Genomic DNA, 57,671 nt, shown 5'->3' with positions numbered 1-57,671 from the left:
GACCGAGAAAATCATTATCAAAGAAATCGAAGAAGGCGAAGATATCGCCTATTACCGCGACGAAAACGACGTACATTACGTGCCAAAACGCAAACTGTCCGATATCATCATAAAACAATAAACCAACTCCGATACAAGAACATCTGCAGGAGTTCTTTTATGAAACTGCATATGGCAATTGCAGGTAATGAATGATAAGGCCAAAAATTGACATTAATAAAATTTTTTAATAAAAAATCGCCTGAAATATGGCGATTTTTTGTACTTTATTTGACTTGTTACGACAAAAGACGGTGTGCTATAATAAGTGACGATTTGTTGTTCATAAAAACAAAAAAGATATGAACAATGACCAGATTTTAATTCGGGAGGCGAATATTGTGAAATACCTGAGACAGTTTGGAATCATTCTTGCTGTGACATGTGCGGGAGAGGTTATGAAGTATTTTATCCCGCTTCCGATACCCGGCAGCATTTACGGACTGATTCTGATGTTTGTACTTCTTCTGACAAAGGTGATCAAAGTAGATCATGTGAAAGAAACAGGAGAGTTTTTGATCGAGATCATGCCGCTTATGTTTATTCCTGCGGGAGTCGGGCTGATCACTTCATGGAGTCAGCTGCAGTCTTTTCTGGTGCCACTGCTTGTGATCACAGTGGTATCTACATTTGTAGTCATGATCGTGACCGGAAAAGTAACAGATTTTTTAATTTCAAAAAAAGAGGGGTAAAAGTAATATGGATAATCTGATCTTAAGTTCTGCAACGATAGGAATTGTGATCAGCCTGCTTGCATATGAGATTGGCCTTGCAGCACAGCGTAAATGGAAACTGGCGATTTTAAATCCGCTTCTGATTTCCATAGCACTTGTGATTGTATTTCTTGTTGTTTTTCATGTAGATTATGACAGCTATAATATGAGTGCAAAATACCTGAGCTATCTTTTGACTCCTGCAACAGTCTGTCTGGCAATTCCACTGTATCTGCAACTGGATCTTCTGAAAAATAATATCGTAGCAATTCTGACGGGTGTTTTTTCAGGAGTGCTTGCAAGTCTGGGTTGCGTACTGGCAATGTCAGTGGTGTTTGGATTGAACCATAAAGAATATGTAACCATGCTTCCGAAATCAATCACAACCGCGATCGGAATGGGTATTTCAGAAGAACTCGGCGGTTATGTGACGATTTCCGTTGCAGTTATCATTATTACCGGTGTACTCGGAAATATGTCGGCAGAATTTATCTGCAAGATGTTCCGTATCCGTAATTCCATTTCAAAAGGTCTTGCAATTGGTACAGCATCCCATGCGGTAGGTACGGCAAGAGCAATGGAGATGGGAGAAGTAGAAGGAGCTATGAGCAGTCTTGCAATCGTTGTATGCGGACTCTGTACAGTTATAGGAGCTTCGATATTCTCTTATATATGGTAGACTATAATTCAATACAGGACAGAAAAAGAACCGTGGAACAGAAAAGATTCTGTTTTCACGGTTCTTTTGCATACGGTTGAAATAAAAAGTATGTTTTACTCTGCCATTTTTTTCTGTACCAGATCAAATTCAGCGGTGATTTCTTTGGATGGTGCTTTTGTAGCAAGGCTCACCAGAATGATCAGGATACTGGAAAACAGAAATGCAGGGAGCAGTTCATAGAAATTCAGGAAAGATACATTTGGACGGACAAGGTATTTCCATACGAATACCATAACACCGCCGGAAACCATTCCTGCGAGAGCACCCTGCCAGTTGGTACGACGCCAGAATAAGGCAAACAGTACAACCGGGCCGAATACAGCACCGAAACCTGCCCATGCAAAGGAAACGATGTTGAATACGGAACTGTCCGGGTTACGGGCAATGATAACAGCAATTACTGCAATCAGAAGCAGTGTAACACGGTCAGCAACCATGCTTTCTTTCTTGTCTGCTTTTTTCTTAAGGATGCTTCCGAGAAGATCGGAAGAAACCGCGGAAGAAGCAGCCAGCAGCTGCGAATCAGCTGTGGACATGGTAGAAGCAAGGATACCGGCCAGAATCGTACCACCTAGCAGTGCCGGAATTATACCATATGTACTCAAAAGATCTGCAATCTTAACGATAATCGTTTCGGAAGCAGAACCCTGAAGCATTTCGAGTTTGCCGGCTTCTGTCATACCAAGACCGATTACACCGATCAGTACGGCAACAGCAAGTGAAATGACAACCCATGTAGTTGCAACTTTTCTGGATAAAGAAAGCTTCTTTTCATCTTCGATTGCCATGAAACGAAGAAGAATATGCGGCATTCCGAAATATCCAAGTCCCCATGCAAGCATGGATATGATATTAATGAGTGGGTAGGCAGCTTCTGTGCCACTTACCGGATCGTAAGTTGTCATCATGGTGAGATATCCCGGAAGGGATTTTGCATGATCAATAACTGCGGAAGGACCGCCTGCTACAGAAACACCGAAGCCAAATACAATGATCAGTGCGATGGACATGATGATGCTTTGGATAAAGTCTGTTGTGGATGCTGCAAGGAAACCACCCAGAGTTGTATATCCGACAATGACAAGTGCACTGATGATCATTGCTGTCAGATAGCTTACTCCAAAAAGACTGGAGAAAAGCTTTCCGCATGCAGCAAATCCGGAAGCTGTATATGGAATAAAGAAAATAACAATAAAAATAGCTCCGATAGACTTCAGAATTTTTCGGTTATCGCGGAAACGGTTGCTGAAAAAGGATGGCAGTGTGATAGAATTGCCGGATACATGTGTATAGAGGCGAATCCTTTTTGCTACGATCTTCCAGTTGAGATAGGTTCCAATCGCCAGGCCGATAGCTGTCCATCCGGCATCTGCGATTCCGGAAAGATAGGCCAGTCCGGGAAGTCCCATCAGAAGCCAGCTGCTCATATCGGATGCCTCAGCGCTCATTGCAGTAACAAGTGGTCCGAGTTTTCGACCGCCCAGATAGAAATCAGAGGTGTCGTTGTTTTTCTTGGAACACAGGTATCCAACATAGAGCATTGCACCCAGATAGACGATGATCGCTATCATAATACAGATGTGTGATGTTGTCATAAGTTCCTCTCCCTTCTGTTGAATGCATATTTATTCATCTGCGGATATGCATATACCTACAATATTATTCGAAAACATGAAAAAAGTAAAGAAAATTCTAGGAAAAATGATGGACGAGCTGCGGAAAAAAACAAAACTCACAAAAAAGGATGATAAAGCGCATAAAATCAGGGAAAAACGACTAACTCAATGGACTGGATTTGTCGAAAAAGCTATGTAATTGTATGACGAATTGAGTTGACGTAAAGACGAGTCGGAATATAGAATGATGATGAAACCTATAGTTATTGCACAAACGGAGGAAGAAAATTGGAAAATAAAACTGAAATCGTAATCTCAAATTACATTGAAACAATGATGAAAGAAAGGAGACAGAGAATATTGGCTTCTGATGAATATATTCAGCAGGACAACGGAGATCTTGTTTATCTGGAAGAACGGTACAACAGCCTGAATATTCCCCATACGATCAGAAGAGTAATTGATGACTATATAGCATGCCTGGAATCAAGAGATGAAAGATATGCAGACATGTCGTATGTGGCCGGAATGGGAGATGCAATAAAAATGCTCATGAATATGGGCGTATTAAATAATCAGGGTCAGTGCCTTGCACATGCGGAATAGTATCACAGAAACAAAAATCTGTAAAATTGGAACTTATTAACGTTTATGCAATAAAAGACTATATTTATTTTAATAAAAAGGCATAGCCGGGGAAATCTGGTGACGCAAAACTATAGGGTCTAAGCAAATGTATGACAGCCAGTTGCAGGAGAGATATATATAATTCTTTTAGAACAATAACTTTTTAATTAAAACTAAATAATTGATTCCGTTGAAAAAAATTGGCGTCCATCCCGCGGTTTCAGGATGAACGCCAGTTTTTTGTTGTGTTTTAATCTCATCAGATCTATGAGATGTTCCCAAATGAAAATGGACCTGGCGGGAATCGAACCCGCGTCCGAAAGCCTATCCCTTGCGGTATCTCCCATCACAGTCGCTGATTTGACATTCCCTCGGCAGCACGCCCACCGACAGGCTTACTGCTTCAGTAGCTTCATGATACATCTACCGGGGCAAAGCTTACCCGGCAAGGTTTCTCACATAGTCGACGCCAGATTCCTAAAGTGTGAGTGCTCTAGGGCTGACGAGCAGCGCTTAGGCTGCTAACGCGTACTGTTCGTCTGCGTTTATATTTAGTTTCCCGGTTGATGCGCAGTCCAGGAGTCTGCGGATGGCTGCCTCAACTTCAAAGCCCCCGTCGAAACCAGTACAAGCCCTGAAAAGGTACGAAAGACGAATAAAAAATCTTCCGGTATTACTGGTAAACAGACGATGCTTTTGTTCTGACTGATTCTTATTATATGAAAGAACACGGTTGCTTGTCAAGTATAGTTGCGTTGTTTTTGATGGAATTTATAAAAATAAGAAAAAATCTTGACAGCATCAGTTAGAAGATATAAACTTGTGATAGCTAAAACAAACTACAGTTACCGAAAGCGAAGCACGGTAACAGAAAACAAACCGGTCGGATCAGGAGGAGCGAAAATGGAAGTACTACAAGAAGAAATATATGATCATACATCAGATTCTGCTCGGGAATCCTTCCGTAATCAGCAGTATCAGAGAGGCAGTATGCAGCGCAGTGCCATTGTGGACAGACTCAGACGTGAGGGCTGCAGAATTACAAAACAGAGAAAAATCATACTTGATATTATTCTTCAGGAAGAATGTACATGCTGTAAAGAAATCTATTTCCTTGCATCGAAGAAAGATCCCAACATCGGAATGGCAACGATATACAGAATGATCAATCTTCTGGAGGAAATCGGTGCATTAAAAAGAAAAAGTGCTTACCGGCTCTGCGATGAGCAGGCAGGGGTACCAATCTGTTGTGTGCAGCTGGATGACCAGACGAACATCCGCCTTGATAATGAAAAGCTTTGTAAAATTATTGAAAAGGGTATGGAATCCTGCGGCTATCTTCAGTCAAGAAGAGTAAGTAAAGTACTGGTAGAAAGCGGCAACTAACCGGTTTCTGCCGAAAAAATATACAAAGCGGTGAAATAACTTTGATTTTTGACGATATTGAGAAAATTTCTCATTTGCTCAAGTTAGTCTGGACTTTTGCTTTGAAGAATTTATAATATGTGTAATGCCAAGGCAACGAGGCGGTGAAAACGATAAAAAATAATAATATAGAGGAGGAACTTACCATGATCAAAATTGATAAGAAACACAGTGGAGTATTTGCAGCAGGAGTATTATTCGGCACAGCAGGAATCAAACTTCTTTCCAGTAAAGATGCAAAAAAAGTTTACGCAAACTGCACAGCAGCAGTTCTTCGTGCAAAAGACTGCGTAATGAAGACTGTATCTAAAGTTCAGGAAAACGCAGAAGACATTTACGCAGAAGCACAGCAGATCAATGAAGACCGTGCAGCAGCTGAGGAAGTATTTGAAGATGCTGCTGAGGAAGAGTCCTTTAAAGAAACAGAAGAAACTGCAGCAGAAGAGGAATAAATAAAAGACACCTGTGGTCAAGCACTGCAGGTGTTTTTATAACTAAAGGTGATGATAATATGAGATTTAAAATAGAACATGAGATCAGAGGCAGAGTAAGACTTCATATCTGTCAGAAACGAATGACGTGCAGACAGGCAGATCAGCTGGAATATTTCCTGACAAATCTCGAGGGAGTAACAGCTGCAAAGGTCGTAGAACGAAACCAGGATGCTGTGATCAGCTTTTCCGGAAACAGAGAAGAGATTCTGAAAGCGGTACAGGGATTTTCTTATGAGAAGGCAGAGGCACCAGAGAGCTATCTTCAGAATTCCGGCAGAGAAATGAACGGGGAATACTGGGAAAAAATGGTCAACCATGTGGTACTTCATTATGGAAAGAAAATTTTCCTTCCTCTTCCGATCCGTACATTCCTTACCACACTTAAATCCGTAAAATACATCTGGAAGGGTGTCTGTACACTTGCAAAATGCAGAATCGAGGTACCGGTACTGGATGCAACTGCAATTGGTGTGTCTATCTTAAGAGGTGATTTCAGTACAGCATCTTCCGTCATGTTCCTGCTTGGATTTGGTGAGATACTGGAAGACTGGACGCATAAGAAATCTGTGGATGATCTTGCGCGAAGCATGTCCCTGAATGTAAGTAAAGTATGGCTGGTTACGGACGACACAGAAGTTCAGGTCGGCACAGATACGATCAAACCGGGTGATCGGGTACGTATACATATGGGAACTGTGATTCCGTTTGACGGTGTTGTTACAGATGGAGAGGCAACGGTCAATGAGGCTTCCCTGACAGGTGAATCCATGCCGGTTGCCAAACATACAGAAAGCTATGTTTATGCAGGAACTGTTCTCGAAGAGGGCGAACTTACCATCCGTGTAAAAGAAACATCCGGATCTACCAAGTTCGAAAAGATCGTGACAATGATCGAAGAAACAGAGAAACTGAAATCTGCGGTAGAAAGTAAGGCAGAGCATCTTGCAGACAGCCTTGTTCCGTATACACTTGCCGGAACTGCACTTACCTATGCACTTACCAGAAATGTGACGAAGGCACTGTCTATTCTAATGGTTGACTTCTCATGTGCACTGAAACTTGCCATGCCGATTTCTGTACTTGCAGCAATCCGCGAGGCAAATGCGCATCATATCACGGTAAAAGGCGGCAAGTTCATGGAAGCAGTGGCAGAGGCTGATACAATCGTATTTGATAAGACGGGTACGCTGACAAAAGCGCAGCCGACAGTTGCAGATGTAGTATCTTTCAACGGCGACTCCAAAGAAAATCTGCTGAGACTGGCGGCCTGCATGGAAGAACACTTCCCGCATTCTATGGCGAAAGCGGTTATGGACGCTGCGAAAGAACGTGGCCTGACACATGAAGAAATGCACTCAAAAGTTGAATATATCGTGGCACATGGTATTTCTACAACTGTAAACGGACGAAAAGCAATCATTGGAAGCCATCATTTTGTCTTTGAAGATGAGAAATGCGCGATTCCGACAGGAAAAGAAGAGATTTTCAAAAACCTTCCGGAAGAATATTCTCATCTGTATCTTGGTATCGAGGGAGAACTGGCAGCGGTAATCTGTATTGAAGATCCGCTCCGCCCGGAGGGACCGGAGGTAATTAAGGCATTAAGAAAAGCCGGATTTACCCAGATCGTTATGATGACCGGCGACAGTGATCGTACTGCAAAAGCAATCGCAGCGAAAGTCGGTGTCGACAAATATTATTCAGAAGTTCTTCCTGAGGATAAGGCAAAATTTGTAGAAGAAGCAAAAGCACAGGGCCGCAAAGTGTTGATGGTAGGGGATGGTATCAATGATTCACCGGCTCTGTCAGCAGCCGATGTCGGTATTGCAATCAGTGACGGGGCAGAACTTGCAAGAGAAATTGCAGATATCACGATTGGTGCGGATGATCTGAGTGTTATGGTAACACTCAAAGAAATCAGTAATGGTCTGATGGACAAGATCCACAAGAATTACAGGCGTATCGTTGGCATCAACGGAAGTCTGATCGCGCTTGGTGTGACCGGAGTGATCCAGCCGACAATGTCTGCATTGCTTCATAATACATCAACGCTTTTGATTGGCATGGATTCCATGAAATCTGTACTTTGATCCGATAATAAACTATAAAAAGTTAATCACAAAAAACTCTTGACAGCACGCGGAAAATATTGTACTATCATACCAGTTAGAAATAACTAACAGATAATAAATTTACGGGTATGGAAACATATCCGTAAATTTAAAACCGATAGTTAGATAAAACTAATTTACAAGGGGATCTGAGGATGTTAGAAGCTGAAATCATAGCACACTGCGCGCCTACGCTGGCAGGAATCAAAACTGCAAACATGTTTACTTACACACCTGGGAACAGGGATGATCTTCAAAAAGAAATTGAAGAGGAAAATGAAAAACTGAATAACAGAGGCGTTTTTGTGGAAGTACTCAGAAGAAGCGAGCATAAAGCACTTGTTTATGTATATCGTAAGAAAAGACTGCAGCAGGATTTAAGCTGTGAGGGTGCATGCACTTTGCTGAAAAACTGTGGTTATGAGTGTCAGGAAGCTGACTGCTGTATCCGAAAGCTACAGGAGCGCTTCTTTGAAAATGAATGTTTTCCTCATGAAGTAGGTTTGTTTCTTGGATATCCGCTGGATGATGTGACAGGTTTTATCGAACAGAAGGGTAAAAATTATAAGTGTTGCGGCATCTGGAAAGTATACGGGGATGAACAGCAGACCCGGATCCTTTTCCGTAAATTGAAGAGATGCTCGGAAATCTACAGACGTTTGTTTGCAGACGGACGCTCGATCCTTCAGTTGACCGTGGCAGCATAAAGAAGAAAGGATAAGGTAAAGTAAGATGAGTAAAGTAGCAGTAGTTTATTGGAGTTCCACGGGAAACACAGAATCTATGGCAAATGCTGTTGCAGAAGGTGCAAAGGCAGCAGGCGCAGAAGTAACTGCTTTTGAAGCTTCCGATTTCTCCGCTGATAAAATGGATGAGTTTGATGCAATCGCGTTTGGCTGTCCGGCTATGGGCGATGAAGTTCTTGAGGAAGACGAATTTGAACCAATGTTCAGCTCCTGCGAAGCAAAGCTTTCCGGCAAAAAAATCGGACTTTTCGGTTCCTATGGATGGGGAGACGGAGAATGGATGCATGATTGGGAAGAAAAATGCAAAGAAGACGGTGCAGTTCTTGTATCCGACGGTGTCATTTGCCAGGAAGAACCAGATGACGATGCAGTAGAAAGCTGCAAAGCACTTGGCAAGGCACTTGCATAATCTTATAAAACTGAATATAACGATGCGAGAAGAAGTCGGGAACCGGTGTCAGGTTTCCGACTTTTTGACGAAATGCCTGAAATTTCCGTAATACGTTCACAAAACCTACATAAATCTCTGCTAAGATAAAGAAAAAGTAAAACTGTTGATGGAGGTAGGAATAATGGAAGCCCCGAAGATTCTTGTAGTAGATGATGAAAGCCGTATGCGCAAGCTTGTAAAAGATTTCCTTGAGAAGAAAAATTTTCACGTACTGGAAGCCGGTGACGGCGAAGAGGCAATGGACATTTTTTATAAAGAAAAAGATATCGCGCTGTTGATACTTGATGTAATGATGCCGAAGATGGATGGATGGGAGGTGTGCCGTGAAATCCGCAAAAACTCCAAAGTGCCGATCATTATGCTGACGGCCAGAGGAGATGAGCGGGATGAACTTCTCGGATTTGAACTGGGCGTGGATGAATATATTTCAAAGCCGTTCAGTCCGAAAATCCTTGTTGCACGCGTGGAGGCAATCCTTCGAAGAACCGGTCAGGATGCCGGTAATGATGTACTTTCCGCCGGAGGAATTGTGATCGACAAATCTGCACATCAGGCTACCGTAGATGGCAGGCAGATGGAACTGAGTTTCAAAGAATTTGAACTTCTGACATATTTCCTTGAAAATCAGGGAATTGCCCTTTCCAGAGAGAAAATCTTAAATTCTGTGTGGAACTATGATTATTTTGGTGATGCACGTACCATTGACACCCATGTCAAGAAACTGCGAAGCAAAATGGGTGATAAAGGAGAATACATTAAGACTGTCTGGGGAATGGGATACAAATTTGAGGTAGATGCACAATGAAAAAACCACAGAGATCTGGTGTGAAAGAAAAAAAGAAAAAATTTCACCCACTGCGTCTGCAGATCTCGGTCTGGTTTATCGGGCTTCTGCTTCTTTCCATGGTCATCACGACTGTGATCAATGGCCTGTTTTTGGAGCATTATTACATCAGCAAAAAAACGGAGGTGCTGCAGGATGCGGTCAGGAATCTGGAGGATCTTAAAGTCGAAACTGCATCGGACGGAAGCAGCAGTGCAGAAGTTTCAGATGCAATGTTTAAGGACAGCTCCGAGAATAACCTGACCTGGATCGTGATCACTGCGGACGGACAGACTGTATGTGCGGTAGGAAGTAATGAAGATCTTCTGGAAGCACGACTTGTAGGGTATGTGTATGATCTTGATAAGAAGAAAGACCATGCAAAAGTGATTCAGCAGAATGATAGTTATGTGATCCAGCAGGTGAGTGACCGCTTTGCCGGCATGGAATACGTGGAAAGCTGGGGCGAGATGGATAACGGCTGTTATTTCCTGATTCGTACACCGCTGGAAAGCATTCGGGAGAGCGTTTCCATATCTAATAAATTCTATTTCTATGTCGGCATTATGATCATTGTCATCAGTGGCCTTGTAATCTGGTTTGTGACGAAGCGCATCACACGTCCGATCAGTGAATTGACGCTTCTGTCTACGAAGATGAGTGATCTGGATTTTGAAGCGAAATATCAGAGTCATTCCGGCAATGAAATCGATGAACTGGGTGAGAATTTTAACAGGATGTCAGAACAGCTTGAAAAGACAATTTCCGAACTGAAATCCGCGAACAATCAGCTTCAGAAAGACATTGAGAACAAAGAACGAATCGATCAGATGAGACAGGAGTTTCTGAATAATGTATCTCATGAGTTAAAGACACCAATCGCGCTGGTACAGGGTTATGCAGAAGGTCTGAAAGAAAATATTTCCGAAGATCCGGAGAGCAGGGAATTTTACTGTGATGTCATTATGGATGAAGCCGGTAAGATGAACAAACTTGTCCGTAATCTTCTCACTTTGAATCAGCTGGAATCCGGAAGGGATGAGATGACGGTAGAGCGCTTTGATATTGTGAGCGTAATCCGTGGTGTCCTGCAGTCGATGGATATCATGATCCAGCAAAAAGAAGCGAAAGTAAGCTTCAATGCTGATAAGCCGGTTTATGTATGGGCAGATGAATTCAAGATTGAAGAAGTTGTAACGAACTATACAAGTAATGCGCTGAATCATTTGGATGGAGAAAAAGAAATTGAGATTCGTGTATTTACGGAAGGCGACCATGTGAAAGTTACTGTGTTTAATACAGGTACGCCGATACCGGAAGCAGATGTCCCGAATCTCTGGAACAAGTTCTACAAGGTAGATAAGGCAAGAACGAGAGAGTACGGCGGAAGTGGTATTGGTCTGTCGATTGTCAAGGCAATCATGGAAGGACTCCATCAGCAATACGGTGTCAAAAACTATGACAATGGTGTTGAATTCTGGTTCACATTAGATAAGAAGAATCAGTAAAACCGTACAAAATGGGACAGATGTGAAGAAATAGCTTTGCATCTGTCTTTTTTTGGGGTATACTTGTAAATATTCGATAAAGACAGGGTGTGAGAGACAATGATTGGAATTATTGACTATGATGCAGGCAATATCCGCAGCGTAGAAAAGGCGCTTGCGTATCTTGGAGAGGAAACCGTTGTTTCCAGAGATCCGCAGGTGCTTTTAAAAGCAGATAAGGTGATTCTTCCGGGTGTCGGAAGCTTCGGACAGGCAATGGAGAATCTTCACAGATACAATCTGGTTCCGGTAATTAAAGAAATGGTAAAGAATAACACACCATTTCTGGGAATCTGTCTGGGATTGCAGCTTCTTTTTGAGAGCAGCGAAGAGACTCCGGGAGTAGAGGGAATTGGTATCCTGAAGGGCCGTATATTAAGAATTCCACCGTCGGAGGGGCTTAAGATTCCACATATGGGCTGGAATTCTCTTCATCTTCAGAATGATGGCAGACTGTTTCGTGGTATTCCGGAAGACACGTATGTATATTTTGTACATTCTTATTATTTGCAGGCGGAAGATCCGCAGATTGTCAAAGCTGTGACTGATTACAGTACAACGATCCATGCATCTGTAGAGAAAGACAATGTATTTGCCTGCCAGTTCCATCCGGAGAAAAGCAGCAAATATGGACTGAAAATACTGGAAAATTTTGCAAAGCTTGAAAAGGAGGGGAACTGAGATGTTTACAAAAAGAATCATTCCCTGTCTGGATGTCAATAAGGGACGTGTTGTAAAGGGTGTAAATTTCGTGGATCTCAAAGATGCCGGTGATCCGGTTGAGATTGCGAAGGCCTATGATGCAGCCGGTGCAGATGAGCTTGTTTTTCTTGATATTACGGCATCCTGCGAGCAGCGTGAGACAGTAGTTGATATGGTACGCAAAGTTGCTGCCTGTGTATTTATCCCTTTTACAGTAGGTGGCGGCATCCGCACGGTCGATGATTTTAAGATGCTTCTCCGTGAAGGCGCGGACAAGATTTCAGTAAATTCCGCGGCAATCGACCGTCCGGAATTGATTCGTGAGGCGGCTGAGAAATTTGGCAGTCAGTGCGTGGTGCTTGCAATTGATGCAAAGAGAAGACCGGACGGAGGCTGGAATATCTACAAACATGGCGGACGTCTGGATACAGGACTGGATGCCATTGAATGGGCCAGGAAAGCTGAAGCACTCGGTGCCGGTGAAATTCTCCTTACCAGCATGGACTGTGACGGAACAAAAGCCGGATATGACATTGAGCTTACACGTGCGATCGCGGATGCAGTCAGTATTCCGGTCATTGCTTCCGGCGGTGCAGGAACGCTTGAACATTTTTATGATGCACTGACAGCGGGTGGCGCGGATGCCGCGCTGGCAGCATCTTTATTCCATTACAAAGAACTGGAGATCCGTCAGGTGAAGGAGTATCTGGCAGGCAGGGGAATCTCCGTAAGAAGATAAGAGGTGAAGGAAAATGGCTCCTTTGTCAGGAGAATGGCTGGAAGCCCTGAAAGGTGAATTCCATCAGCCATATTATATAAAATTATATAAAACCGTCATGCAGGAATATCAGTCACGAAAGATTTTTCCTCCGGCAGATGATATGTTCAATGCATTTCATTTTACACCGTTAAGTCAGGTAAAGGTTGTGATACTTGGACAGGATCCGTATCACAATGACGGACAGGCACATGGACTTTGTTTTTCTGTAAAAAAGGATGTAGAGATCCCGCCGTCACTGGTGAACATTTATCAGGAGCTTCATGATGATCTTGGCTGTTATATCCCGGATAACGGTTATCTGGAAAAGTGGGCAAGACAGGGTGTACTGATGCTGAACACGGTACTGACTGTGCGCGCACATCAGGCTAATTCACACAGAGGAATCGGATGGGAGCAGTTTACAGATGCGGCGATCCGTATCCTCAATGAGCAGGACAGACCGATCGTATTTCTTCTGTGGGGACGTCCGGCACAGACGAAAAAATCAATGCTCAATAACCCGAAACATCTGATTCTGGAAGCACCTCATCCGAGCCCGCTTTCTGCATACAGAGGCTTTTTCGGATGCAGACATTTCAGCAAGACAAATGAATTTTTAATTCAGAACGGTCTGGAGCCGATTGACTGGCAGATCGAAAATAAAACACAACAGGAAATCAAGGAGTAAACATGGGTCAGAAGAACAATCTTGTAAAAAATGCATCTTTTCTGATGATTGCGGCGATGATCTCGAAGGTCATCGGTCTTCTCTATAAGAGTCCGCTTTCGTCGATCGTAGGCAATATGGGAATGGGATATATCAGTCTTGCCCAGAATGCCTATATGATTCTTCTGATGATCGCCTCTTTCAGTATTCCGCAGGCGGTGTCGAAACTGATTTCAGAACGAATAGCTTTAAAAGATTACAAAAATGCACAGAAGATTTTTCGCGGTTCCCTGATCTATGCAGCAATCGTAGGAGGAATTGTGGCGCTGGTGTGTCTGTTTGGGGCGAGATTTATTATCCCGAGCAATCAGCCAAATGCGATACTGGCACTTCAGATTTTATCACCGACAATTTTTCTGTCCGGTATCCTCGGAGTGTACAGAGGATATTTTCAGGCATATCGTAATATGATGCCGACCTCGATCTCGCAGATTCTGGAGCAGATCTTTAATGCGGCAGTCAGCCTGATTGCTGCATGGATGTTTATCAGATATTTTGCAGACGGCAGTGACGGAAGCGTGGCTAAATGGGGCGCAGCCGGTTCGACAGTAGGTACGACTGCAGGTGTTGTCATTGCGCTTTTGTTTATGTTGATGGTATATGGTGTTAACCGAAGGGCAATCCGAAGAAGAGTGGACAGAGACCGTGTCCACAAAGAAGAATCTTATGGAGAGATCCTGAGACTGATCATTCTTATCGTTTCCCCGATCATCTTAAGTTCTTTTATTTACAATATTAACGGCTATCTGAATGGTGTTCTGTATTCTGAAATCATGGGTAAACACGGTGTGGATGCAGATACAATCAGTATGTTATATGCAGAATATGCGACATACTTTATGAGCATCATCAATATTCCACTGACACTTTCCAGCGCGGCACCGACTTCCATGATTCCGGAAGTTTCCGCATTGTATGCGACCGGCGATATTGATGAGACAAGAAGAAGAGTAGATCAGACAGTACAGCTTTCTATGTTCATTTCCATTCCATGTGCGGTGGGGCTTGCCGTACTGGCGCAGCCGATTGTGTCGCTTCTTTTTCATGGAACGAACGGTGTGGCAGGACAGCTCCTTATGATGGGTTCTTTTACCATCCTTCTGAATGGCATGTCTAATATTTCAAACGGTGTTCTTCAGGGAATCGGTAAACCGAAGATCCCGATGATAACAGCAGCTGTGGCACTCGTGGTTGACGTGGTTGTAGTAGTAGTGCTTCTGATGTTTACGAATCTTGGTATTTACGCACTGTTGGTAGCGATGATTGTTTATGCAATCGTGGTATGTGTGCTGAATGATTTCTTTATGAAAAAATATCTGGATTATAAGAATCCGTGGAAAGCAGCATATGTAAGTCCGATCGTTGCATCTGCCGTGATGGGTGTTGTGGCAGCAGGTGTGTATTATGGACTGCATGTACTGCTTCCATCCAATATCATCTGTCTCGGTGTGGCAATCATTCTGGCAGCTATGGCATATTTTCTGGTATACATTCTCGTGGACAAAACAGCATCCGAGAGACTTTCCAGAATGCCGGGTGGTGCCTATCTCGTCAGAATTGCCCAGAAGATCAGACGATAGGGGGAAGATGACCTGATAATAAGAAAAAATAAGGAATATCTGCTGAACAGAGGGCAGATATTCTTTTTTTTATAAAGTTTGATAATCAAACAAATTTGTGCCGTGGGATGTGAGACAAATTGTGAAAGTTGGTCATTGTCATTTGTAAAACTTTGTCGTATAATGTTACGGAATTGGATTTTGAAAAATACTTTTAATAAGAAAGAATACGTTATATTCATATCTGAAGATACAGATTTATGACGAGGAGGTCGATTCATTGAATACATATACATTGGGAATTGATATCGGATCTACGACAGTAAAGATCGCGATTCTTGATGAAAATGAAAAGCTTTTGTTTGCAGATTACGAACGACATTTTGCAAATATTCAGGAGACCCTGGCGGATCTTCTGGAAAAAGCACATGCACAGCTGGGAGAGATGACACTTTGCCCGGTAATCACAGGTTCCGGCGGACTGACACTGGCAAATCATCTGGAAATCCCATTTGTGCAGGAGGTAATCGCTGTATCTACATCCTTACAGAAGATTGCACCGCAGACAGACGTTGCAATCGAGCTTGGTGGTGAGGATGCAAAGATCATTTATTTTGAAGGCGGAAATATCGAGCAGCGAATGAATGGTATCTGTGCCGGTGGTACAGGTTCCTTTATTGACCAGATGGCATCACTTCTGCAGACAGATGCTACCGGTCTGAACGAATATGCAAAGAATTACAAGGCACTTTATCCGATCGCTGCACGATGCGGTGTATTTGCGAAGACGGATATCCAGCCGCTGATCAATGAAGGTGCGACGAAAGAAGACCTTTCTGCATCTATTTTCCAAGCAGTTGTCAATCAGACGATTTCCGGTCTTGCCTGTGGTAAGCCAATCCGTGGACATGTGGCATTTCTGGGCGGTCCGCTGCATTTCCTTTCTGAGTTAAAAACTGCGTTTATCCGTACGCTGAAACTGGACGATGAGCATACGATCGTGCCGGAGAATTCGCATCTGTTTGCGGCTATTGGTTCTGCACTGAATGCAAAAGAGGATGTCAAAGTTTCTCTTATTGAACTGAAAGACAGACTGCGCCACTCCATCAAACTTGACTTTGAAGTAGAGCGTATGGAACCTCTGTTTGCGACAGAACAGGATTATGAAGAATTTAATAAGAGACAGTCTTCCTACAAGGTTACGACGGGAGATCTGGCTTCCTATAAAGGAAACTGTTACCTTGGTATTGATGCAGGATCAACGACGACAAAGACTGCACTGGTAGGAGAGGACGGAAGTCTTCTGTATTCTTTCTACAGCAACAACAATGGAAGCCCACTCAAGACTGCAATTCGTTCTATTCAGGAAATTTATACGAAACTCCCGAAAAAAGCGAAGATTGCTTATGCATGTTCTACCGGTTATGGAGAGGCGCTGATCAAGGCAGCACTCCTTCTTGATGAGGGCGAGGTTGAGACTGTTTCCCATTATTATGCCGCTGCATTTTTTGATCCGGAAGTAGACTGTATTCTCGACATCGGTGGTCAGGATATGAAATGTATCAAGATCAAGAACCAGACCGTAGACAGTGTACAGCTTAATGAAGCATGCTCCTCCGGCTGTGGTTCCTTTATCGAGACATTTGCAAAATCCCTGAATTACAGTGTGCAGGATTTTGCAAAGGCAGCTCTTTATGCAAAACATCCGATTGATCTGGGAACACGCTGTACCGTATTTATGAACTCAAAAGTAAAACAGGCACAAAAGGAAGGTGCAGAAGTATCTGATATCTCTGCGGGTCTGGCTTACTCTGTTATCAAGAACGCTCTTTACAAAGTTATCAAAGTTTCCGATGCGACTGAACTTGGCAGACATATCGTTGTACAGGGTGGTACCTTCTACAATGACGCTGTTCTTCGAAGCTTTGAACGTATTGCCAACTGTGAAGCCATCCGTCCGGATATTGCAGGTATTATGGGAGCTTTTGGTGCGGCACTGATTGCAAGAGAGCGTTATGAAGATGGCAAAGAGACCACAATGCTTTCCATTGACAAGATCAATGAACTGAAATATACAACATCTATGGCGAACTGCCGCGGATGTACCAACAACTGCCGTCTGACGATCAACAAATTCACCGGCGGACGTCAGTTTGTCAGCGGAAACCGCTGCGAACGAGGCATCGGTAAAGAAAAGAACAAAGATCACGTTCCGAATCTTTATGAATATAAATACAAACGACTGTTTTCCTACGAACCGCTCAGTGCGGATCAGGCAACCAGAGGTCAGGTAGGTATTCCGCGTGTCCTGAACATGTTCGAAAACTATCCGTTCTGGTATACATTCTTTACAAAACTGAAATACGAGGTTGTACTTTCGCCGACTTCTACCCGTAAGATTTATGAGCTGGGTATTGAGTCTATTCCAAGTGAATCCGAATGTTATCCGGCAAAACTGGCACACGGTCATGTGAGCTGGCTGATCAAAAAAGGTGTGAAATTTATTTTCTATCCCTGTGTACCATATGAGCGTAATGAGTTCCCGGATGCAGTCAATCATTACAACTGTCCGATCGTCACGTCTTATGCGGAGAATATCAAGAACAATGTGGACGAATTGAAAGATCCGAGCATTAAATTTATGAATCCGTTCATGGCATTTACGACGGAAGCAATCCTTACAGACCGTCTTGTCGAAGTGTTTAAAGATCTTCCGGCAGAAGAGGTCAAAGCAGCAGCCCATGCTGCATGGGAAGAACTTGCACAGGCGCGTAAAGATGTTCAGAAAAAGGGCGAAGAGACCATTCAGTATCTGAAAGAGACAGGAAGACGAGGTATCGTACTTGCAGGCCGCCCGTATCATATCGACCCGGAAATTCATCATGGTATTCCGGATCTGATCAACAGCTACGGTATTGCGGTGCTGACAGAAGATTCTGTTTCTCACCTCGGGGAAGTAGAGCGCCCGATTCGTGTCAATGACCAGTGGATGTATCACTCCCGTCTGTATGCGGCAGCAAACTATGTCAAAACACAGGATAATCTGGATCTGATCCAGTTGAACTCTTTTGGTTGTGGTCTGGACGCAGTTACTACAGATGAAGTTTATGAGATCCTTGACAGAAGCGGCAAGATCTATACCTGCTTAAAGATAGATGAGGTTAATAATCTCGGTGCGGCACGTATCCGTGTACGTTCCCTGCTGGCTGCGCTCCGTGCAAAAGATGCACAGCACAAAGAGCGTGAGATCAGACCGTCCTCTATCGAAAAAGTAGTATTCACCAGGCAGATGCGCAAGGATTACACGATCCTCTGCCCGCAGATGTCACCGTTTCATTTCGGAATCTTACAGGCTGCATTTAAAACCTGCGGCTATCACCTGGAAGTCCTTCCGAATGACAACAAACATGCGGTAGATGTCGGACTGAAATATGTAAACAATGATGCATGCTATCCTTCTCTGATGGTAGTCGGTCAGGTTATGGATGCCCTTCTTTCCGGTAAATATGATTTGAATAAGACGGCTGTCATCATGTCACAGACGGGCGGCGGATGCCGTGCATCCAACTATATTGCGTTTATCCGCCGTGCGTTAAAGAAGGCAAATATGGAACAGGTCCCGGTTATTTCCATCAACTTAAGTGGTCTGGAAAGCAATCCGGGATTCAAACTGACACTTCCGCTTATCAAGCGTATCTGCTATGGAGCGGTATTTGGCGACATTCTGATGAAATGTGTTTATCGTATGCGTCCATATGAGGTGGAGCCGGGAATTGTTAACCGTAAGCATAAAATCTGGGAACAGAGAGTAATCTCTTTCCTGGAGGGAAGCAGTGTCAGCCATGGTCAGTTTAAGAAGATGTGCCGTGAGATGGTACATGAGTTTGATATGATTCCAGTTACCGGAGAGAAGAAGCCAAGAGTTGGTATCGTCGGAGAAATTCTTGTCAAATTCCTTCCGGCAGCAAACAATCATCTGGCAGAACTTCTGGAAGCAGAGGGCGCCGAGGCGGTATGCCCGGATCTGATAGATTTTATCAATTACTGCTTCTACAATCAGAACTTCAAATCCGAGTTCCTTGGATTTAAGAAAAATAAAGCAACGATCGCAAACTGGGGAATCAAAGCTATCGAATGGCTCAGAGGACCGGCAAATGAAGCGCTTGCACAGAGCCGCCATTTTACACCGTCTGCAAATATTGCGGATCTGGCAAAACTGGCAGAGCCGATCGTATCACCGGGTAACCAGACTGGTGAAGGATGGTTCCTGACCGGTGAAATGATGGAACTGATTCACGGCGGTGTACCGAACATTGTCTGCATCCAGCCATTCGCATGCCTTCCGAACCATATTGTAGGAAAGGGAGTTATCAAGGCAATCCGTAGGGAACATCCGGAAGCAAATATCGTTGCAATCGATTATGACCCGGGTGCAAGTGAAGTAAACCAGCTGAATCGAATCAAACTGATGCTGTCCACAGCACAGAAGAATTTAAACGGAAAATAGAATTAAAAAGGCAGTAAAATTGAAAAAGACAATAAAGAAAACAGTAGTCGCAGCAATATTACTTCTGGTATTGTCTGCCTGCATCGGGGTTACTGCTCAGGCAGCAACCCGGGTGCTGTATGTCGGCAGAATTTACAGCATCAACGTGAAGGGCAGTTATAAATGGCACAGTACAAATAAAAGAATCGTAAGAGTTAATTCAAAAACCAAAAAGATCACACCGCGAAAAGCAGGGATTACATACATAAAAGGTGTGAAAAAGGTACATAATAAAAAAATTGTCAAAAAAATCAAAGTTATAGTAAAGAAACCTTACCTGAATAAAAAGAAGGCGACTGTAACTGCGGGAAAGAAACTGACACTGAAACTGAGAGGTATGGTAGTTGCCCGCTGGACATCGTCCAACAAAAAAATCGCTACAGTATCCTCGTCCGGTGTTGTTAAGACCCGGAAAAGCGGAACGGTAAAAATTACGGCGACCGGGAAAGATAAGAAGAAATACACCTGTATGATCAAAGTCAATGCAAAACCGAAACCGGTAGTTCCTACGGCAACGCCGACACCGGAGCCGACAAAAGCACCGGAAAATCATACATCTTATATGATTGCTCATCGAGGAGATACGTCGACTGCACCGGAAAATACAATGTCTGCTTTTCAGAGCGCGCTTCTTCGAGGTTATAAAGCAGTAGAAACGGATGTGCAGTTTACGAAGGACAATGTGCCGGTAATATTGCATGATTCCACGATAAACAGAACTTCCAACGGAACCGGCAGGATTATGGATCTTACCTTTGATGAAGTCAGAGAATATGATTTCGGTTCCTGGAAATCTGAAGCATATGCGGGCGAAAAGATTCCGAGTTTTCAGGAATTCATTGAATTCTGCAGAGAAAATTCCATCCACCCTTATATTGAACTGAAAACTACGATTACACAGAATGATATTGATAAGATACAGCTGCTTCTGGAAATAGTCAGTGCAGCAGGAATGCAGAAAGATGTTTCCTGGTTTTCGTTCAGTTATAATCTGGTAGAAATGGTGAAAGAAGTAGATCCGACTGCAGACATAGGAGTTGTACTGCATGCGGGAGATGTGGTGACTGAACAGTTTATAGAGCAGATGAAAAGCCTCAAAACAGGATTGAATACAGTCTTTTTCAGCCATTATGCAAGAAAGATCACACCAGTTGTTTTAGAAAGATGCAAAGAGGAACAAATCCAGCTGGTAGCGCGAGATATTAAAAATATCCAGTCGTTGTATGCACTGGACCTGTATTACAGAGCCGCGTTTGCAGATGGATTCTGATATTTCGACAGAAAGAGGAAATATATGGCACAGTATACATTAATGAAAACGGAGGGACGTGCGAAGCGTGCAAAATTTGAGACAGTGCATGGCACGATCCAGACTCCTGTGTTTATGAATGTAGGAACGATCGGCGCAATCAAAGGTGCGGTTTCTACACAGGATCTTTATGAGATCGGTACACAGGTGGAGCTTTCCAATACTTATCATTTGCATGTCCGGCCGGGTGACAAAATCGTCAAACAGCTCGGAGGTCTGCATAAGTTTATGAACTGGGAGAGACCGATTCTGACCGATTCCGGCGGATTTCAGGTATTTTCCCTTGCAAAGCTTCGTAAGATCAAAGAAGAAGGTGTACATTTCCAGTCGCATATTGACGGACACAAGATCTTTATGGGACCGGAAGAAAGTATGCAGATCCAGTCCAACTTAGGATCTACGATCGCGATGGCGTTCGATGAATGTCCGAGCAGCGTGGCAGACAGAGATTATGTACAGAAATCAGTAGAACGTACGACACGCTGGCTTGCACGATGTAAAAAAGAGATGGCACGGCTCAACAGTCTGCCGGACACCATCAATAAAGAACAGCTTCTGTTTGGTATCAATCAGGGGGCTGTATACGAAGATATCCGTATTGAACATGCAAAAGAGATTGCAAAGATGGATCTGGACGGATATGCAGTCGGCGGACTTGCAGTTGGCGAGACACATGAAGAAATGTATCGTATCCTTGATGCAGTCGTACCGTATCTTCCACAGGATAAGCCAACCTATCTTATGGGTGTCGGAACCCCGGCAAACATTCTGGAAGGTGTCGATCGAGGCATTGATTTCTTTGACTGTGTATATCCAAGCCGCAATGGCCGTCATGGACATGTATATACCAACCATGGCAAGATGAATATGTTCAATGCAAAATATGAACTGGATACCCGTCCGATCGAAGACGGCTGTGGATGTCCGGCCTGCCGCCATTACAGCAGAGCTTATATCCGCCACCTTCTGAAGGCGAAAGAAATGCTTGGTATGCGCCTCTGCGTATTGCACAATCTGTATTTCTATAACCATATGATGGAAGAAATCCGTGATGCACTGGATGAAGGCAGATTTGCCGAATATAAGAAAATGCGTCTGGAAGGATTTGCAGCAGGAGAGCAGAAATAAACGAAAAGCTTTAAATCGTATAAAAAATCGAAAAACACTTGAAGTTACGGGCTTTTTTGTGTATGATGATATATAGTGTTCCTGAACAGCAGGAATGTAAGTCAGCAGACAGGAGGAATCTGAAATGAACGAAAGTACCGCGAGTATGGGTATGATGATTTTATGGATGGTAGTTATCTTTGGAGTTATGTATTTCCTGATGATCCGTCCTCAGAAGAAAGAGCAGAAGAGACTTCAGGCAATGCTCAACAGCATGGAAGTCGGTGACAGTATTGTCACAACAAGCGGTTTCTATGGCGTGATCATCGATATGACAGAAGAAGATGTGATCGTAGAATTCGGCAATAACAAGAACTGCCGTATCCCAATGAGAAAACAGGCTATTGCAGAAGTGGAGAAAGCAGAACAGGCATCCGCATAACTGCAAATAAGAAAGTAAGTGCTGCGCCAGATGCGGCACTTCTTTTTTTATAAAATTTCTTTGAAATCAGATAATGATTTATGCGCATTTGTAACACGTTCAAACTTTTACGTAGTAAAGGGTTGAAAAGTATAAAAAAGTGCGTTATTATAATAACAATATCCATAAGGAAAGGGCTCTGCGGTTTTTGTGTGGTGCAGAGAGAGGAAATGAAGAAATGGAATACAAGATCGCATTGATTCCGGGAGACGGTATCGGTCCGGAAATCGTAAGTGAAGCAAAAAAAGTTCTTGATAAAGTATGTGAAAAATATCATCATACATTTACATATTCAGAGGTGCTTCTCGGTGGAGCTTCTATTGATGTTCACGGTGTACCGCTTACAGATGAAGCAATTGCAACAGCAAAAGCTTCTGATGCAGTTCTGATGGGTTCTATCGGTGGTGATGCCAGGACATCTCCGTGGTACAAACTTGAGCCGTCCAAACGTCCGGAAGCAGGACTTCTTGCAATTCGTAAAGCATTGAATCTTTTTGCAAACCTTCGTCCGGCATACCTGTATAAAGAACTCGAGGAAGCCTGCCCGATCAAGAAAGAAGTGATCGGGGAAGACGGATTTGACATGATCATTGTCCGTGAGCTTACCGGCGGTCTTTATTTCGGAGAAAGAAAAACAATTGAAGAAGATGGTGTAAAGAAAGCAATCGATACACTTTCCTATAATGAAAATGAGATCCGTCGTATTGCCATCAAGGCATTTGATATTGCCATGAAGAGAAGAAAGAAAGTCACAAGCGTTGACAAGGCAAACGTACTGGATTCTTCCAGACTCTGGAGAAAAGTTGTAGAAGAAGTCGCAAAGGATTATCCGGAAGTAACTCTGGAACATATGCTGGTTGACAACTGTGCAATGCAGCTTGTACATGATCCGGGACAGTTTGATGTCATTCTTACTGAGAATATGTTCGGGGATATCTTATCTGACGAGGCTAGTATGGTAACTGGTTCCATCGGAATGCTTTCTTCCGCAAGTCTGAATGAAACAAAATTCGGTCTGTATGAGCCGAGCCACGGATCAGCACCTGATATTGCAGGACAGAACAAAGCAAACCCGATTGCAACGATCCTTTCCGCGGCAATGTTACTTCGTTACTCACTGAACCTTGATGAAGAAGCAGATGCAGTAGAAGCAGCTGTACAGAAAGTGCTTACAGACGGATACCGCACAGGCGATATCATGTCAGAGGGATGCAAGGCTGTCGGAACAAAAGAAATGGGAGACCTGATCGCAGCCGCAGTATAATGAAAGTTTTTAACATAAAGAGGAGATAGAAAGATGAGAAGTGATTCAGTAAAAACAGGCTCACAGCAGGCACCTCACCGTTCCCTGTTTAATGCCCTTGGATTAACAAAAGAAGAAATGGAACGTCCTTTAGTAGGTATCGTAAGTTCTTATAATGAGATCGTACCGGGTCATATGAACCTTGATAAGATCGTTGCAGCCGTAAAACAGGGTGTCGCAATGGCTGGTGGCACTCCGATCGTATTTCCGGCAATTGCTGTCTGTGACGGTATTGCAATGGGACACATCGGAATGAAATATTCTCTGGTAACAAGAGATCTGATTGCAGACTCTACAGAGGCTATGGCAATGGCTCATCAGTTTGATGCCCTTGTTATGGTTCCAAACTGTGACAAAAACGTACCTGGACTTCTGATGGCGGCTGCCAGACTGAATATTCCGACTGTATTTGTAAGCGGCGGTCCGATGATGGCAGGCCACATCCACGGACACAAGACAAGTCTTTCCAGTATGTTTGAAGCTGTCGGATCTTATGCAGCAGGCAAGATCACAGAAGACGAACTTACAGAATTTGAGAACAAAACATGTCCTACATGTGGATCCTGTTCCGGTATGTATACCGCGAACTCCATGAACTGTCTGACAGAAGTTCTTGGTATGGGACTTCGTGGAAATGGAACTATCCCGGCTGTATATTCCGAGCGCATCCGTCTTGCAAAACATGCAGGTATGCAGGTTATGGAAATGTACCGCAGAAATATCCGCCCGCGTGATATCATGACAAAAGAAGCCATCCTGAACGCTTTGACAGTAGATATGGCACTTGGATGCTCTACCAACAGTATGCTTCATCTTCCGGCAATCGCTCATGAAGTCGGTATGGATTTTGATATAAGCTTTGCAAATGAGATCAGTGCAAAGACACCGAACCTCTGCCACCTTGCACCGGCAGGTCCGACTTATATGGAAGATTTGAACGAAGCAGGCGGTGTTTATGCAGTTATGAACGAGCTGAACAAAAAAGGACTTCTTCATACAGAATGCATGACAGTAACAGGCAAAACAGTAGGCGAAAACATCAAAGACTGTGTAAACCTCAATCCGGAAGTTATCCGCCCGATTGACAATCCGTACAGCCAGACCGGCGGTCTTGCGGTACTGAAAGGAAATATCGCTCCGGACGGCGGCGTTGTAAAACGTTCTGCAGTTGTAGAAGAGATGATGGTACATGAAGGTCCGGCAAGAGTTTTCGATTGTGAAGAAGACGCGATCGCAGCAATCAAAGGTGGCAGGATCGTAGCCGGAGACGTTGTTGTTATCCGTTATGAAGGACCGAAAGGCGGCCCTGGAATGAGAGAGATGCTGAATCCGACTTCTGCAATCGCAGGAATGGGACTTGGTTCTTCTGTAGCTCTTATTACAGACGGACGCTTCAGCGGTGCATCCCGTGGCGCTTCAATCGGACACGTTTCACCGGAAGCAGCTGTAGGCGGTCCGATCGCTCTGATCGAAGAAGGCGACATTATCAGCATCAATATTCCGGAACTGAAACTGGAAGTTAAAGTTTCTGATGAAGAAATGGCAGCAAGAAAAGAAAAGTGGCAGCCACGTGAGCCACGAGTTACAACCGGATATCTTGCAAGATATGCAGCAATGGTTACCTCAGGAAATAGAGGAGCAATCCTTGAAGTTCCGAAAGCAAAATAATATAAAGTTATGATTCACACAGGAGGAAATACAATGCAGCTTACAGGTGCAGAGATTATCATTGAATGCCTGAAAGAACAAAAGGTAGATACTGTTTTTGGTTATCCAGGCGGTGCGATTCTGAATGTCTATGATGCTCTATACAAACACAGTGATGAAATCAATCATGTGCTGACCTCTCATGAACAGGGTGCTTCTCATGCCGCAGATGGTTATGCCCGTGCTACAGGAAAAGTCGGAGTATGTCTGGCAACCTCCGGCCCTGGGGCCACAAATCTGGTTACAGGTATTGCAACCGCATACATGGATTCTGTTCCGGTGGTGGCAATCACCGCGAACGTAGGAAAACCACTCCTTGGAAGAGATTCCTTCCAGGAGGTTGATATTGCCGGTATCGTAATGCCGATCACAAAACACAGCTTTATCGTAAAAGACATTTCCATGCTGGCAGATACACTTCGCAAGGCATTTTATATTGCAAAGAGCGGACGTCCGGGCCCGGTACTGGTAGATGTAACAAAAGATGTGACAGCAGCCATTTATGAATATTCCGTTCGCCGTCCGGCTACGATCAACCGTGAGACCGAGACAATCCGTAAGGAAGATCTGGAGACTGCCGCACAGATGATTGAGGAAGCACAGAAACCGTATATCTTTGTCGGAGGTGGTTCTGTTATTTCCGGAGCATCCAAAGAAATCAGTGAACTGGCGCACAAGATTCAGGCACCGGTTTGTGACAGTCTGATGGGTAAGGGAGCGTTTTCAGGAGAAGATCCTCTGTACACCGGTATGCTCGGTATGCATGGAACAAAGACTTCCGACCTTGGCGTGACACAGTGCGACCTTCTGATCGTACTCGGTGCACGTTTCAGTGACCGTGTAACAGGTAATGCGAAGACTTTTGCAAAACAGGCAAAAATCCTTCAGATTGATGTCGACGCGGCAGAAATCAATAAGAATGTTGTGGTAGATGCGTCTGTGATCGGGGATGTAAGAGAAGTTCTTCGCAGACTTCTGGAAATGATTCCGGAAGAAAAGCATCCGGAGTGGATCGAACATATTCAGGAGATGAAAGCAAAGTATCCGCTGAATTATGATCATTCACAGCTTACCGGACCATACATTATAGAGAAGCTTTATGAAATCACCAATGGCGATGCAATTATCTCAACAGATGTCGGCCAGCACCAGATGTGGGCTGCGCAGTACTTCAAGTACAAAGAACCACGTACTTTCCTGACTTCCGGTGGTCTCGGAACAATGGGATACGGACTTGGTGCTGCAATCGGTGCAAAGATGGGCAGACCGGACAAAACAGTGGTCAACATTGCAGGAGACGGCTGTTTTCGAATGAATATGAATGAGATCGCAACCGCAGTACGATGCCATAAACAACTGCTGCAGATTGTTATGAACAATCATGTACTTGGTATGGTTCGTCAGTGGCAGACCTTATTCTATGATCACAGATATTCACATACCGTTCTTGATGACGCAGTGGATTTTGTGAAAATATCTGAGGGCATGGGTGCGAAGGCAATCCGTGTTACGAAGATGGAAGAAGTAGAACCGGCGATCCGCGAGGCGCTGGCTACGGAAGGACCTGTGGTACTGGACTGCTGGATTGATCAGGATCTCAGCGTGTTCCCGATGGTGCCGGCAGGTGCAAGTCTTAATGAAGTATTTGACGAGGAGGATATGAAGAACAATGAGCAGAGTGTATAATTTTTCTGCAGGACCGGCCGTACTGCCGGAACCTGTGCTGAAAGAAGTTGCAGCAGAAATGATGGATTATCAGGGAAGCGGCATGTCCGTTATGGAAATGAGTCACAGAAGCCCTGAGTTCCAGAAAATCATTGATGATGCAGAACAGGATTTAAGAGACCTGATGAACATCCCGGACAACTATAAGGTATTATTCCTTCAGGGCGGTGCATCACAGCAGTTTGCAATGATTCCGATGAACCTGATGAAAAACGGAGTTGCAGATTATATCGTTACCGGTCAGTGGGCAAAAAAAGCTTACCAGGAAGCACAGAAATACGGAAAAGTAAACAAAATTGCATCTTCCGAGGACAAAACCTTCTCTTATATTCCGGATTGCAGCGATCTTCCGATCAGCCCGGATGCAGATTACGTATACATTTGCGAAAACAATACAATTTATGGAACAAAATTTAAAACCCTTCCGAATACAAAGGGAAAAACTCTGGTTGCAGACGTTTCCTCCTGCTTCTTATCCGAGCCTGTAGATGTAAGTAAATACGGCATCATCTATGGCGGTGTTCAGAAGAATATCGGACCTGCAGGTATGGTTATCGCAATCATCCGTGAAGACCTCATTACAGAGGATGTTCTTCCGGGAACACCAACCATGCTTACATACAAAACACATGCAGATGCAGGCTCCCTTTACAATACACCGAATGCTTACTGCATTTATGTATGCGGTAAAGTCTTTAAATGGCTGAAAGCTATGGGTGGACTGGAAGAAATGCAGAAGAGAAATATCGAAAAAGCAAAGATCCTCTATGATTATCTGGATCAGAGCAAACTCTTCAAAGGTACAGTAGAGCCGGCTTCCCGTTCTCTGATGAATGTTCCTTTCGTTACTGGCGATAAGGATATGGATGCTAAATTCGTAAAAGAAGCAAAAGCAGCAGGACTTGTTAATCTGAAAGGACACAGAACAGTAGGCGGTATGCGTGCAAGTATCTACAATGCAATGCCAAAAGAAGGCGTAGAAGCTCTTGTTGCATTCATGAAAAAATTCGAGGAGGAAAATGCATAATGTTCCAGTATAAATGCCTCAATCCAATTTCCCAGACAGGTCTCGGCCTGTTTGGTGAAGAATACAAACAGACAGAAGACCTGAACAATGCCGATGCGGTTCTGGTAAGAAGTGCAAAAATGCATGACATGGAACTCCCGGAGAATGTCAAAGTTATCGCACGTGCAGGTGCAGGTGTCAACAACATTCCGGTTGACGTGTGTGCAGAAAAAGGTATTGTTGTATTTAATACACCGGGAGCAAATGCAAATGGTGTCAAAGAGCTTGTCCTTGCGGGTATGCTTCTTGCTTCCCGTGATATCGTTGGTGGTATCGAATGGGTAGCACATGAAGAAGACAAAGAACACATCGATAAACTGGCAGAAAAGCAGAAAAAGCAGTTTGCAGGATGTGAGATCAGCGGTAAAAAGCTTGGTATCATTGGTCTTGGTGCAATCGGAGCTATGGTTGCAAACTCTGCAACACATCTTGGAATGGAAGTTTACGGATACGATCCGTTCATCTCCATTGATGCGGCATGGAACCTTTCCAGAACCATCAAACACAGCAAATCTCTGGATGAGATCTACAGCCAGTGCGATTATATTACAATTCATGTACCGCTTACTGATAATACTCGCAAGATGATAGACAGAGAGGCTTTCACAAAGATGAAAGACGGTGTTGTACTTCTGAACTTTGCGAGAGATCTTCTTGTAGATGAAGATGCACTGATCGAAGCACTTGACAGCGGTAAGGTTAAGAAATATGTAACAGACTTTGCAAATGCAACCGTAGCAGGCAGACCGGGAATCCTCGTAACACCACATCTTGGTGCATCTACAGAGGAATCCGAAGAAAACTGTGCAGTTATGGCAGTTAAAGAAGTCAGAGATTTCCTTGAAAACGGAAATATCAAAAATTCTGTAAACTTCCCGAACTGCGATATGGGAACCTGCGTGGCAGTCGGACGTATCACCATCGCGCACAAGAACATTCCGAACATGATCAGCCAGTTTACAAAGATTCTCGGAAGTGAAGGACTGAACATTGCCGACATGACAAACAAGAGCCGTGGAAGCTATGCATATACCATCATTGATCTGGAAAGCGCAGCATCCAAAGAGGCACTGGATGAGCTGAGAGCAATCGAAGGCGTATCCAAAGTACGTGTGATTAAATAATAAAGCGGATTAATCCGCAGATATAAAAAGCCCGGAAGATTCATTCAGAATCGTCCGGGCTTTTTGTCTGGAAATGTAAATATCATTGACGGCTTGCAATAAAGCTTTCGACTTCTTCGCGTGTCGGCATGACTCTCAGAGCACCTTTACGTGTGGTGATCAGGGAAGCGGCAGCATTTGCGAAAGTAAGCAGCTCTTTTAAGTTTTCTTCAGTCAGATCATCAAGACCGTGGTCAAGTACATAATTTAAAGTACTTGCGCAGAAAGTATCTCCTGCTCCGGTTGTTTCAATCGTGTTTTCCTGAAGGAACGGAGCAACTTCTACGCGCATATTTTTGTAATAAGCGCGACTTCCGTCTTTTCCCATGGTGACGAGAATAAGCGGAATGTGATATTTCTCCTGAACCATGGCAGCACCCTTATCATAGTCCGTGGTTCCGCACATGAATTCCACTTCGTTGTCAGAAATTTTTAAGACGTCGCATTTGGACATGCCATATTCAATCTCAGCTTTTGCATCATCTAGAGATTTCCAGAGTGGCGGACGAAGATTTGGATCAAAAGTGATGATGCATCCGGCTTCTTTTGCAAGTTCGATTGCATGGCGTGTAGCCTCGCGAACACCTTCATGTGTAGAGGAAAGTGTTCCAAAGTGGAAGATACGGGAGGACTGGATCAGATCTCTCTGTACTTCCTCTTTTGTAAGCATCATATCTGCACCAGGATCGCGGTAGAAAGAAAAATCACGGTCACCGTCCGGATATGTATGAACGAAAGCGAGCGTTGTGTGATAGTTTTCGTCAAGAATCAGATTGCGCGTATCGATACCAACTTCCTCAACCGCTGATTTTAACTGATTACCAAACATATCTTTACCAACTTTGCCGATGAAAGCTGTTTTTTTGCCAAGACGCTCCAGCATGGCAAGTACGTTGCAGGGTGCACCGCCCGGATTGGCTTCCATCAGAGGATTCCCCTGAGAACTGTTTCCGTTTTCTGTAAAGTCAATCAGCAGCTCGCCGAGAGCTGTCACATCAAACTGTCTTTTTTCCATAGGATAAAAACCTCCTTAAGTAACTGTAGTGTATTCTTTTTTAGAAAGATGCTATCATCAATTTATCGTAGAGAGGTCGTTTTGTCAAACTAATTTCGTTCTTTTCTTTATTTTTAATGAAAAAAATGTTAAACTGAAACAAAGGACTACAATTCAGGAGAAAGATCATGATGAAATAGAGACAGGAGGGGGATTTATGGACAGTAAAGTATATAAATATATGGATTGGCCGGAGATTGAAGCAGTTGTTTACGGAGAGGAAGCGACACCGCGAGATCTGATGGCGCCGAGAATGACAGCTGACGGAGTATTGGTACAGGGATTCTTTCCGGATGCAGACAGTGTGGAAGTGCTTGTAGACAAAAAGACTTATAAAATGGAACAGCAGGATGAAGCAGGGTATTTTGCAGCAATGCTTCCGATGCGTAAGGTGCCGTCTTATCAGTACCGCATTACGAAAGGTAAAGAAGTCTGTACGGTGAATGATCCATATGCATTTCCTGTACAGATTACGGAAGATGAGGAAAAGGCTTTCTGCGCCGGTGTGTACTATCATGCATACGAAAAACTGGGCGCACATCCGACTGAGATAGACGGAGTAGCAGGCACCAGCTTTGCTGTATGGGCGCCGAATGCACTTCGTGTCAGTGTTGTTGGAGACTTTAATAACTGGGATGGCAGGTGTCATATGATGCACCGCATGCCGATGTCAGGAATCTATGAGCTGTTTATTCCGGGAGTTGGGGATGGTGCAGTTTACAAATACGAAATGAAACTGAAAGGTGGTGCGCTCCAGCTGAAATCTGATCCGTATGCAGCATGTACGGAACTCCCGCCGGCATCTGCATCTGTTGTCAAAGACATGCGTAATTATGAGTGGGATGATGCAGCGTGGATGGGTGCACGTGAGAAATATAAAGACCGTCATCAGCCGGTATCTATTTATGAGACAAGTCTGACTGTCTGGAAAAATGCGCAGGAACTGGTCGATTATGTAAAAGAATTGAAATATACCCATGTGGAACTTCATCCGGTGATGGAATATCTGGATGAGGATGCCGGAGAGTATAGCACTTTTGCTTACTATGCACCGGATCGCCGATTCGGAATGCCGGAAGATTTCCAACAGCTGGTCAATGCACTTCACAAAGAGAATATCGGAGTGATCCTGGACTGGACACCATCTCATTTTCCACGTCAGGAGGGTGGACTGGAACTGTTTGATGGTACACCTCTGTATGAAAATCCGGATCCGTCCATGGCAATTCATCCGATGTGGGGAACACTGTTATTTAATTTTGAAAGCCCGATGGTTAAGGATTTCCTTCTTGCCAATGCATTTTACTGGCTGGAATTTTATCATGCAGATGGTCTGAGACTGGATGACGTGGATTCTATGCTATATCTTGATTTCGGCAGAGAATACGGACAGTGGAGACCGAATATCTACGGAACGAATGAAAATCTCGAAGCAGTGGAATTTCTGAAACATCTGAATTCTATTTTGCAGAAGAATCTTTCGGGAACGATGACGATCGCGCAGGAGGACGGTCTCTGGTCGGAACTGACAGGAAGTGTTGAAGATGATAACATTGGATTTTCTTATAAATGGAATAACAACTGGGCGGGAGATTTTCTGAATTATCTGTCCAAAGATCCGATCGAGCGACAGTATGTTCATGACCAGCTGACACTATCTATGCTGTACACGTATTGCGAGCACTTTGTGCTTCCGCTTGGAAGCCGCCAGACCGGTGATCAGGAAAGCTTCATGGCGAAGCTCCCGGGAGATGAGGCTCAGAAAATGAGTCAGATACGTGCGGCATATTCTTATATGATGCTTCATCCGGGATGCAAGATGATGGCACCGGATAAAGAGGCACCGGAAGAACTTAAGAAATTTGTTCATGATCTTAATGAACTGTACGTTTCACAGCCGGCAATGTATCAGATGGATGATGATTATGAGGGATTTGAATGGATCCAGCTTATGAAATATGAAGAAAATGTTCTGACATTCCTTCGTAAAACGGAGAACCCGGATGAAACGCTTATGGCAGTCTGCAACTTTGCGGCAGTTCCATATGAAAATTATCAGCTGGGAGTTCCTTTCTACGGAAAATACAAAGAGATTTTCAACAGTGACCGCAAAGAATATGGTGGACAGGGAGTCGTAAATCCGCGTGCAAAGACCTGCAGGCAGGCAGAATGCGATGAAAGAGAGTATTCCGTTACCTTCAAGATCCCGGCACTTGGTGTAGCTGTATTTTCCTGCACGCCGGGAAAGAAACCAGAGAAGCTTGCAGTAGCTGCGAAGAAGCCGGAAACAGCAAAGAAAACAACCCGAAAAGTAGCCGTGAAAAAAGACAGCGCAAAGAAAGCAGCTGCAAAGAAGGTTGCTGCAAAGAAAACACCGGAAAAAAAGACAACAACAGCCAAAAAAACAACAGCGAAAAAGAATATTAAAAAAGATATTGCAGTATAATAAAACAGCCGTCAGTTTGGAACTGGCGGCTGTTTTTGCAAAAAAATAAAGCTGAAAATGGGACTCGAACCCACGACCCCTTCATTACGAGTGAAGTGCTCTACCAACTGAGCTATTTCAGCTTGTGTTCAGACACAAAATATATTATACCGTATTTCAGTAAAATTGCAAGAAAAAGTTTTTCAATGGGCATGCATTTTTTTTCAGTGCTTGCAATGAGTAAAATTTATGTTATGATAGGAGAATATGAATATATTATTTATATGACGTATTAACTCATAAAAGCGTTGCGAAATGAGAATCATCTACAGAGGGAGATGAGTTTAATGATAGATGAAACGGAAAAGAGAATTCTTGACCGGATCGACGCAAACAGGGAGCAGATCATTGCATTTGCAGAGGATATCGCTGCACATCCGGAGCCGGGGTTTGAAGAAGTGCGGACAGCCGGAAAGACAGCAGAGTTCCTGAAATCACTCGGTTACGAAGTGAAAGAGCATCTTGCCATCACCGGAGTAAAAGGCGAGATGAAACGAAATGGCGGTCCGACGCTGACTGTGATAAGTGAGCTGGATGCGATCGGATGCCATTCTCATCCGATGGCTGACAGACGGACAGGAGTTGCTCATGCCTGCGGACACCATGCACAGATGGCAGCGATGATCGGCTGCGCGATTGCAATGGCTGATCCGGAAATACGGGATGAGCTGGATGGCAATGTGAATTTTCTTGCGGTTCCGGCAGAAGAATATATTGATGCAGACAAGCGTACCCGCCTGAAAGAAAAAGGAATCGAATTTTGCTGCGGTAAGAGTGAGATGATCCGAACAGGTGTATTTGATGATACAGATATTGCGCTTACGACACATGTGCACATGGTTCCGGTAGAAGAAGATTTTTACCTCGGCAATCCTCCATGTAACGGCTACACTGCAGAGCGTGTGACGGTACGGGGAAAGGCTGCACATGGAGCAATAGATCCGTGGAATGGGGTCAACGCCTTAAGCATCACGACCAGTGCGGTTCAGATGATGGGTCTGATGAGAGAGACTTTCCGGGAAGAAGATCATGTGAGACTTCACAATGTGATACGTAAGGCCGGCGATGTGATCAACAGCGTGCCGGATGAGGCGGTCATTGAGACTAAGGTACGTGCGGCATCACTTGAGAGGATCGAACAGGTTATGGAGATGGTAAACCGTGCGTATGACGGTTCAGCCTATGCTTTTGGTGGGAAAATAGAAAGAGAAGTCCTTTAGGGATATATGCCGATCCTTCCACGCGAGGCGGATGAAGCGCTTATCGAGGCGGCAAATGACCTGGGACTCGATTATCGCTCAGTACAAAAAGGCGATTTCAACAACGCATGTACCGATGTGGGGGATCTGAGCCACCTTCTTCCGATCGTTAATTTTACGTTTAAAGGCTTTGAAGGCAAGCTGCACGGGGCAGACTTTAAGATTACCGATCCGGAAAAAGCTTATATTTTGCCAGCGAAGCTTCTGGCATTGACGGCATATAAGCTCCTGCGAAACGGGGGAGAAAAGGCAAATGAAATCAAAGACAGTTATATGCCGTTTTTTGATAAGGAGAGTTATATTCAATACATAAAGAATATCACAGAGAAAAAAGCTGATTAATATAATAAGAAGAACAGCAGGAGGAAAGACAGAAGAAAAATGGCAGAAAAATGTTTGGAATTAAAAAAAATAAAAAAGTCGTTTTCAAAAGAAGAAACTGTATTGAAAGAGATTAGTCTTTCAATCGATAAAGGAGAGTTTATCACGCTTCTCGGATCTTCCGGCTGCGGCAAGACAACAACACTGCGTATCATTGCAGGCCTTGAGATTCCGGATTCCGGACAGGTATTCCTCGATGGTAAAGATGTGACCGGTCTGGCACCGGAGGCACGTGATGTCAATACTGTATTTCAGAACTACGCTCTGTTTCCGCACATGACGGTTGCAGACAACATCGGATACGGACTGAAACTGAAAAAAATACCGAAAGCGGAGATTAAGAAACGTGTATCTGAGATGCTGGAACTGGTGCAGCTTCCGGGCTTTGAAAAAAGAAAGCCGTCCGAACTTTCCGGCGGACAAAGACAGCGTGTGGCAATTGCAAGATCACTGGTCAACAATCCGAAGGTACTTCTTCTTGATGAACCGCTTGGTGCGCTGGATCTCCAGCTTCGCCGCGCCATGCAGCTGGAATTAAAGAAATTACAGAAAAAACTTGGAATCACCTTTATTTATATCACGCACGATCAGGAAGAAGCTATTAATATGTCTGACCGCATTGCTGTTATGAATCAGGGTACTTTTGAGCAGATCGGAACACCGGATGAAATTTATAACCACCCGAAAACAAGTTATGTGGCCACGTTTGTAGGAAATGCCAATATCCTGAAAGGTACGGTGGAAGGCGTTGAGGGTACGAATCTTAAGATTGCCCTTGGCGGTGAAAGTGTCCTTGTTGCATCTGAAGGAACAAAATTGCAGGCAGGAACACCGATTACCCTGGCTGTCCGAAGTGAAAATCTGATTTTTGATGAAAATTGCGGCGAAGGACTTCAGGCAGAAGTTGTTGAAAAAAGTTTTGCCGGTGGTCTTCTTCGTGTTGTGCTGAAACTTGCAGACGGAACAGAAGTTGTTGCAAACAGACACGGCATTGATGCCGGTGTGGAACCGGGACAAAAGGTAACCTGTTCATTTGCGGCAGAAAATGCAGTGTTGGTCGATCTTCCGGATGAAGCAGAAAGAGGGGCAGAAGTATGAAAAAACAGAAATCCGGCTCTGTCTGGATGATCTTGCCGCTGTATATTTTTACGCTTGTTTTTGTTGCGGGACCATTGATCTATATGGTCGCCTTAAGCTTTGCACAGCCGAAGGCAGGACATGGTGTTGAATGGATTTTTACTCTTGATAATTACCGTAAGATCCTTGATCCGGTATATATGAAGACATTTACAGGCTCGTTTCAGCTGGCAGTGACCAGTACAATCATTATCTGTCTGATCGGATATCCGTTTGGCTATTTTATGGCAAAATTGTCCGATAAATGGAAAAAGCGCGCGATGATCTTTCTGATGCTGCCGTTTTGGGTAAATTCGCTGATCCGTCTTTATGGATGGATGATTATTTTGCAGACGAAGGGCCTTTTAAACCATGTATTAAAAAGTCTGGGACTGATTGAAAAACCATTGAGGATTTTGTACAGTTATCCTGCAATCGTAGTGGGTATGACTTATGTGCTTGTGCCGTTTATGATTCTTTCCGTATATTCAAGTGCAGAGAAGCTTGACTGGTCGCTTGTGGAGGCGGCAAGAGATCTGGGGGCCAGTCCGATGAAAGCCTTTTGGACGATATCTTTCAAACTGACGCTGCCGGGACTTTTGTCAGGTGTCATACTGACATTTATTCCGTCCATGGGACTGTTTTTTATTGCAGATATCCTCGGCGGAAATAAGATCGTCCTTGTCGGAAGTCTGATTCAGGAGCAGATGACAAAAGGGAATAACTGGCCATTTGCAGCTGCGCTGGCGGTTGTCCTGATGATTCTGACGACGCTTATGATCATGCTGTATCGTAAAGTAACAAATGCAAAAGAATTGGAGGGTGTGGGATGAAAAAGAAAAATTCAAAACTCTCCGGATTTTATCTGGGTTTGATTTTGGTACTGATGTATCTGCCGATTGCGGTTGTCATTGTATTTTCATTTAACGAATCAAAACTTCCTGTAAGATTTACCGGATTTTCAATGAAATGGTATCAGGAACTGATTCATGACGATGCGATGCTGGAAGCACTGGGCAACAGTTTGTTTCTTGGTGTGGTAAGCTGTTTTGTTTCCGCAGTGATCGGAACCCTTGGTGCGGTTGGTCTTTCCAGAATCCACTCGAAAACAAAAGGCATTCTGGAATATATTTCCATACTTCCGTTGATGATTCCGGAAATTATTCTCGGTATGGTGCTGATGGCTTTTTTCTATATGATGAATCTGCCGTTTGGTATGCTGACACTGTTGATCGGTCATACGGTATTTTGCGTGCCGTATATTCTGATGGAGGTCAAGGCAAGACTTGCGGGTATGGATCCGTCACTTGAAGAGGCGGCCAGAGATCTTGGAGCCGGACCGTTCCGGGCTTTCTGGGACATCATTCTTCCGCTTATTATGCCGGCAGTTATGTCCGGCTCACTTCTGGCATTTGCCATGTCCATGGATGATGTCGTGATCAGTATTTTTATTAACGGACCACGTCTGGCAACTCTGCCGATTAAAGTGTATACGCAGATCAAAACAGGAGTCACACCGGAGGTAAATGCCCTCTGTACGATCATGCTTGTATTTACGGTTCTGATTTTATTCGCTTATACAATGATAGGCAAGGTGACAAAGGGAAACAACAAACAAAACAACAAAAACAGCTAATAAACTCTTTTCAATAAGGACAAAGTAAGTTATACTGAACATGTCTGGACTTTGTAAAGAGTTTATATAGTGACAAGAAAGACTAGAAGAGGAGAGACGGATATGAAAAAATTATTAGTATGTGCATTATGTGCAGCAATGGTAGTTCCGGCACTCAGCGTATCTGTAAGTGCAGATTCCAAGGAACTGGTACTTTACACATGGGAAAACATGTTTCCGCAGGAAGTACTGGATGGCTTCGAAGAAGAAACTGGAATAAAAGTGGTATATTCCAACTTCGATACAGATGAAAACATGCTGGAGAAGCTTTCCATGGCAAAAGGCGGAGATTACGACATCGTTGTTGCAGATGACTATATTATCGAAACAGCAATCCAGGAAGGACTTGTAGAAAAACTTGATACTTCCAAATTATCCGGATGGGACAACATCAATCCACTGTATCAGGGTCAGTTCTATGATCCGAATGATGAATATACCGCTCCGTACGGTGCAGGAATTCCGCTGATTGTTTATGATCCGGATATGGTAGACATTGACATCAAAGGCTATGGAGATCTCTGGGATGAATCTCTTGAGGACAGTATTGCACTGACAGCAAACTATCGTGTTATCAATGGTATCACAAACCTTGTTCTTGGTCAGGATTTTAACGATCAGAACCTGGATGATATTGCAAAAACAGGCGAAAAACTTCTCGAGCTTGCTCCGAACGTTCGTCTGATCCAGGATGATAATACACAGGATTCTCTTCTCAACGGAGAGGCAAGTGTGGCATTCCTTTATACGTCACAGGTAACTGCAGCCCTTCAGGAAAACCCGGATCTTAAAGTCGTATATCCGGAAGAAGGTCTTGGATTTGGTGTAATGGGTATGTTCATCCCGAGTGAAGCACCGGATAAGGATGAAGCATATCAGTTTATGGATTACATCCTTCAGCCGGAAAATGCAGCAAAATGTTTTGATTACATCGGATACTACTGTACAAATAAAGCAGCAGATTCACTTCTGGAGAATCAGAATCTCGTTGTACCGGATTCTGTAACAGAAGGTTCTGCAGTAGAAAACATCAGCACAGAAGCAGAAGAAGCTTACAATAAGAACTGGACAGAATTTAAGGCTGCCTGCGACTGATAGGAACAGGGGGGAAGCAGGATGGAAATCTATAAAGGCATTGCTACCTTTTCAGGAATAGCCATCGGCAAAGTACTGTATTACAGCAGAGGGGAGTACCAGATACGTCTGTGTCTGGTCAGCAACATCAAAAAAGAAATCAGCAATTTTCAGGAAGCAAGGCTTCAGGCAGTTCAGAAATTACATGAACTGTATGAAGCCAGCCGACTCATCAACGAGCAGGAGTCACGTGTTTTCTTAAGACAGATCAAACTTCTGGAATCAGAAAGCTATCAGAATGCAATCGAAAGCAGCATTGCCAGTGAAAAGGTGAATGCTGCTTATGCAGTTATGATCAACAGAGATGAACTTGTTGAGACATTCCGTAATCTGGAAGAGCCGGTTATCCGCAGAAGAATCAATGATATGCAGGAGATTTCCAATCGTCTGATCCAGATCCTCGGTGGCGCGGCAATCCGCATCAATCTCGGGGATGAACCTGTAATTCTTGTGGCGGAGGCACTGTCTCCGACAGAAATCATGGAGATGGACAAAGATAAACTTCTTGCTGTGGTTATGCACCATGGCTCTACGGTTTCTCATGCATCGATCATGGCGAAGACGATGGAGATTCCGACACTGGTAGATATCGCTGCCGATGACGAATGGGATGGAATGACTGCAATCGTAGATGGTTATACCGGCACGTTTTATCTGAATCCGGATGCGGAGATCCGGCGGGAATATGAGATCCGTCTCGAGGCAGACCGCAGGGAGCGTGAGGCGCTCCTTGAATTGAAAGCCCAGAAGGATGAGACAAAAGACGGAAGAAAGATTGGGCTCTATGCAAATATCGGTAACATGAGTGACCTGAGCAGCGTGCTTTATTACGGTGCGAAGGGCATCGGACTTCTTCGAAGTGAATTTCAGTATCTCGGCCGTGAGAATTATCCGAGAGAAAACGAGCTGTTTCGTGCATATAAGAAAGTTGCCGAGACGATGGGAGAGCGACTGGCTGTGATTCGTACCGCAGATCTTGGCGCGGATAAGCAGGCACCTTATCTGGACATTCCGCAGGAGACCAATCCGATCATGGGTAACCGTGGTATCCGTCTCTGTCTGGATCGAAGAAGAATGTTTAAGGCGCAGCTTCGTGCGATTTATCGCGCCAGTGCTTACGGCAATCTTGCGATGATGTTTCCGATGATTGACTCCGAAGAAGAAATGAATGAGATCGAAGAGATTATCGAGGAAGTGAAAGCAGGTCTGCGTGAAAAAGATATTCCGTTTAAGGATATCATGACCGGAATTATGATTGAGACACCGGCAGCAGTTATGATCAGCCGAGAACTTGCAAGAAGAGTAGATTTTCTGAGTATCGGAACGAATGATCTTACACAGTATACATTGGCAATGGATCGTCAGAATCCGCTTTTGAAGGACAAGTACAATGACCATCATCCGGCAGTCCTGCGTATGGTACGCATGGTCGTAGATGCGGCACATAAAGAACAGCGTCGTGTCGGAATATGCGGAGAGCTTGCTGCGGATACCGCACTTACCGGTAAATTTCTTGAAATGGGAGTTGATTTTCTTTCAGTTGTACCGGCGTGTGTACTTCCTGTCCGTAAGGCAATCCGGGAAACAGATCTTAGTGGAGTATCTGCACCGGCAGTAAATGAGGATAATAATGAATAAAAAAAGTAAAGTAATTCTTCTTCCCTGTAGTTCATACAGGGAAGAAATTGTTTATGAGAATCTTGAAATCGGTCTGGAGCTTCTGGGCGGAATTGAGAAGATTGTAAAGAAAGAAGAGTCTATTCTGCTGAAACCCAACCTGCTCAAAAAAGCAGAAGTTGACAAAGCAGTCATCACGCATCCGTCTGTGGTCGGTATGTTTGCCAGATTGATGAGAGAAAAGGGATATCAGGATCTTTCGCTTGCTGATTCCTGTGGTAATGGTACGACAACCAGAGTGATTCATGGTACCGGAATCGACAGGTATCTGGAAAAGTATGGGATTCCGGCAATTGATTATTCGAAGGGAATACGTGTAGAATATCCGGAGGGGATTCAGGCGAAAGAATTTATCCTGCCGAAAGAACTTCTGGAAAAAGACTGTGTGATTTCTCTTTGCAAGATGAAGACGCATGCGTTGGAGAGAATTACCGGCGCAGTTAAGAACAGTTATGGATTTGTTTATGGCTTCCACAAAGCAAAGGGGCATACACTGTATCCGAGTGCAGACAGTTTTGCGCGAATGCTGGTTGATCTGAATCAATATGTAAAACCGCGGCTCTATATTATGGACGGAATTGTTGCAATGGAGGGGAACGGACCGGGTTCCGGGGATCCGGCACCTATGAATGTGATGCTGATGTCGCAGGATCCTGTGGCACTTGACAGTGTATTCTGCAATCTGGTGCATTTAAATCCAGAGATGGTACCGACCAACTATCATGGTGAAAAGATGGGACTTGGTACATGGAAAAAAGAAGAGATAGAGATCGTGACTCCTGACGGAACCATTACCATGGAAGACGCAGTAGCACAGTATGGAAATCCGTATTTTGATGTGGATCGGCGTGTGGCGCGTTCTGGTATGTGGGAGCGTCTGGCTAAAGCACTGAATATTTTTCAGAAGAAACCATACATTGATCCGGAACGATGCATCCGCTGCGGAATCTGCGTGAAGAGTTGTCCTGTACCGGACAAAGCAGTAGATTTCCGAAAGGGCAGGGAAAATCCTCCGGTTTATGATTACAAGAAATGCATCCGGTGCTTCTGTTGCCAGGAAATGTGCCCGGAGAAAGCAATAAAAGTAAAATAATATGTAATAAAAAGGGCGTTGTTTCAGGGGTAATCGTATACCCATGAAGCAACGTCCTTTAAATGTGCTGCTTATCTTATTATATCGTGCAGTGCCTTGATGAATGCAGGAGTAGTACCGCAGCATCCACCGACTACGGAAGCACCGTTTTTAATCAGGACTTTCATATGTCTTGCGAAGTCTCCGGCATGCATGCTGTAGACTGCATTGCCACTGTCATCAATCACCGGCATACCTGCGTTTGGCTTGGCAATTACCGGAATTGATACATTCTCTCGAATGTTTCGAACAACAGATACAAGCTGATCCGGTCCGACGGAGCAGTTGATACCGACTGCGTCTGCCCCGGCAGCTTCCAGAGAAACAGCAGCTTCAATTGCATTTCCGCCACTGAAGATACTTCCGTCAGCTTCAACAGTCATGGTGCACATGATCGGAAGATCGCAGACAGAAGCAGCAGCGTCCACGGCTGCAAGAGTTTCTTCGATGTTAATCATGGTTTCTGCTGCAATCAGGTCGATACCTGCATCAGCCAGAATACGAATCTGCTCCTGATACATATCAAAAGCTTCTGCATAAGTATAATCACCATCAGCAGTGATGAAAGAACCGGAAGTTGTGATATCACCGGCTACATAGACACCGTTTCCGGCAAGCTCCTTAGAATAGCTGACGAGTGTTCGGTTGATTTCTTTGATGCGGTCAGCAAGACCGTGCTTTTCGAGGTTAAGACGATTTCCGCCGAATGTCGGAGCATAAATTACCTGACTGCCTGCTTTTATATAAGCACGCTGCAAATCCTGAATGATGTCTTTATGATCAATGACCCATGTCTCTGTGCAGATGCCTCGCGGCATACCGCTGGCCATCAGATTGGATCCGGTTGCTCCGTCCAGAATAAGCGTCTGTTCAGCCAGTTTTCGAAATTCTTCTTTTGTCATTAGATAGTTGCCTCCTTGATGAAAAATAAAATATATAAGCAACTTGCCTGTAAGCTCCGCATTCCTGTCGGAAAGTGCTTATTTCAGCTTTTTATTATAACATGCCGGCAAGCGCAATGGAAGACAGGATTCGTCAAAACTCGAAATTGCATTTTTGATGAGCCTGTGTTATTTTATATATATTCTTTACCGGCGGTTCTGTCGGATGATTTCCCAAATACAATATTAATATAAGTAATTAAGGTTAGAGTGCAGGAGGTAGATGAGTTGAATTTGTTTGAGTATACGTACTGCGGGAACTATAACCGGCAGATACAGAATCTCTCACGGATTGTTCCTGAGAAGTGGAGCTTTGACGGTTCAGATGACAATGGTATACTGAAAGGATATCTGGAGCACACCTTCCAGAGAGTTTATGAAGAAGGAAAAATAATGGAAACGAGAGAATATGCGATTTTTAACACCGGTTTGTTTAACAGATATTATCAGCCGGTGTATGCGTATTTTATTCCCAATCTGGTTCCGGACAGGCAGAGATGGTATCTGGAGGGATTTTTTACGGAGTATTATTTGCTGAAATCAGGAATTGTCAGTCTTCCGAAGCGGGCGGAATATGTCAAAGATCCCGCGGAACTCGTCTTTGATACAACATTGGATATCCTTCCACAGTACGAGCATATCTTTGAGGAGGCGGAAAATAATATGCGGCTTCCGGAATGCATCCGTAGCAGTGGGATGAAGGTGCAGATTTTTGACGGAGCGCTGCGCCAGACGAAACACATGCTGGAAGCAGATTACCGTACGGCTGTTCCGCAATACTACAATCACAGTATTCAGTTTCTGGTGCCGGTCTGCCTGCAGAATCCTGCAAAGGCCGACCTTGCACTTGCGTGTGTAAAGACAGAAGACGGCAGAAAATATCTCGGAAGGACATGCCTGACATTAAAAATGGCATATCATAATGCAAGACTTCTGGCAAAAATACACAGTAGCTGGTTGTATCCATGATAAATTTATGTTAAATATGGTAAAACATATTGAAATCAGAAGATTTTTATGATACAAAAGTAAAGTTATCATTCATATATTTTTCTTTACAAAAGAGGGGATTTTTAGGGAGGAACAGCCAATGAGCAATAAGCTGATCGATTTGATAGACATTTCCAAATCTTATGGAATGCAGACCGTTCTGGATGAGTTGAATCTGTACATCAGAGAAAACGAATTCCTGACGCTTCTTGGGCCGAGTGGATGCGGAAAAACAACTACACTTCGTATTTTAGGAGGATTTGAGACACCGGATAAGGGACGTGTGATCTTTGATGGACAGGACATTACAAATCTTCCGCCTAATAAACGTCAGCTTAATACCGTATTTCAGAAATATGCATTATTCACGCACATGAATATTGCAGAAAATATTGCCTTTGGATTAAAGATAAAAAATAAAAGCAAGCAGTATATTTATGACAAGATCAAATATGCGCTGAAGCTTGTCAATCTGGACGGCTTCGAAAATCGTATGCCGGATTCTTTGAGCGGAGGCCAGCAGCAGCGTATTGCGATTGCAAGAGCTATTGTAAATGAGCCGAAAGTGCTGCTTCTTGATGAGCCGCTTGGAGCACTTGATCTGAAACTTCGCCAGGATATGCAGTACGAATTGATCCGGCTTAAAAATGAGCTTGGAATTACATTTTTGTATGTTACACATGATCAGGAAGAGGCACTTACCATGTCTGATACGATCGTGGTTATGAACCAGGGATACATCCAGCAGATCGGTACTCCGGAAAAAATCTACAACGAACCGGAAAATGCTTTTGTTGCAGATTTCATCGGAGAAAGTAATATCATCTCCGCGACTATGGTGCAGGATCGTCTGGTCAAGATACTTGGTGTTAATTTCCCATGCGTGGATGAAGGATTCGGTCAGAACAAACCGGTCGATGTTGTCATCCGTCCGGAGGATATTGATCTTCTGAAACCTGGACAGGGAAGTATTGATGGTGTCGTCACACATATGATCTTCAAGGGTGTCCATTATGAGATGGAAGTCATGGCGAATAATTACGAGTGGCTGGTACACAGCACAGACATGTTCCCGGTAGGAACGGAGGTCAGTATCCAAGTAGATCCGTTTGACATCCAGATCATGAAAAAACCGGAATCCGAAGACGAGGAGGCGGTAAACATTGAAGAATAAGCGTATGCTTGCCGGACCATATCTGTTCTGGTCAGTATCCTTTGTCGTGATTCCATTACTTGTGATCGTGTATTATGCATTTACGAGTGATGAGGGGACATTTACCTTTTTGAATCTTGCCCAGATCACGACACCGGAAAATCTTAAGGCTCTGGGAATGTCCCTGCTTCTGTCATTTTTGAGTACACTGATCTGTCTGGTTCTTGCGTATCCACTTGCAATGATCCTGAGCCAGAAGCAGGTCAATCAGACAAGTTTTATCGTTCTGATCTTTATTTTGCCGATGTGGATGAATTTTCTTCTCCGTACACTGGCATGGCAGACACTGCTCGAAAAAAACGGTGTCGTCAACAGTATACTCGGATTTTTTCATCTGCCGGCACTTGAGATCATCAATACACCGTATGCTATCATTCTTGGTATGGTTTATAATTTCTTACCGTTTATGGTGCTTCCAATCTATAATGTTCTGATCAAAATCGACCGCAGCGTAATCAATGCGGCACGTGATCTGGGAGCAAACCCGGTACAGACGTTTTGTAAGGTCATTTTTCCGCTGAGTATGCCGGGTGTGATCAGCGGTATTACAATGGTATTCGTACCGGCACTGACTACATTCGTTATTTCTGACCTTCTGGGCGGTGGCAAGATTCTCCTGATCGGAAACGTGATCGAGCAGTCGTTTAAGCAGAACAGCAACTGGCATGTGGGAAGTGGCCTGTCTCTTGTTCTGATGGTGTTTATCATTGCAAGCATGGCACTTGTTGCAAAATACGATAAAGAAGAGGGAGGGTCAGCATTTTGATCAGAAAATATTTACAGAAGATATATCTGGCCCTGATTTTTATTTTGTTATATGCTCCGATCGTTACGCTTGTCGTACTTTCGTTTAATCAGTCAAAGACGAGAGCGAAGTGGGGCGGCTTTACTCTGAAATGGTATAAGGAACTGTTCCGGAATGAACAGATTATGAGTGCATTTTATACGACGCTGATTATTGCGTTTATTTCGGCAGCAATTGCCACACTCATCGGAACGGCTGCGGCAATTGCGATTCAGGGTATGAAACAGAAGTGGAAGACCATGTATATGGGACTTACCAATATTCCGATGATGAATGCGGAAATCGTCATGGGTGTTTCCCTGATGCTTCTTTTTATTGCATTTCGTATGACACTTGGATTCGGAACGATTTTGATCGCACATATCACATTTAATATTCCGTATGTGATTTTAAGTGTGGCACCGAAACTGAAGCAGACGAACCGCTATACTTATGAAGCGGCACTGGATCTCGGTGCTTCTCCGCTCAAAGCGTTTTTCAAAGTTGTTTTTCCGGATATTGTACCGGGTGTTCTTTCTGGATTTATGATGGCATTCACCATGTCCTTGGATGATTTTGTTATCACACATTTTACGAAAGGGCCGGGTGTTGATACACTTTCTACCAAGATTTACACAGAGGTACGAAAAGGCATTAAACCGGAAATCTATGCACTTTCCACGATTATGTTTGTGACGGTGCTTGTTCTTCTGCTTCTGGTAAATTATTCACCGAAGGAAGAAGAGGAGACTCCGGTTCGAAAGAAAGTGCGCAGACCTTCCAGAGTCAAAAAGCTTCTTATTCAGCGTGTCATCCCGGTAGCAATCTGTATCGTCTTTATCGGCGGCGGTTTCCACTATGCAAAAGAAAGCGGCGTCATGGGCGGCGAGGAACTGATCGTTTATAACTGGGGTGAGTATATAGATCCGGATGTGTTGACAATGTTTGAAGAAGAAACCGGTATTCATGTAGTTTATGAGGAATTTGAGACAAACGAGATTCTTTATCCGAAGGTAAGTTCCGGTGCAATCGCATACGATGTAGTCTGCCCGAGTGACTATATGATTCAGCGAATGATCGAGAATGATCTGCTTTCAGAAATTAATTTTGACAACATTCCGAATCTGAAAAACATCGGAAAACAGTATCTCGAGCAGTCCAGACAGTTTGATCCGGAAAATAAATATTCTGTGCCGTATTGCTGGGGAACCGTCGGCATTCTGTACAACAAGACAATGGTTGATGAACCGGTCGACAGCTGGTCCATTCTCTGGAATCCGAAGTACAAAGACAGTATTCTGATGCAGGATTCTGTACGTGATGCGTTTGGTGCGGCGTTGAAATATCTTGGGTATTCACTGAATTCTACAGATCTTGATGAGCTGAATGAGGCGAAAAATCTCCTGATTGAGCAGAAACCTCTGGTGCAGGCGTATGTTATTGACCAGGTGCGTGACAAGATGATCGGAAACGAAGCGGCTCTGGGTGTTATTTATTCCGGTGAAGCAATTTATACACAGAAAGAGAATCCAAATCTTGAATATGTGATTCCGAAGGAAGGTTCCAATATCTGGATCGATTCCTGGGTAATCCCGAAGAATGCAGAGCATAAGGAAAATGCGGAAAAATTCATCAATTTCCTCTGCAGACCGGACATTGCACTCAAAAACTTTGAATATATCACTTATTCTACACCGAATGAGGCCGCAAGAGAGCTGATTGAGGATGAATCTATCCGTAACAGTGAAATCGCCTTCCCGGATCTGTCCAGGTATGATAATCTGGAAACATTCCAGTATCTTGGTATCGAGGCAGATCAGGTATACGGTGATCTCTGGAATAAAGTAAAATCATCGTAACGTGTGAAAGAGACTTTCTATGAGACAAATCCTGTAGAAAGTCCTTTTTCTTGCAGAGAAATATACCACAGGAGTATAATGCAAAATAACAGAGCAAATATAATGATGTAATGCTGTAAGGAGAAAAAAATGAAAGAAGAAAAAGTATCCAACTATATAAAACTCTGTGATGAATGGGCAGAAAAATTTCTCCGGATGGATAAAGCGGAGCTGATGAAAAAACTTCCGGAACTGAAGCAGGAGGACGGCTATCTGAAAATTGTGCATTTTGGTGTGCCTTTTGGAGTCCGGGAATCAGACGGCAAAATTGAACGGCTGGATGGAAAGACCGAAGCCAATGCGACGGAGATGCTGAATATTTATACATTGTTTGGTTATGTAAAAGAACAGGCTTTTTTTATGGATAAATGGGTGCCGTTTGCGGATCTTCGTAATGCAAGACCCTTTGCACCTGCATACAAGACTGGTGTGACAGATGTCTTTGCGGAGACTTTTTCCGGACATGCAGAGGAACTTCGGAAAGCGTTTATGAAGTTGAACGGGACAGAACTTCCACAGGGCGATGTAGGCTATCAGATCAATGCGTTTGCATGTGAACCGATGCGTTTTTATTTCTGGGACAGAGATGAGGAATTTGAAGCACAGGGAAATATTTTGTTTGATTACAGTGCAACCGATTATAATCATGTAGAAAGCGCTGTATCAACAGCAGAGATGGGAGTGAGACGGCTTGCAGAAGTTGCGGGACTTCCGCTTAAAGGAAAATCGTTTGGAATGAGCTGAAAGGAGGAAAGGCCGAATGAGGTGTGAGGAAGCAGAACAGTATCTGTACTATGCAATGACAATTGGCGAACAGCTTCTGATCAGTGGTGCAGAGGTTGGTCGTGTAGAAGATACTATACGGCGCATTTGTCTGGCATATGGTGCAGAGAGGGTGGATGTATTTTCTATTACGTCCAGTATTGTGACGACGATGTACGGTGAGTTTGGCATCTGTACGCAGACGAGGCGCGTACGGGGAATGGCAAATGACCTGGGTAAGTTGGATGATCTGAATCAGCTGTCAAGATATATCTGCGCACACAGACCGGAACCTTCGGAAATCCGTACGCGGCTGAGTGCGATAGAGCAAAGACCTGTATATTCTTTTCAGATGCAGATTTTTATCTATGCTGTCATTTCCGGATCCTTTTCTGTATTTTTCGGAGGAGATCTTCGGGACATGATCGCATCGGCGCTGATTGGAATCGTGTTGAAACTTCTGGAATCTTTTTTGAAACGCAGTTCTCTGAATTCTCTGATCACAGTCTTTTTGTGTTGTGGAATGGGTGGCATTCTGGCTAATTTTGCAGTCCGTATTGGTCTGGGACATCGTGCGGATCTGATCAGCATTGGAAATATTATGCTTCTGATACCTGGAATTGCATTTACGAATTCGCTGAGGGATCTGTTTTCCGGCGATACGATCACGGGACTGATACGCTGTATGGAGTCAGTGTTGCTGGCATTTGTTGTAGGACTTGGATTTACTGCAGCGAATCTTTTGTTTTAGGCAGAGGAGAAAATTATGCATGAGATAATACAGCTTCTTGTTTCTTTTACAGGATCACTTGGATTTGCGGTATTGTTTAATATACATGGAAAAAAACTCTGGTTTGCGGCACTTGGCGGCTGTCTGTCATGGGCGGTTTATCTTGTGACCGGTATATGGACAGCCAGCCCGTATATCTGTGGCTTCTGGTCGACCGTGGTGATTACTTTGTATGCAGAATGTATGGCAAGGATCCATAAGACACCGGTTACTGTCTTTCTTGTCTCGGCGACGATTCCGCTGATTCCGGGAGCTGCCCTGTATCGGACAATGAACTGGATGATGATGCAGGAGTGGGACAAGTTCCGTGCAGATGGAACCTATACAATTCTTTTTGCTGCAAGTATGGCGGCAGGAATGACACTGACGACAATTCTTTTCAGGATGATCTGGGGCTGGAAATACCGCCAGCGGTGGATGTGAATGAGGGTGTGGTAAAAAAATCAATTCAGGTCAACCAAATGAAGCACTGTAATGAAAATGGATGACCTGAACTTCAATTTATCTTTTTCGGACGTGTTTTTCGATGAGATCCAGTGTGGCATACAGTCCCATAGCAATCACACACAGGATCACGATGGACATAAGCACCCAGGTGAGCTTAAATGTCTGTGAACCGTAAATGATCAGATAACCGAGTCCCTGTCTGGCACCGATAAATTCTCCGATGATCACACCGACAAGGCACAGGCCGATATTTACTTTCATTACACTTAAAATAAGCGGCACAGAAGACGGAAGGACAATTTTGGTCAGTTCGTCTTTTTTGCTGCCACCGAGTGTCTGGATGAGTTTCAGCTTTTCGGGATCAACTTCACGGAAGCCTGTATAAAGATTGATGATGGATCCAAAGATGGCAACAGAGATTCCGGCAACAATGATCGTTCGTATATTTGCGCCCAGCCAAACGATGAGAAGTGGGGCGAGTGCGGATTTCGGAAGACTATTCAGAACGACCAGATATGGTTCAAGAACACGTGACAGTCTGGGACATGCCCAGAGAAGGACAGCTGTGCCGATACCCAGAAGAACCGTAAATACAAAACTTACCAGTGTTTCTGCAAGAGTAATTCCGATATGTGTAAACAGAGACTGGTCTTTCAGCATCCTGAGAAAAGTCAGCCAGATTTCTGACGGGCTGCTGAAAATAAAGGAATCGATCCAACCCAAACGGGCGGAAATCTCCCATAAAATCAGAAAGCCCAGAAACAGAAGGGTTCTGGACACGCGAATCAGATTTTTTTCACGTTTTACGCGGAGAAGATACTGTTTCTGTGCAGGTGAATGCTCAGGCATATTGATTCAGCTCCTTCCAGATAAGATTAAAATAAAATTTGAATTGCGGGGCATTGCGGGAAGCAAGCGGTGTCCGGTCGGTAAGGTCGAGGTCTATGGTCACAATACGCGCAACAGTTGCCGGCCGTCCGGTAAGGATGATTACCCGGTCTGCCATGCTGATGGCTTCGGAAATATCATGTGTGACCAGAATCGCAGGTTTTCCCTCTTTTTTTAAAATTCGACCGATGTCGTCACTGACATTGAGGCGGGTCTGATAATCCAGGGCGGAAAACGGCTCGTCAAGCAAGAGAAGCTCCGGTTTCAGGGCCAGTGTGCGGATCAGTGCCGCGCGTTGACGCATGCCGCCGGATAACTGAGAAGGACGCGCGTTTCGAAATTTATCAAGTCCGTAAGTGCAGAGCATTTCTTCAATATATTCCAGCTTTTCGGGGGTGAGTTCCCTGCGGATTTCAAGACCGAGGATCACATTCTGATAGATGGTACGCCATTCGAGAAGATGATCTTTCTGGAGCATATATCCGATTCGTGGGTCACCGGGAGAGGGAATTGTATCGTTCATCAGTAAGGTGCCTTCTTCTGCACTTAAAAGCCCGCAGATCAGATTCAGAAGAGTAGATTTTCCACAGCCGGACGGACCGACGACGGCCAGAAATTCTCCGGGCATCAGATTAAATGTCAGGTGGGAAAGTGCCGGTGTTTCTCCGGCAGATGTATGATAAGAGAGAGAAACATCTCTGATTTCCAGAAGGGGTTTCATAAATATACCTCCGAGAATCTATATTTTAAGATATGCGAAAAACATTTGGTGTGCTATGATATGTGACAGGACTTGTAACTGTGAGGGCACTGAACAGTTACGCTTTACAGATATCATTGAAAAAAGAAGGTAACAGAATTGAACAAACGAAATTATCAGAAAGAGCTGGATAAGCTTATCGAAAATATTAAAAAAGAAAAAAAAGTCCCCCGTCTTTTTTTGCACAGCTGTTGTGCACCATGCAGCAGTTATGTACTGGAATACTTATCTCAGTACTTTGAGATTACTGTATTTTTTTACAATCCTAATATCTCATTAGAAGAGGAATACCATAAGCGAGTTGCAGAGATCCGTCGTCTTGTATCAGAAATGTCTTTTACACATCCGGTACACATTGAGGAAGGGATTTATGATCCCCGGATTTTTTATGATATGGCAAAGGGGCTGGAAAAAGTGCCGGAGGGCGGCGAGCGCTGTTTCAAATGTTATAGACTCCGTATGGAAGAAGCGGCCGGACTGGCACAGAAAGGCAATTACGATTACTTTACTACAACACTTTCCATCAGCCCGCTGAAGAACGCCGAAAAGATTAACGAGATCGGGGAAGAGCTGGCGAAAATCTATAAGGTTCCGCATCTGCCTTCTGATTTCAAAAAGAAAAACGGCTACAAACGTTCCATCGAATTATCTCATGAGTACGATCTGTACCGGCAAAACTACTGTGGCTGTGTATTTTCAAAGAGGGAACAGGAAGAAAAAATGAAACAAAAACAAATTTCAGAGGGTTCGGCTATTTGATTTTTCACTGGAATGTGGTAAACTGATAGAAACTTATGTATCTTTGGACGAAAGTTCAGTGGAATGCAAACTTTACCGTACAACAAGGAGGAAATTATGGCACAGTTATGGGGAGGACGTTTCACAAAGGAAACGGACAAACTGGTATACAATTTTAATGCGTCAATTTCATTTGATCAGAAATTTTATAAACAGGATATCCGCGGAAGCAAGGCGCATGTAAGAATGCTTGCGAAGCAGGGAATTCTGACAGAAGAAGAGAGAGACCAGATTCTGGAAGGACTGGATGGCATCCTTGCCGATGTAGAATCCGGAAAGCTGGAGATCACAGCAGAATATGAGGATATCCACAGTTTTGTAGAGGCAAATTTGATCGACCGTATCGGGGATCCGGGTAAGAAGCTTCATACAGGAAGAAGCCGTAACGATCAGGTTGCACTGGATATGAAACTTTATGTACGTGATGAAATCGAAGAAATCGATGCAGAACTTAAGAAACTTCTCGAAGCATTGCAGACTATTATGGAAAACAATCTTCATACATATATGCCGGGATTCACCCATCTGCAGAAAGCACAGCCTGTTACACTGGCACATCATGTCGGGGCATATTTTGAAATGTTCCGCAGAGATAGAAGCCGTATGGCAGATATCCGTAAACGTATGAATACCTGTCCGCTTGGTGCAGGAGCGCTTGCGGGAACTACTTATCCGCTTGACAGATTTTATACAGCAGAGCTTCTGGGATTTGATGAGCCGACAAGAAACAGTATGGACTCCGTATCTGACAGAGACTATGTGATCGAACTCCTTTCCGCAATGTCCACAGTTATGATGCATCTGAGCCGTTTCTGTGAGGAAATCATTCTCTGGAACTCCAATGAATATCGTTTTGTTGAGATTGACGATGCTTACAGTACCGGAAGCAGTATTATGCCACAGAAAAAGAATCCGGATATTGCCGAGCTTGTAAGAGGAAAGACCGGTCGTGTGTATGGCGCGCTGACCTCCATTCTTACTACAATGAAGGGTATTCCGCTTGCATACAACAAAGATATGCAGGAAGACAAAGAGCTGACCTTCGATGCCATCGATACTGTAAAGGGATGTATCGCACTGTTTACCGGAATGGTTTCTACTATGGAATTCCGTAAAGATGTAATGGAGGCAAGTGCCAAGAACGGTTTCACAAATGCGACAGATGCAGCGGATTACCTTGTAAATCACGGGGTTCCGTTCCGTGATGCACATGGTATTGTAGGCCGTCTGGTCCTTACCTGTATTGATAAGGGAATCTCTCTTGATGAGCTTCCTCTGGAAGAATACAAAGAGATTTCTCCGGTATTTGAGCAGGATATCTATGAAGCAATCAGCATGAAGACCTGTGTTGAGAAGCGTGAAACTTATGGCGCTCCGGGACCGAAGGTTATGGAGCAGATTATTGCGGCAAACAAGGAATATCTGAAAAATAATTAAAAACATCTTGCAATTTCGGATGAAGTGGTATAGTATGTACAAGGAAAACAGATGTGTGCTACGCAAAGACATATATGAAATAAAAGAATGAGGAGAACATTGTTATGAGCGAAAAACTGAGAGTCGGCATTTTAGGCGCTACAGGTATGGTAGGACAGAGATTTATTTCTCTTCTGGAGAATCATCCGTGGTTTGAAGTGGTTACCCTTGCAGCAAGCCCGAGAAGTGCCGGAAAAACTTATGAAGAAGCAGTAGGCGGCAGATGGAAAATGGATACTCCGATGCCGGAAGCAGTAAAGAAAATCGTTGTTATGAATGTCAACGAAGTAGAAAAAGTTGCATCTACTGTAGATTTTGTATTTTCAGCTGTTGATATGTCAAAGGACGAGATCAAAGCGATTGAAGAAGAATATGCAAAGACAGAGACACCGGTCGTATCCAACAACAGCGCTCACCGCTGGACACCGGATGTACCGATGGTAGTACCGGAAATCAACCCGGAACACTTTGATGTTATCAAATATCAGCAGAAACGTCTTGGCACAAAGAAAGGTTTCATTGCTGTAAAACCAAACTGCTCCATCCAGAGCTATGCACCGGTCCTTACTGCATGGAAAGAATTTGAGCCATATGAAGTAGTTGCCACTACATATCAGGCAATCTCCGGAGCAGGAAAGACATTTAAAGACTGGCCTGAAATGGAACACAACATTATCCCGTACATTGGCGGAGAAGAAGAAAAGAGTGAAAAAGAGCCACTGAGACTGTGGGGCAAGATTGAAGACGGTGTGATCGTACCGGCTACAGAACCTGTTATCACATGCCAGTGTCTGCGTGTTCCGGTACTGAACGGACATACAGCAGCTGTATTTGTAAAATTCCGTAAGACACCTACAAAAGAACAGCTGATCGAAGCCCTCCGAAACTTCAAGGGACTTCCGCAGGAATTAGAACTTCCGAGTGCACCGAAGCATTTTATTCAGTATCTCGAAGAAGACAACCGTCCGCAGGTAAGCGAGGATGTTAACTATGAAAATGGCATGGGCGTATCTATCGGACGTCTCCGTGAGGACAAAGTTTACGATTACAAATTCGTAGGACTTTCCCACAACACTGTAAGAGGTGCTGCAGGCGGAGCTGTTCTCTGTGCTGAAACACTGAAAGCAAAAGGCTACATCACTAAGAAATAATATGATCTGAATAATAAGAAACTGTCCGGGTGAAGAATTGAATTTGCCGGGGCAGTTTTTTTATCGAGTTTTTCTATCAAAAAAAGACATGGAGAAAAAAGAAGATTTATGGTATCATAGATGAACAAGGCTAAGACAGAAAGGAAATTCGGTAAAATGGAAAAAGTATATCTTACGAAACTAGCACCAAACTGTGGGTGCGCAGCAAAAGTGGGACCGGGAACGCTTGCCGGTGTACTTTGCGGGTTGCCGAAATTTCAGGATCCTCATCTTCTGGTCGGAACAGAAACTTCAGATGATGCAGCTGTATATAAGATTTCAGATGAGATTGCTATGATCCAGACACTGGATTTCTTTACACCGGTTGCAGACGATCCTTATGATTTCGGACAGATTGCCGCAGCAAATGCGTTAAGTGATGTGTATGCGATGGGCGGAGAACCAAAGACGGCGCTTAATATCGTCGCTTTTCCGAAAGATATGGACACAGCAATTCTGGGTGAAATCCTTAAGGGCGGTGCAGACAAAGTTCTGGAGGCAGGAGCGGTGCTTGCAGGAGGACATACGATACAGGATGATACACCGAAATACGGACTGAGTGTGACCGGTTTTGTTCATCCGGACAAATTCTGGAAAAATTATGGCGCACAGACCGGTGATAAACTGATCCTGACAAAACCGCTTGGCGCCGGAATCATTAATACAGCGATCAAAGCAGATCTTGTTTCAGAGAGAGCACGGGAAGCTGTACTGAAATCCATGAAGACTTTAAACAAATATGCATGTGAGATCCTTAAGAAATATACAATTCATGCGTGTACGGATGTTACCGGGTTCGGTCTTGGCGGTCATGGAACAGAAATGGCGGAAGGCAGCAACAAGACACTTGTGATAGATACACAGGCACTTCCGGTTCTTCCGGATGTGGAAGAATATGCATCTATGGGACTGATCCCCGGTGGCGCATATCGTAATAGAGAATTTGCTGCAAAAACCGGTTATATAAGTACGGCAGAACTCTGGCGGGAAGATCTGGTGTTTGATCCGCAGACTTCCGGTGGCCTTCTGGCTGCAGTTCCGGCAGAAGAAGCAGAAGAGATATTGAAAGAACTGAAAGAATTATTGCTTCCGTGTGCTGTGATTGGAGAGGTGATTGACAGAGAAGAACATACATTACTGATTCGATAACTGACAGTTATCAAAAAGTTGTATGAAATTGTCATAAAAATATCAAACTTTAAACTATATGTATTGAGAATTTTCGTCAATAATGCTATAATGCAAGAATACAATATGTGGAGGGGACAAACGTATACAAGAAACGCTGTTCCCGGGAAAGGGAGGTCTTTTTTATGAATCACGAGGATGTAGAAAAACTGTCAAATGCAGCAATCGCAAAGAGCACTTTATTGAAGAATAATTTCTTCAAGTATTTTGTGCGGGCAATCATGGCGGGCTTTTTTATTGTAGTTGCCATGATCTTTTCCAATGTGGTCGGGAACGTTTTTTCAGGTGCTGAGGAACCGGCGTGGGGGAAATTCCTCGGGGCACTGGTGTTCTCAATTGCAGTTCTTCTGATCTCACTGGTAGGCGGTGAATTGTTTACCGGAAACAATCTTGTTATGGCATTTGGAGCTTACGACAAAAAGGTAAGCTGGGGCGAAGCCGGCAAGGTATGGCTGATCAGCTACATTGGAAATTTTGTCGGATGTCTGATTCTTTCCCTGATTTTTGTGTGGGCGGGGGCATCCGGAACAGGAGATTATTTTGCCGGATTTATCGGAAACAAGCTTGCGGTTCCGGCCGGTCAGATGTTTTTCCGGGCAGTTTTATGTAATTTCTTTGTATGCTTAGGGGTTCTTTGTGGCATCAAACTGAAAAGTGAAGCAGCGAAATTTTTGATGATCGTTATGTGCATTTCCGGATTCGTTGTCAGCGGATTTGAGCACTGCGTGGCCAATATGGGTATTTTTGTTACAGCAGCCTGCCTTGTGCCGGGACTTTCCATTGGGGCAATGCTCAAGAGCATGGTGATCGTCACTTTAGGAAATATGGTAGGTGGTGCAGTTTTACTTGCATGGCCTCTCAGAAAGATGAGTGCAGATAAGTAATATGGGTAAATCCTTATACATAGCTGAGAAACCAAGTGTTGCTCAGGAATTTGCTAAGGCGTTAAAAATTAACGGACAGAGAAGGGATGGCTATCTGGAATCAGAAGATTCCGTAGTGACCTGGTGCGTAGGGCATCTGGTCACTATGAGCTATCCTGAGAAATACGATATCAAGTACAAAAGGTGGAGTTTAGATACCCTGCCTTTTTTGCCGCATGAATTTAAATATGAAGTGATTCCGGGAGTTCAGAAACAGTTTAACATTGTTAAGGGGCTTCTGAACCGTCCGGATGTAGAGACCATCTATGTGTGTACCGACTCCGGGCGCGAAGGAGAGTATATCTACCGCCTTGTGGCACAGATGGCAGGTGTAAAAGATAAGAATCAGCGGCGTGTCTGGATCGATTCCCAGACAGAAGAAGAAATCCTGCGCGGTATCCGCGAAGCAAAAGAACTTTCTGCCTATGACAATCTGGCAGATTCTGCGTATCTTCGTGCAAAGGAAGACTATCTCATGGGAATTAATTTTTCCAGAGTACTGACGCTTCGTTATGGGAACAGTGTTTCCAATTATCTGAACAGCAGGCATCAGGCAATTTCCGTCGGCAGGGTAATGACCTGTGTACTCGGCATGGTCGTGCGAAGAGAACGGGAAATCCGCTCTTTTGTGAAGACTCCGTTTTACCGTGTACTTTCCAGTATTGTGCTGGAGGGAGAACGTTTTGAAGGAGAGTGGAGAGCCGTAGACGGCAGCAGATATTTTCAGTCTCCGTACCTGTACAAAGAAAACGGATTTAAAGAAAAGAAGCATGCCGAAGAACTGATCGGTATGCTTCAGGCACAGCAGCCATTGAGCTGTCGTGTCGAAAAGGTCGAGCGCAAAAAAGAAAATAAAAATCCGCCGCTTTTATTCAATCTGGCGGAGCTTCAGAATGTATGTTCCAAACTTTTTAAGATCAGCCCGGATGAGACACTTCGGATCACGCAGGAACTGTATGAAAAGAAACTTGTTACCTATCCACGAACTGATGCGCGAGTATTATCGAGCGCAGTGGCAAAAGAAATCTACAAAAATATCTCCGGTCTGCGCCGCTATCCGGCTATTGATAACGCTGCCGAAGAAATTTTACAGATGGGTTCATATAAGTCAATAGCAAAGACCAGATATGTTAATGACAAACAGATCACAGACCACTATGCAATCATTCCGACCGGACAGGGGATGAACGCGCTGAACGGACTTTCTCTGACGTCTCAGAGAGTATATGAGACGATCGTGCG

Annotated in this window: 51 protein-coding genes, 1 tRNA gene, 1 other RNA gene and 1 riboswitch (2 of these 54 cut by a window edge); of the genes, 46 read left to right on the top strand and 7 right to left on the bottom strand. The window is 44.0% G+C overall.

Annotation, left to right across the window (positions count from 1 at the left end; translation table 11 throughout):
* From H8Z79_RS06285 to H8Z79_RS06275, 3 genes are all read left to right on the top strand, one after another.
* A protein-coding gene (locus H8Z79_RS06285; protein WP_015542450.1) for a nitroreductase family protein crosses the window boundary here: on the top strand, positions 1-121 show its end. Its footprint begins 461 nt before the window's first position; the window shows 121 of its 582 coding nt (coding positions 462-582); the start codon falls outside the window, past its left edge; it ends in the stop codon at positions 119-121.
* Positions 122-380: 259 nt separating this feature from the next.
* Positions 381-731, top strand: a complete 351-nt coding sequence (locus H8Z79_RS06280; protein ID WP_118040629.1) for a CidA/LrgA family protein — start codon at positions 381-383, stop codon at positions 729-731.
* 7 nt (positions 732-738) lie between these two features.
* Positions 739-1,431, top strand: coding sequence for an LrgB family protein (locus tag H8Z79_RS06275; protein ID WP_015542451.1), 693 nt, complete (start codon positions 739-741; stop codon positions 1,429-1,431).
* A 95-nt stretch (positions 1,432-1,526) separates the two neighbouring features.
* On the opposite strand, the gene putP is transcribed toward H8Z79_RS06275, so the two are convergent.
* Complete coding sequence (gene putP / locus H8Z79_RS06270) at positions 1,527-3,068, bottom strand: sodium/proline symporter PutP (RefSeq protein ID WP_015542453.1); 1,542 nt, start codon at positions 3,066-3,068, stop codon at positions 1,527-1,529.
* A gap of 309 nt (positions 3,069-3,377) precedes the next feature.
* Here putP and H8Z79_RS06265 point away from each other — a divergent pair, with 309 nt between their 5' ends.
* Positions 3,378-3,695 (top strand): hypothetical protein, encoded by a 318-nt coding sequence (locus tag H8Z79_RS06265; protein ID WP_118040627.1) that lies wholly within the window; start codon positions 3,378-3,380, stop codon positions 3,693-3,695.
* 69 nt (positions 3,696-3,764) lie between these two features.
* Positions 3,765-3,845, top strand: a riboswitch (cyclic di-GMP riboswitch).
* Positions 3,846-4,002: 157 nt separating this feature from the next.
* On the opposite strand, the gene ssrA is transcribed toward H8Z79_RS06265, so the two are convergent.
* Positions 4,003-4,351, bottom strand: a transfer-messenger RNA (tmRNA) gene (gene ssrA / locus H8Z79_RS06260).
* Between the two features lie 268 nt (positions 4,352-4,619).
* Between ssrA and H8Z79_RS06255 the strand changes: the two genes are divergently transcribed.
* The 20 genes from H8Z79_RS06255 (at position 4,620) to H8Z79_RS06160 (ending at position 29,429) form a co-directional block, all read left to right on the top strand.
* On the top strand, positions 4,620-5,102 hold the full coding sequence (locus tag H8Z79_RS06255) for a transcriptional repressor (protein ID WP_015542455.1): 483 nt from the start codon (positions 4,620-4,622) through the stop codon (positions 5,100-5,102).
* Between the two features lie 185 nt (positions 5,103-5,287).
* Positions 5,288-5,593 carry a DUF6110 family protein gene (locus tag H8Z79_RS06250; protein WP_118040625.1) on the top strand — a complete coding sequence of 102 codons (306 nt, stop codon included), beginning with the start codon at positions 5,288-5,290 and terminating at the stop codon, positions 5,591-5,593.
* Positions 5,594-5,652: 59 nt separating this feature from the next.
* Positions 5,653-7,725 carry a heavy metal translocating P-type ATPase gene (locus H8Z79_RS06245; RefSeq protein ID WP_118040623.1) on the top strand — a complete coding sequence of 691 codons (2,073 nt, stop codon included), beginning with the start codon at positions 5,653-5,655 and terminating at the stop codon, positions 7,723-7,725.
* 176 nt (positions 7,726-7,901) lie between these two features.
* Positions 7,902-8,453, top strand: a complete 552-nt coding sequence (locus tag H8Z79_RS06240; protein WP_118040621.1) for a DUF3793 family protein — start codon at positions 7,902-7,904, stop codon at positions 8,451-8,453.
* Positions 8,454-8,478: 25 nt separating this feature from the next.
* A complete protein-coding gene (locus H8Z79_RS06235; protein WP_118040619.1) occupies positions 8,479-8,901 on the top strand; it encodes a flavodoxin in 423 nt (140 codons plus the stop codon).
* A 163-nt stretch (positions 8,902-9,064) separates the two neighbouring features.
* Positions 9,065-9,748, top strand: coding sequence for a response regulator transcription factor (locus H8Z79_RS06230; RefSeq protein ID WP_118040617.1), 684 nt, complete (start codon positions 9,065-9,067; stop codon positions 9,746-9,748).
* Positions 9,745-11,274 (top strand): sensor histidine kinase, encoded by a 1,530-nt coding sequence (locus H8Z79_RS06225; RefSeq protein WP_187002745.1) that lies wholly within the window; start codon positions 9,745-9,747, stop codon positions 11,272-11,274. Before H8Z79_RS06230 ends, H8Z79_RS06225 begins: the two co-directional genes overlap by 4 nt.
* 99 nt (positions 11,275-11,373) lie before the next feature.
* The gene (gene hisH, locus H8Z79_RS06220) at positions 11,374-11,994 is read left to right on the top strand and encodes an imidazole glycerol phosphate synthase subunit HisH (RefSeq protein WP_118040613.1); all 621 of its coding nucleotides are present in this window, start codon (positions 11,374-11,376) and stop codon (positions 11,992-11,994) included.
* A 1-nt stretch (position 11,995) separates the two neighbouring features.
* Positions 11,996-12,754 carry an imidazole glycerol phosphate synthase subunit HisF gene (gene hisF / locus H8Z79_RS06215; protein ID WP_118040611.1) on the top strand — a complete coding sequence of 253 codons (759 nt, stop codon included), beginning with the start codon at positions 11,996-11,998 and terminating at the stop codon, positions 12,752-12,754.
* Between the two features lie 13 nt (positions 12,755-12,767).
* Positions 12,768-13,463, top strand: a complete 696-nt coding sequence (gene ung / locus H8Z79_RS06210; protein WP_118040609.1) for a uracil-DNA glycosylase — start codon at positions 12,768-12,770, stop codon at positions 13,461-13,463.
* Between the two features lie 2 nt (positions 13,464-13,465).
* Positions 13,466-15,082 (top strand): putative polysaccharide biosynthesis protein, encoded by a 1,617-nt coding sequence (locus H8Z79_RS06205; RefSeq protein ID WP_118040607.1) that lies wholly within the window; start codon positions 13,466-13,468, stop codon positions 15,080-15,082.
* A gap of 259 nt (positions 15,083-15,341) precedes the next feature.
* Complete coding sequence (locus H8Z79_RS06200; RefSeq protein WP_118040605.1) at positions 15,342-19,568, top strand: 2-hydroxyacyl-CoA dehydratase; 4,227 nt, start codon at positions 15,342-15,344, stop codon at positions 19,566-19,568.
* 19 nt (positions 19,569-19,587) lie between these two features.
* The gene (locus H8Z79_RS06195) at positions 19,588-20,877 is read left to right on the top strand and encodes a glycerophosphodiester phosphodiesterase family protein (RefSeq protein WP_118040603.1); all 1,290 of its coding nucleotides are present in this window, start codon (positions 19,588-19,590) and stop codon (positions 20,875-20,877) included.
* 24 nt (positions 20,878-20,901) lie between these two features.
* The gene (gene tgt, locus H8Z79_RS06190; RefSeq protein WP_118040601.1) at positions 20,902-22,044 is read left to right on the top strand and encodes a tRNA guanosine(34) transglycosylase Tgt; all 1,143 of its coding nucleotides are present in this window, start codon (positions 20,902-20,904) and stop codon (positions 22,042-22,044) included.
* Between the two features lie 124 nt (positions 22,045-22,168).
* Complete coding sequence (gene yajC / locus H8Z79_RS06185; RefSeq protein ID WP_072521354.1) at positions 22,169-22,465, top strand: preprotein translocase subunit YajC; 297 nt, start codon at positions 22,169-22,171, stop codon at positions 22,463-22,465.
* A gap of 217 nt (positions 22,466-22,682) precedes the next feature.
* Positions 22,683-23,768: a 3-isopropylmalate dehydrogenase gene (gene leuB, locus H8Z79_RS06180; protein ID WP_118040599.1), complete on the top strand. Its 1,086-nt coding sequence runs from the start codon at positions 22,683-22,685 to the stop codon at positions 23,766-23,768.
* A gap of 33 nt (positions 23,769-23,801) precedes the next feature.
* Entirely contained in the window at positions 23,802-25,475 is a 1,674-nt protein-coding gene (gene ilvD, locus H8Z79_RS06175) for a dihydroxy-acid dehydratase (RefSeq protein ID WP_015542466.1), read from the top strand.
* Between the two features lie 33 nt (positions 25,476-25,508).
* Positions 25,509-27,200, top strand: coding sequence for a biosynthetic-type acetolactate synthase large subunit (gene ilvB / locus H8Z79_RS06170; protein WP_118040597.1), 1,692 nt, complete (start codon positions 25,509-25,511; stop codon positions 27,198-27,200).
* Positions 27,184-28,266, top strand: a complete 1,083-nt coding sequence (gene serC / locus H8Z79_RS06165) for a 3-phosphoserine/phosphohydroxythreonine transaminase (RefSeq protein ID WP_118040595.1) — start codon at positions 27,184-27,186, stop codon at positions 28,264-28,266. The genes ilvB and serC overlap by 17 nt, the downstream gene beginning before the upstream one ends.
* Entirely contained in the window at positions 28,266-29,429 is a 1,164-nt protein-coding gene (locus H8Z79_RS06160) for a phosphoglycerate dehydrogenase (RefSeq protein ID WP_118040593.1), read from the top strand. The genes serC and H8Z79_RS06160 overlap by 1 nt, the downstream gene beginning before the upstream one ends.
* Positions 29,430-29,511: 82 nt before the next feature.
* On the opposite strand, the gene H8Z79_RS06155 is transcribed toward H8Z79_RS06160, so the two are convergent.
* On the bottom strand, positions 29,512-30,483 hold the full coding sequence (locus tag H8Z79_RS06155) for a carbohydrate kinase family protein (RefSeq protein ID WP_187002744.1): 972 nt from the start codon (positions 30,481-30,483) through the stop codon (positions 29,512-29,514).
* Positions 30,484-30,679: 196 nt separating this feature from the next.
* On the opposite strand from H8Z79_RS06155, the gene glgB reads away from it, so the two are divergent.
* Positions 30,680-32,968 (top strand): 1,4-alpha-glucan branching enzyme, encoded by a 2,289-nt coding sequence (gene glgB, locus H8Z79_RS06150; RefSeq protein WP_118040591.1) that lies wholly within the window; start codon positions 30,680-30,682, stop codon positions 32,966-32,968.
* A 49-nt stretch (positions 32,969-33,017) separates the two neighbouring features.
* On the opposite strand, the gene H8Z79_RS06145 is transcribed toward glgB, so the two are convergent.
* A tRNA-Thr gene (locus H8Z79_RS06145) sits at positions 33,018-33,090 on the bottom strand.
* 204 nt (positions 33,091-33,294) lie between these two features.
* Between H8Z79_RS06145 and H8Z79_RS06140 the strand changes: the two genes are divergently transcribed.
* From H8Z79_RS06140 to H8Z79_RS06110, 8 genes are all read left to right on the top strand, one after another.
* Positions 33,295-34,227 carry an amidohydrolase gene (locus tag H8Z79_RS06140; RefSeq protein ID WP_225876925.1) on the top strand — a complete coding sequence of 311 codons (933 nt, stop codon included), beginning with the start codon at positions 33,295-33,297 and terminating at the stop codon, positions 34,225-34,227.
* Positions 34,228-34,233: 6 nt separating this feature from the next.
* Complete coding sequence (locus H8Z79_RS16845; protein ID WP_225876924.1) at positions 34,234-34,608, top strand: zinc-binding metallopeptidase family protein; 375 nt, start codon at positions 34,234-34,236, stop codon at positions 34,606-34,608.
* A 39-nt stretch (positions 34,609-34,647) separates the two neighbouring features.
* Entirely contained in the window at positions 34,648-35,745 is a 1,098-nt protein-coding gene (locus H8Z79_RS06135) for an ABC transporter ATP-binding protein (RefSeq protein WP_118040587.1), read from the top strand.
* On the top strand, positions 35,742-36,596 hold the full coding sequence (locus H8Z79_RS06130; RefSeq protein WP_118040585.1) for an ABC transporter permease: 855 nt from the start codon (positions 35,742-35,744) through the stop codon (positions 36,594-36,596). Before H8Z79_RS06135 ends, H8Z79_RS06130 begins: the two co-directional genes overlap by 4 nt.
* Positions 36,593-37,399, top strand: a complete 807-nt coding sequence (locus H8Z79_RS06125; RefSeq protein ID WP_118040583.1) for an ABC transporter permease — start codon at positions 36,593-36,595, stop codon at positions 37,397-37,399. Before H8Z79_RS06130 ends, H8Z79_RS06125 begins: the two co-directional genes overlap by 4 nt.
* 102 nt (positions 37,400-37,501) lie before the next feature.
* The gene (locus H8Z79_RS06120; protein WP_118040581.1) at positions 37,502-38,533 is read left to right on the top strand and encodes a polyamine ABC transporter substrate-binding protein; all 1,032 of its coding nucleotides are present in this window, start codon (positions 37,502-37,504) and stop codon (positions 38,531-38,533) included.
* Positions 38,534-38,554: 21 nt separating this feature from the next.
* Positions 38,555-40,210, top strand: coding sequence for a phosphoenolpyruvate--protein phosphotransferase (ptsP, locus tag H8Z79_RS06115; protein WP_015542478.1), 1,656 nt, complete (start codon positions 38,555-38,557; stop codon positions 40,208-40,210).
* Positions 40,203-41,342, top strand: coding sequence for a DUF362 domain-containing protein (locus H8Z79_RS06110; protein ID WP_015542479.1), 1,140 nt, complete (start codon positions 40,203-40,205; stop codon positions 41,340-41,342). Before ptsP ends, H8Z79_RS06110 begins: the two co-directional genes overlap by 8 nt.
* Before the next feature lie 71 nt (positions 41,343-41,413).
* Here the strand turns inward: H8Z79_RS06110 and H8Z79_RS06105 are convergent, their stop codons facing one another.
* A complete protein-coding gene (locus H8Z79_RS06105; protein WP_118040579.1) occupies positions 41,414-42,283 on the bottom strand; it encodes a homocysteine S-methyltransferase family protein in 870 nt (289 codons plus the stop codon).
* Between the two features lie 267 nt (positions 42,284-42,550).
* Here H8Z79_RS06105 and H8Z79_RS06100 point away from each other — a divergent pair, with 267 nt between their 5' ends.
* From H8Z79_RS06100 to H8Z79_RS06070, 7 genes are all read left to right on the top strand, one after another.
* The gene (locus H8Z79_RS06100; RefSeq protein WP_207726327.1) at positions 42,551-43,291 is read left to right on the top strand and encodes a DUF3825 domain-containing protein; all 741 of its coding nucleotides are present in this window, start codon (positions 42,551-42,553) and stop codon (positions 43,289-43,291) included.
* A gap of 121 nt (positions 43,292-43,412) precedes the next feature.
* Complete coding sequence (locus H8Z79_RS06095) at positions 43,413-44,486, top strand: ABC transporter ATP-binding protein (protein WP_118040578.1); 1,074 nt, start codon at positions 43,413-43,415, stop codon at positions 44,484-44,486.
* Positions 44,476-45,291, top strand: a complete 816-nt coding sequence (locus H8Z79_RS06090) for an ABC transporter permease (RefSeq protein ID WP_118040576.1) — start codon at positions 44,476-44,478, stop codon at positions 45,289-45,291. The genes H8Z79_RS06095 and H8Z79_RS06090 overlap by 11 nt, the downstream gene beginning before the upstream one ends.
* Positions 45,288-47,168: an extracellular solute-binding protein gene (locus H8Z79_RS06085; RefSeq protein WP_118040574.1), complete on the top strand. Its 1,881-nt coding sequence runs from the start codon at positions 45,288-45,290 to the stop codon at positions 47,166-47,168. Before H8Z79_RS06090 ends, H8Z79_RS06085 begins: the two co-directional genes overlap by 4 nt.
* Before the next feature lie 129 nt (positions 47,169-47,297).
* Positions 47,298-47,951, top strand: a complete 654-nt coding sequence (locus H8Z79_RS06080; protein ID WP_118040572.1) for a DUF3786 domain-containing protein — start codon at positions 47,298-47,300, stop codon at positions 47,949-47,951.
* A 16-nt stretch (positions 47,952-47,967) separates the two neighbouring features.
* Positions 47,968-48,720, top strand: coding sequence for a threonine/serine exporter family protein (locus H8Z79_RS06075; RefSeq protein WP_118040570.1), 753 nt, complete (start codon positions 47,968-47,970; stop codon positions 48,718-48,720).
* Positions 48,721-48,735: 15 nt separating this feature from the next.
* A complete protein-coding gene (locus tag H8Z79_RS06070) occupies positions 48,736-49,182 on the top strand; it encodes a threonine/serine exporter family protein (protein WP_015542483.1) in 447 nt (148 codons plus the stop codon).
* A gap of 78 nt (positions 49,183-49,260) precedes the next feature.
* Here H8Z79_RS06070 and H8Z79_RS06065 read toward each other — a convergent pair whose 3' ends face one another.
* Positions 49,261-50,055, bottom strand: coding sequence for an ABC transporter permease (locus H8Z79_RS06065; protein ID WP_118040568.1), 795 nt, complete (start codon positions 50,053-50,055; stop codon positions 49,261-49,263).
* Complete coding sequence (locus H8Z79_RS06060) at positions 50,048-50,815, bottom strand: ABC transporter ATP-binding protein (RefSeq protein WP_118040566.1); 768 nt, start codon at positions 50,813-50,815, stop codon at positions 50,048-50,050. Before H8Z79_RS06060 ends, H8Z79_RS06065 begins: the two co-directional genes overlap by 8 nt.
* A 138-nt stretch (positions 50,816-50,953) precedes the next feature.
* On the opposite strand from H8Z79_RS06060, the gene H8Z79_RS06055 reads away from it, so the two are divergent.
* The 6 genes from H8Z79_RS06055 to H8Z79_RS06030 form a co-directional block, all read left to right on the top strand.
* Positions 50,954-51,613, top strand: a complete 660-nt coding sequence (locus H8Z79_RS06055) for an epoxyqueuosine reductase QueH (RefSeq protein ID WP_118040564.1) — start codon at positions 50,954-50,956, stop codon at positions 51,611-51,613.
* A 96-nt stretch (positions 51,614-51,709) separates the two neighbouring features.
* Positions 51,710-53,089 (top strand): argininosuccinate lyase, encoded by a 1,380-nt coding sequence (gene argH / locus H8Z79_RS06050; protein WP_118040562.1) that lies wholly within the window; start codon positions 51,710-51,712, stop codon positions 53,087-53,089.
* Between the two features lie 104 nt (positions 53,090-53,193).
* Complete coding sequence (gene asd / locus H8Z79_RS06045; protein WP_015542487.1) at positions 53,194-54,279, top strand: aspartate-semialdehyde dehydrogenase; 1,086 nt, start codon at positions 53,194-53,196, stop codon at positions 54,277-54,279.
* Positions 54,280-54,435: 156 nt separating this feature from the next.
* Positions 54,436-55,467 (top strand): selenide, water dikinase SelD, encoded by a 1,032-nt coding sequence (selD, locus tag H8Z79_RS06040; RefSeq protein ID WP_015542488.1) that lies wholly within the window; start codon positions 54,436-54,438, stop codon positions 55,465-55,467.
* Positions 55,468-55,631: 164 nt separating this feature from the next.
* Positions 55,632-56,390, top strand: coding sequence for a formate/nitrite transporter family protein (locus H8Z79_RS06035; RefSeq protein ID WP_015542489.1), 759 nt, complete (start codon positions 55,632-55,634; stop codon positions 56,388-56,390).
* Position 56,391: 1 nt separating this feature from the next.
* On the top strand, positions 56,392-57,671 hold the 5' portion of the coding sequence (locus H8Z79_RS06030) for a DNA topoisomerase (RefSeq protein WP_015542490.1). It continues 763 nt past the right edge of the window; the window shows 1,280 of its 2,043 coding nt (coding positions 1-1,280); the start codon lies at positions 56,392-56,394; its stop codon lies beyond the right edge, outside the window.

Source organism: Blautia intestinalis, assembly GCF_014297355.1.
Lineage (GTDB): Bacteria > Bacillota > Clostridia > Lachnospirales > Lachnospiraceae > Blautia_A > Blautia_A intestinalis.
This window is presented reverse-complemented; position numbering and strand designations above follow the sequence as displayed.

Bases quoted from the DNA above. Each gene is read 5' to 3' on its own strand.
- H8Z79_RS06275 (WP_015542451.1), top strand. From the start codon at position 739: ATGGATAATCTGATCTTAAGTTCTGCAACGATAGGAATTGTGATCAGC.
- putP (WP_015542453.1), bottom strand. From the start codon at position 3,068: ATGACAACATCACACATCTGTATTATGATAGCGATCATCGTCTATCTG.
- H8Z79_RS06255 (WP_015542455.1), top strand. From the start codon at position 4,620: ATGGAAGTACTACAAGAAGAAATATATGATCATACATCAGATTCTGCT.
- H8Z79_RS06250 (WP_118040625.1), top strand. From the start codon at position 5,288: ATGATCAAAATTGATAAGAAACACAGTGGAGTATTTGCAGCAGGAGTA.
- H8Z79_RS06245 (WP_118040623.1), top strand. From the start codon at position 5,653: ATGAGATTTAAAATAGAACATGAGATCAGAGGCAGAGTAAGACTTCAT.
- H8Z79_RS06240 (WP_118040621.1), top strand. From the start codon at position 7,902: ATGTTAGAAGCTGAAATCATAGCACACTGCGCGCCTACGCTGGCAGGA.
- H8Z79_RS06235 (WP_118040619.1), top strand. From the start codon at position 8,479: ATGAGTAAAGTAGCAGTAGTTTATTGGAGTTCCACGGGAAACACAGAA.
- H8Z79_RS06230 (WP_118040617.1), top strand. From the start codon at position 9,065: ATGGAAGCCCCGAAGATTCTTGTAGTAGATGATGAAAGCCGTATGCGC.
- H8Z79_RS06225 (WP_187002745.1), top strand. From the start codon at position 9,745: ATGAAAAAACCACAGAGATCTGGTGTGAAAGAAAAAAAGAAAAAATTT.
- hisH (WP_118040613.1), top strand. From the start codon at position 11,374: ATGATTGGAATTATTGACTATGATGCAGGCAATATCCGCAGCGTAGAA.
- hisF (WP_118040611.1), top strand. From the start codon at position 11,996: ATGTTTACAAAAAGAATCATTCCCTGTCTGGATGTCAATAAGGGACGT.
- ung (WP_118040609.1), top strand. From the start codon at position 12,768: ATGGCTCCTTTGTCAGGAGAATGGCTGGAAGCCCTGAAAGGTGAATTC.
- H8Z79_RS06205 (WP_118040607.1), top strand. From the start codon at position 13,466: ATGGGTCAGAAGAACAATCTTGTAAAAAATGCATCTTTTCTGATGATT.
- tgt (WP_118040601.1), top strand. From the start codon at position 20,902: ATGGCACAGTATACATTAATGAAAACGGAGGGACGTGCGAAGCGTGCA.
- yajC (WP_072521354.1), top strand. From the start codon at position 22,169: ATGAACGAAAGTACCGCGAGTATGGGTATGATGATTTTATGGATGGTA.
- leuB (WP_118040599.1), top strand. From the start codon at position 22,683: ATGGAATACAAGATCGCATTGATTCCGGGAGACGGTATCGGTCCGGAA.
- ilvD (WP_015542466.1), top strand. From the start codon at position 23,802: ATGAGAAGTGATTCAGTAAAAACAGGCTCACAGCAGGCACCTCACCGT.
- ilvB (WP_118040597.1), top strand. From the start codon at position 25,509: ATGCAGCTTACAGGTGCAGAGATTATCATTGAATGCCTGAAAGAACAA.
- serC (WP_118040595.1), top strand. From the start codon at position 27,184: ATGAGCAGAGTGTATAATTTTTCTGCAGGACCGGCCGTACTGCCGGAA.
- H8Z79_RS06160 (WP_118040593.1), top strand. From the start codon at position 28,266: ATGTTCCAGTATAAATGCCTCAATCCAATTTCCCAGACAGGTCTCGGC.
- H8Z79_RS06155 (WP_187002744.1), bottom strand. From the start codon at position 30,483: ATGGAAAAAAGACAGTTTGATGTGACAGCTCTCGGCGAGCTGCTGATT.
- glgB (WP_118040591.1), top strand. From the start codon at position 30,680: ATGGACAGTAAAGTATATAAATATATGGATTGGCCGGAGATTGAAGCA.
- H8Z79_RS06140 (WP_225876925.1), top strand. From the start codon at position 33,295: ATGATAGATGAAACGGAAAAGAGAATTCTTGACCGGATCGACGCAAAC.
- H8Z79_RS16845 (WP_225876924.1), top strand. From the start codon at position 34,234: ATGCCGATCCTTCCACGCGAGGCGGATGAAGCGCTTATCGAGGCGGCA.
- H8Z79_RS06135 (WP_118040587.1), top strand. From the start codon at position 34,648: ATGGCAGAAAAATGTTTGGAATTAAAAAAAATAAAAAAGTCGTTTTCA.
- H8Z79_RS06130 (WP_118040585.1), top strand. From the start codon at position 35,742: ATGAAAAAACAGAAATCCGGCTCTGTCTGGATGATCTTGCCGCTGTAT.
- H8Z79_RS06125 (WP_118040583.1), top strand. From the start codon at position 36,593: ATGAAAAAGAAAAATTCAAAACTCTCCGGATTTTATCTGGGTTTGATT.
- H8Z79_RS06120 (WP_118040581.1), top strand. From the start codon at position 37,502: ATGAAAAAATTATTAGTATGTGCATTATGTGCAGCAATGGTAGTTCCG.
- ptsP (WP_015542478.1), top strand. From the start codon at position 38,555: ATGGAAATCTATAAAGGCATTGCTACCTTTTCAGGAATAGCCATCGGC.
- H8Z79_RS06110 (WP_015542479.1), top strand. From the start codon at position 40,203: ATGAATAAAAAAAGTAAAGTAATTCTTCTTCCCTGTAGTTCATACAGG.
- H8Z79_RS06105 (WP_118040579.1), bottom strand. From the start codon at position 42,283: ATGACAAAAGAAGAATTTCGAAAACTGGCTGAACAGACGCTTATTCTG.
- H8Z79_RS06095 (WP_118040578.1), top strand. From the start codon at position 43,413: ATGAGCAATAAGCTGATCGATTTGATAGACATTTCCAAATCTTATGGA.
- H8Z79_RS06080 (WP_118040572.1), top strand. From the start codon at position 47,298: ATGAAAGAAGAAAAAGTATCCAACTATATAAAACTCTGTGATGAATGG.
- H8Z79_RS06075 (WP_118040570.1), top strand. From the start codon at position 47,968: ATGAGGTGTGAGGAAGCAGAACAGTATCTGTACTATGCAATGACAATT.
- H8Z79_RS06070 (WP_015542483.1), top strand. From the start codon at position 48,736: ATGCATGAGATAATACAGCTTCTTGTTTCTTTTACAGGATCACTTGGA.
- H8Z79_RS06065 (WP_118040568.1), bottom strand. From the start codon at position 50,055: ATGCCTGAGCATTCACCTGCACAGAAACAGTATCTTCTCCGCGTAAAA.
- H8Z79_RS06060 (WP_118040566.1), bottom strand. From the start codon at position 50,815: ATGAAACCCCTTCTGGAAATCAGAGATGTTTCTCTCTCTTATCATACA.
- argH (WP_118040562.1), top strand. From the start codon at position 51,710: ATGGCACAGTTATGGGGAGGACGTTTCACAAAGGAAACGGACAAACTG.
- asd (WP_015542487.1), top strand. From the start codon at position 53,194: ATGAGCGAAAAACTGAGAGTCGGCATTTTAGGCGCTACAGGTATGGTA.
- selD (WP_015542488.1), top strand. From the start codon at position 54,436: ATGGAAAAAGTATATCTTACGAAACTAGCACCAAACTGTGGGTGCGCA.
- H8Z79_RS06035 (WP_015542489.1), top strand. From the start codon at position 55,632: ATGAATCACGAGGATGTAGAAAAACTGTCAAATGCAGCAATCGCAAAG.